Source organism: Deltaproteobacteria bacterium, assembly GCA_019309045.1.
Lineage (GTDB): Bacteria > Desulfobacterota > Syntrophobacteria > BM002 > BM002 > JAFDGZ01.
Genome location: JAFDGZ010000020.1, coordinates 1 through 40917 on the forward strand (window position 1 = coordinate 1; position 40917 = coordinate 40917).

General features: G+C 53.1%; 37 protein-coding genes. 19 read left to right on the top strand and 18 right to left on the bottom strand.

Annotation, left to right across the window (positions count from 1 at the left end; translation table 11 throughout):
* The 5 genes from JRI89_06015 to JRI89_06035 all read left to right on the top strand — a co-directional run.
* Positions 1 to 450, top strand: a 450-nt coding sequence (locus JRI89_06015; GenBank protein MBW2070795.1) for a peptide ABC transporter substrate-binding protein, incomplete at its 5' end; no start/stop codon positions are given.
* 54 nt (positions 451 to 504) lie between these two features.
* Positions 505 to 1521, top strand: a complete 1017-nt coding sequence (locus JRI89_06020) for an ABC transporter permease (GenBank protein ID MBW2070796.1) — start codon at positions 505 to 507, stop codon at positions 1519 to 1521.
* Between the two features lie 56 nt (positions 1522 to 1577).
* The gene (locus JRI89_06025; protein MBW2070797.1) at positions 1578 to 2414 is read left to right on the top strand and encodes an ABC transporter permease; all 837 of its coding nucleotides are present in this window, start codon (positions 1578 to 1580) and stop codon (positions 2412 to 2414) included.
* Between the two features lie 4 nt (positions 2415 to 2418).
* Entirely contained in the window at positions 2419 to 3375 is a 957-nt protein-coding gene (locus JRI89_06030) for an ABC transporter ATP-binding protein (GenBank protein MBW2070798.1), read from the top strand.
* Between the two features lie 6 nt (positions 3376 to 3381).
* Complete coding sequence (locus tag JRI89_06035) at positions 3382 to 4383, top strand: ABC transporter ATP-binding protein (GenBank protein MBW2070799.1); 1002 nt, start codon at positions 3382 to 3384, stop codon at positions 4381 to 4383.
* Positions 4384 to 4487: 104 nt separating this feature from the next.
* Here the strand turns inward: JRI89_06035 and JRI89_06040 are convergent, their stop codons facing one another.
* The 9 genes from JRI89_06040 to JRI89_06080 all read right to left on the bottom strand — a co-directional run bounded on the left by JRI89_06040 (position 4488) and on the right by JRI89_06080 (position 14157).
* Complete coding sequence (locus tag JRI89_06040) at positions 4488 to 4907, bottom strand: hypothetical protein (GenBank protein ID MBW2070800.1); 420 nt, start codon at positions 4905 to 4907, stop codon at positions 4488 to 4490.
* Positions 4908 to 4962: 55 nt separating this feature from the next.
* Positions 4963 to 5850, bottom strand: a complete 888-nt coding sequence (locus tag JRI89_06045; protein MBW2070801.1) for an ABC transporter permease — start codon at positions 5848 to 5850, stop codon at positions 4963 to 4965.
* Positions 5843 to 6808 (bottom strand): ABC transporter permease, encoded by a 966-nt coding sequence (locus JRI89_06050; GenBank protein ID MBW2070802.1) that lies wholly within the window; start codon positions 6806 to 6808, stop codon positions 5843 to 5845. Before JRI89_06050 ends, JRI89_06045 begins: the two co-directional genes overlap by 8 nt.
* A gap of 161 nt (positions 6809 to 6969) precedes the next feature.
* Positions 6970 to 8502 (bottom strand): ABC transporter substrate-binding protein, encoded by a 1533-nt coding sequence (locus JRI89_06055; protein MBW2070803.1) that lies wholly within the window; start codon positions 8500 to 8502, stop codon positions 6970 to 6972.
* 109 nt (positions 8503 to 8611) lie between these two features.
* Positions 8612 to 9580, bottom strand: coding sequence for a dipeptide ABC transporter ATP-binding protein (locus JRI89_06060; protein MBW2070804.1), 969 nt, complete (start codon positions 9578 to 9580; stop codon positions 8612 to 8614).
* Positions 9581 to 10576: an ABC transporter ATP-binding protein gene (locus JRI89_06065; GenBank protein MBW2070805.1), complete on the bottom strand. Its 996-nt coding sequence runs from the start codon at positions 10574 to 10576 to the stop codon at positions 9581 to 9583.
* 92 nt (positions 10577 to 10668) lie between these two features.
* Complete coding sequence (locus tag JRI89_06070; GenBank protein ID MBW2070806.1) at positions 10669 to 11406, bottom strand: gamma-glutamyl-gamma-aminobutyrate hydrolase family protein; 738 nt, start codon at positions 11404 to 11406, stop codon at positions 10669 to 10671.
* A gap of 12 nt (positions 11407 to 11418) precedes the next feature.
* Entirely contained in the window at positions 11419 to 12579 is a 1161-nt protein-coding gene (locus tag JRI89_06075) for a beta-aspartyl-peptidase (protein MBW2070807.1), read from the bottom strand.
* A gap of 351 nt (positions 12580 to 12930) precedes the next feature.
* Positions 12931 to 14157, bottom strand: coding sequence for a cyclic nucleotide-binding domain-containing protein (locus JRI89_06080; protein ID MBW2070808.1), 1227 nt, complete (start codon positions 14155 to 14157; stop codon positions 12931 to 12933).
* A 448-nt stretch (positions 14158 to 14605) separates the two neighbouring features.
* On the opposite strand from JRI89_06080, the gene JRI89_06085 reads away from it, so the two are divergent.
* Positions 14606 to 16471, top strand: a complete 1866-nt coding sequence (locus JRI89_06085; GenBank protein MBW2070809.1) for an HDOD domain-containing protein — start codon at positions 14606 to 14608, stop codon at positions 16469 to 16471.
* Positions 16472 to 16777: 306 nt separating this feature from the next.
* Here JRI89_06085 and JRI89_06090 read toward each other — a convergent pair whose 3' ends face one another.
* Together JRI89_06090 and JRI89_06095 are read right to left on the bottom strand one after the other, a co-directional pair.
* Positions 16778 to 17974 carry an HD domain-containing protein gene (locus tag JRI89_06090; protein MBW2070810.1) on the bottom strand — a complete coding sequence of 399 codons (1197 nt, stop codon included), beginning with the start codon at positions 17972 to 17974 and terminating at the stop codon, positions 16778 to 16780.
* A gap of 13 nt (positions 17975 to 17987) precedes the next feature.
* Positions 17988 to 20036, bottom strand: a complete 2049-nt coding sequence (locus JRI89_06095; protein MBW2070811.1) for a HEAT repeat domain-containing protein — start codon at positions 20034 to 20036, stop codon at positions 17988 to 17990.
* Between the two features lie 239 nt (positions 20037 to 20275).
* On the opposite strand from JRI89_06095, the gene JRI89_06100 reads away from it, so the two are divergent.
* The 4 genes from JRI89_06100 to JRI89_06115 all read left to right on the top strand — a co-directional run bounded on the left by JRI89_06100 (position 20276) and on the right by JRI89_06115 (position 23512).
* Positions 20276 to 21151 (top strand): class I SAM-dependent methyltransferase, encoded by an 876-nt coding sequence (locus tag JRI89_06100; protein MBW2070812.1) that lies wholly within the window; start codon positions 20276 to 20278, stop codon positions 21149 to 21151.
* A 199-nt stretch (positions 21152 to 21350) separates the two neighbouring features.
* Positions 21351 to 21908: a GNAT family N-acetyltransferase gene (locus JRI89_06105; protein ID MBW2070813.1), complete on the top strand. Its 558-nt coding sequence runs from the start codon at positions 21351 to 21353 to the stop codon at positions 21906 to 21908.
* Positions 21909 to 21978: 70 nt separating this feature from the next.
* Entirely contained in the window at positions 21979 to 22539 is a 561-nt protein-coding gene (locus tag JRI89_06110; GenBank protein MBW2070814.1) for a GNAT family N-acetyltransferase, read from the top strand.
* Between the two features lie 190 nt (positions 22540 to 22729).
* On the top strand, positions 22730 to 23512 hold the full coding sequence (locus JRI89_06115) for a glycerophosphodiester phosphodiesterase (protein ID MBW2070815.1): 783 nt from the start codon (positions 22730 to 22732) through the stop codon (positions 23510 to 23512).
* A 410-nt stretch (positions 23513 to 23922) separates the two neighbouring features.
* Here the strand turns inward: JRI89_06115 and JRI89_06120 are convergent, their stop codons facing one another.
* Both JRI89_06120 and JRI89_06125 read right to left on the bottom strand, forming a co-directional pair.
* The gene (locus JRI89_06120) at positions 23923 to 24327 is read right to left on the bottom strand and encodes a cyclic nucleotide-binding domain-containing protein (protein MBW2070816.1); all 405 of its coding nucleotides are present in this window, start codon (positions 24325 to 24327) and stop codon (positions 23923 to 23925) included.
* The gene (locus JRI89_06125; GenBank protein ID MBW2070817.1) at positions 24314 to 24484 is read right to left on the bottom strand and encodes a hypothetical protein; all 171 of its coding nucleotides are present in this window, start codon (positions 24482 to 24484) and stop codon (positions 24314 to 24316) included. Before JRI89_06125 ends, JRI89_06120 begins: the two co-directional genes overlap by 14 nt.
* Positions 24485 to 24621: 137 nt before the next feature.
* On the opposite strand from JRI89_06125, the gene JRI89_06130 reads away from it, so the two are divergent.
* A complete protein-coding gene (locus JRI89_06130) occupies positions 24622 to 25773 on the top strand; it encodes a cysteine desulfurase (GenBank protein MBW2070818.1) in 1152 nt (383 codons plus the stop codon).
* A 101-nt stretch (positions 25774 to 25874) separates the two neighbouring features.
* On the opposite strand, the gene JRI89_06135 is transcribed toward JRI89_06130, so the two are convergent.
* The 3 genes from JRI89_06135 to JRI89_06145 all read right to left on the bottom strand — a co-directional run bounded on the left by JRI89_06135 (position 25875) and on the right by JRI89_06145 (position 29661).
* Positions 25875 to 26657: a cyclic nucleotide-binding domain-containing protein gene (locus JRI89_06135; protein ID MBW2070819.1), complete on the bottom strand. Its 783-nt coding sequence runs from the start codon at positions 26655 to 26657 to the stop codon at positions 25875 to 25877.
* Between the two features lie 398 nt (positions 26658 to 27055).
* Positions 27056 to 28189, bottom strand: a complete 1134-nt coding sequence (locus tag JRI89_06140; GenBank protein MBW2070820.1) for a hypothetical protein — start codon at positions 28187 to 28189, stop codon at positions 27056 to 27058.
* A 149-nt stretch (positions 28190 to 28338) separates the two neighbouring features.
* A complete protein-coding gene (locus tag JRI89_06145; protein ID MBW2070821.1) occupies positions 28339 to 29661 on the bottom strand; it encodes a DUF4139 domain-containing protein in 1323 nt (440 codons plus the stop codon).
* A 317-nt stretch (positions 29662 to 29978) separates the two neighbouring features.
* On the opposite strand from JRI89_06145, the gene JRI89_06150 reads away from it, so the two are divergent.
* The 8 genes from JRI89_06150 to JRI89_06185 all read left to right on the top strand — a co-directional run bounded on the left by JRI89_06150 (position 29979) and on the right by JRI89_06185 (position 38795).
* Positions 29979 to 30581 carry a helix-turn-helix transcriptional regulator gene (locus JRI89_06150; GenBank protein MBW2070822.1) on the top strand — a complete coding sequence of 201 codons (603 nt, stop codon included), beginning with the start codon at positions 29979 to 29981 and terminating at the stop codon, positions 30579 to 30581.
* Positions 30582 to 30710: 129 nt separating this feature from the next.
* Positions 30711 to 31319 (top strand): 2-oxoacid:acceptor oxidoreductase family protein, encoded by a 609-nt coding sequence (locus JRI89_06155; GenBank protein ID MBW2070823.1) that lies wholly within the window; start codon positions 30711 to 30713, stop codon positions 31317 to 31319.
* 66 nt (positions 31320 to 31385) lie between these two features.
* Positions 31386 to 33143: an FAD-dependent oxidoreductase gene (locus tag JRI89_06160; GenBank protein ID MBW2070824.1), complete on the top strand. Its 1758-nt coding sequence runs from the start codon at positions 31386 to 31388 to the stop codon at positions 33141 to 33143.
* Positions 33101 to 34321 (top strand): pyruvate ferredoxin oxidoreductase, encoded by a 1221-nt coding sequence (gene porA, locus JRI89_06165; GenBank protein ID MBW2070825.1) that lies wholly within the window; start codon positions 33101 to 33103, stop codon positions 34319 to 34321. The genes JRI89_06160 and porA overlap by 43 nt, the downstream gene beginning before the upstream one ends.
* Entirely contained in the window at positions 34299 to 35186 is an 888-nt protein-coding gene (locus tag JRI89_06170) for a 3-methyl-2-oxobutanoate dehydrogenase subunit beta (protein ID MBW2070826.1), read from the top strand. Before porA ends, JRI89_06170 begins: the two co-directional genes overlap by 23 nt.
* 112 nt (positions 35187 to 35298) lie before the next feature.
* The gene (locus tag JRI89_06175) at positions 35299 to 36228 is read left to right on the top strand and encodes a patatin-like phospholipase family protein (protein ID MBW2070827.1); all 930 of its coding nucleotides are present in this window, start codon (positions 35299 to 35301) and stop codon (positions 36226 to 36228) included.
* Between the two features lie 355 nt (positions 36229 to 36583).
* Positions 36584 to 38062 carry a DUF4070 domain-containing protein gene (locus JRI89_06180; GenBank protein MBW2070828.1) on the top strand — a complete coding sequence of 493 codons (1479 nt, stop codon included), beginning with the start codon at positions 36584 to 36586 and terminating at the stop codon, positions 38060 to 38062.
* A 79-nt stretch (positions 38063 to 38141) separates the two neighbouring features.
* On the top strand, positions 38142 to 38795 hold the full coding sequence (locus JRI89_06185) for an HAD family hydrolase (protein ID MBW2070829.1): 654 nt from the start codon (positions 38142 to 38144) through the stop codon (positions 38793 to 38795).
* A gap of 302 nt (positions 38796 to 39097) precedes the next feature.
* On the opposite strand, the gene JRI89_06190 is transcribed toward JRI89_06185, so the two are convergent.
* Both JRI89_06190 and JRI89_06195 read right to left on the bottom strand, forming a co-directional pair.
* Entirely contained in the window at positions 39098 to 40147 is a 1050-nt protein-coding gene (locus JRI89_06190; protein MBW2070830.1) for a sodium:calcium antiporter, read from the bottom strand.
* A 188-nt stretch (positions 40148 to 40335) separates the two neighbouring features.
* On the bottom strand, positions 40336 to 40917 hold a 582-nt coding region (locus tag JRI89_06195; GenBank protein MBW2070831.1), incomplete at its 5' end, for a tripartite tricarboxylate transporter permease.

Here is a 40917-nt window from a genome sequence, read left to right on the forward strand (position 1 = left end):
GACACGGAAGTAGATCTGGCTGCAGTTCTCAAAAAGCAGCTCGAGGCCACCGGGGTGATGCAGGTGAGAGTGAGATCAGCGGAATGGGCCACCTACCGGGACAACTGGAAAAACAAGGTAATGCCGACATTTCTGCTGGGCTGGTATCCCGACTATATTGATCCTGACAACTATACCGCTGCCTTTGCTGGCACTGCAGGATCCAGGGGCCTTGGCATCTATTTTTCCAATCCCACCTGGGATAAAATGTTTGTCGAGGGTCAGACCACCACTGGTCTGAAAAACAGAACAGCAATCTACGAGAAGATCCAGAAGATGTGGACTGACGAGGTTCCCACGGCGCCAATCTTCCAGGGAACCCTTTACGTGTTCGCCCAGAAGAACGTTCGGGGGATTATGCTGTCGCCCACATTGCAATTCAACTATGCCCCGATTTACATCGAGAAGTAATACTTTCCCGGGGAGCCAGGCAGCGACCAGCTGGCTCCCCGCACCGCAACTCCTATGAAAAATCTCACCAGGTACATCATCACCAGACTTTTTCTCACCATTCCCATGGTCTTTATCCTCCTGAGCATCGTCTTTGTGGTGCTCAGGGTCATGCCGGGCGACCCGGTGTCTTCCATGCTGGGCGGCCATGCTCCTGAAGCTGTCATTGAACAGAAGAAGGCAGAGCTTGGTCTCAATCGGCCCATTACCATCCAGTATCTAGATTACCTCTGGCAGGTGTGCCGGCTGGACCTGGGTGAATCCATGGTTTTCAAACAGCGGGTAACCACGGCAATCCTTGAAAAGCTGCCGGCCACTGTGGAGCTGACCATGGGCGGTATGCTTATTACCATCATCCTCGGTGTGTTCCTGGGGGCCTATGCTGCCGACAAACGGCGCACCATCCGCGACAGCTCCATACGGCTGTACGGCATTGTCATATTCTGCATCCCGGTATACTGGCTGGGGCTCATGTTGCAGCTGGTATTCGGCGTCTGGCTCGACCTGCTGCCCATTGCCGGCCGCACCGGCCCCAGGGTGTTCGCCTCTACCTTCGAACATACCGGCTTCTATATATTGGACACGATCATGGCCGGCGATTATGCGGCCCTGGGAGACGTCCTGCTGCACCTTGTACTGCCAGCCGTCACCCTCGGTCTGGTCTTGTCCGGTATATTTGTCCGTCTTACCAGAACCAATATGCTGGACATTCTCAAGGCCGACTATATTCTGGCCGCAGAAGCCAGGGGCATCCATCACCGCAAGATCGTCTACAAGCATGCACTGAAGAATGCCCTGATTCCTATCTTGACAATGATGGGCATGCAGTTCGCACTGTTAATGGCAGGGGCCGTGCTTACTGAAACCACTTTTTCGTGGCCGGGAATGGGCCGCTTGCTGCTGGAGAGGATTTACCTCAGGGATTATCCGACTATTCAGGGGGTAATCATTGTCATTGCCCTGTTTGTCGCTTTGCTTTCACTCATCGTGGACATAGTCTATGCCATGGTAGATCCGAGAGTGCGATACTAGGAGTAGAAATGCGCTATTCCCCTGCAGCCGCTACGGCAAGACTCCTGTCACACTTCATGCGAATGGGGAAGAAGTACGGCCTGGAATGGTGGATACTGGTGGTGGGCGCTCTCATTGTGCTGGCCATTGTTTTCATGGCAGTGTTCGCTGGCTCACTCGCCCCTTTTGATCCTCTGGCGCAGAACACCGGCCCCCAGCTTGCTCCCCCTGGAGGCGCCCATCTTATGGGCACAGACAATCTGCAGAGAGATGTCTGGTCCCGCATCATCTACGGCTCCAGAACCATCCTCAGGGTTGCAGTGCTGGCAGCAGTCATATCTTCCCTCATCGGCATCACCCTCGGATTGATATCAGGTTTTGTGGGTGGCATTATCGACAGGGTTCTCTCTCTCGTCATGGACTCGGTATATTCTTTTCCCGGGCTCATCCTGGCAATTGCCTTCGCCGCCATGCTCGGGCCGGGCGTGATAAACATCACCCTGTCAGTGGCAGTAATATACGTTCCCACCTATTTTCGCTTGGTCAGGGGCCAGACGCTCTCCATCAAGGAAGAGCTCTACGTGGAGGCAGCCAGAGCCATAGGCGCCTCATCTCCCACTATTCTGGCAAAGTATATCTTCCCCAATGTGATCGCCACCACAGTAGTGGTGTTCACCTTGAACGTTGCTGATGCCATTATGATCGAAGCTGCTCTGACTTATCTGGGACTGGGTCTGCCGCCCTCTATTGTGGACTGGGGCATGGATCTGTCCATGGGCAAAAAATATCTTCCGTCAGGTCAGTGGTGGCTCATTACCTTTCCCGGAGTGATGATCTCCTTGCTTGCCCTGGGCTTCACCATGCTTGGCGAGGGTTTGGCCGAGATTCTCAATCCCAGGCTGCTGGAGCGCTGACAGCATGGACAATATCCTGGAAATAGAAAATCTCAGTGTCCACTTCCCTATCAATATCGGCACAGTACGCGCCGTATCGCACGTGGACCTCCAGGTGCCTCAGGGCAAGGTAATGGGATTGGTGGGGGAGTCCGGCTGCGGTAAATCGACCCTGGGTTTCTCTATTCTGCGACTCTTGAGACCCCCCGGCAGGATTGTCTCTGGCCGCATTCTTTACCATGGCCGTGATATTGTGCAGATGAGCCCCAGGGAAATTCTTGCCCTGCGCGGCAGAAAAATTGCCATGATTTTCCAGGACCCCCTCACATCTCTCAATCCACTCTTTCGGATCGACCAGCATTTTATCGAGACTATCGCCACCCATGAGAAGGGTGTGGACAAGAAGGAAGCGCTCAGGCGAGCTGCCGACATGTTGGAAAAACTGGGCATTGCCTCGGAGCGTCTCTACGAGTATCCCCACCAGATGTCAGGAGGCATGCGGCAGAGAATCATGATCGGCCTGGGCCTCATACTGCAGCCCGATCTCCTCATTGCAGACGAACCCACCACAGCTCTGGATGTGATCGTAGAAGCCCAGTTTTTAGATCTTCTTGCTGACCTGCAGAAGGAGTATCAGCTGTCAATTATCCTCATTACCCACAACCTCGGCAATGTGGCCCAACTGGCCCATCGGATCACTGTAATGTATGGGGGATCTATAGCTGAAGTGGGAGATTCGCAAGAAATTTTCGCCAATCCCCTTCATCCCTATACCCGGGGTCTCCTCTCTTCCATCCCCAATATCAAGCTCGATCAACCCAAACTGGCCACCATGCCGGGCAGCCCGCCCGATCTGGTCGAACCGCCGCCGGGCTGCGTTTTTCATCCCCGCTGTCCACATGCCATGGATGTATGCAGAGCAGAAAGACCCCAACTGACTGCCAAAAACGGCCATCTTGTTTACTGCTGGCTCTACGGGTGATATGAAGTGCCGACACTAATAGAAGTCATCAACCTGCGAAAGTATTTCCCCCTGCAAAAGGGGCTGCTCGACAGATTTCTGGCGAAAGAACGCGGTTTTGTCAGAGCAGTAGACTCTGTCTCTTTTACTATTGAAAAGGGTGAAGTGCTGGGGCTGGTGGGGGAAAGCGGCTGCGGCAAGACCACCACAGGAAGGCTTCTTTTGCGGCTTGTTGAACCAACCTCTGGTGATGTGCTCTACAAAGGGCAGTCCATCTTTGCCATTCCCAAAAAGGGCATGCGGCACCTGCGGGAAAAGATCCAGATTATCTTCCAGGACCCTTACGCCTCACTGAGTCCGAGAATGTCTATAGGCAAGGCCATCAGCCACCCTCTGCTGATTCACAACCACCTTGCCAAGTCCGAGGTCAAGCAGCGCTGCCTGGAGATCATGGAGAAGGTAGGTCTGACACCCGCCTCTTTTCTTTACGAGAAATATCCCCACCAGCTCTCGGGCGGCCAACGGCAGAGAGTGGTGATTGCCAGGGCCCTGGTGACCAACCCTGAATTCGTGGTTGCCGACGAGCCAATTGCCATGGCCGATGTGTCAGTGCGGGCTCTCATCCTCGAACTGATGGCGCAGCTGAAAGAGGAGTTCGACCTCACCTACCTTTACATCACCCATGATCTGGCCACCTGCAAGTACATCTGCGACCGGGTGGCCATCATGTATCTGGGAAAATTGGTGGAACTCGGTCCTCTGGATGTGGTCTTCAAGAATCCTCTCCACCCATACACAGCCACCCTGCTGGCCGCCGTACCAGTGCCGGACCCCAAGTACCGCAGAACCCAGCCCATTCCAAGAGGTGAGATACCCAGTCCCATCAAGCCGCCGCCCGGATGCCGTTTTCATCCCCGCTGCACCGCGGCAGAGCCGGAGTGTAAGATTGAAGAACCACAGCTGCTGGAAGTAGCCCAGGGGCACTGGGTGGCCTGTCGGTTTGCCTGGCAAACTCCGGCACAGCAATAACTGCTCGGAGAATGGCTGCTGCGGTCCAGTCTTAATCTCTGCGTGGGCTGCCCACTCTTACCACTGCAAGCCCATCTCACCAGCGCGGCAACTGCGAGCTTCTCTCAGGGCTGGCTTTTCGGCTGCAGGTGCCGCATCTGCGCCCGGCCTGGCACCGTACTGGTGGGGAAAATGGGCTTCATGCCCAAATCCCTGTCAGGATACTTGCCATAGGGACTCCCCCGGTGGCACCCCGGCCAGCAGCGGATCCGGTAGTAGCGCACTGGATGTTCAGGCAGAGGGCCATCCCCCGGATACCAGATGCCAGGGGCAATGGGGTAGGCCCACCTCTGGCCACCTGCTGTTCCGCTTGCACTGGCCTCCATACCAACAGGCGTCACAGCCTCCTCACCACTTCCTCGGGCCTGAGCCTGCACCCACCTGGCATTCTTGGCCAGAGCAATGTTGGCCTCTTCCACAGCCATGCTGCCCAAGGCAACTGCAAGAGCAATAGACACGGCCAAACTGAATACCAACTGTCTCATTTCTCACCTCTTACACGCTCATTTCACCTTTATTCCTGTTATGGAAGCCGCCTCCTTATCGCTGTCTTTCTATCTTGGGATTGAGCTCTTCACGGAGCCAGTCGGCAAAAAGGTTGATCCCCACCACCAGCAGCACCAGCGCCGCCCCTGGAAAGACAATCATCCACCACATGCCGGCATAGATATAGTCCTTGCCGATGGCTATCATCATCCCCAGAGAAGGCTCCGTTATGGGAACCCCCACCCCCAGAAAACTGAGGGTTGCCTCCAGCATGATGACCACTGCCAGATCCACTGCCACCACCACCAGAATCGGCGGCAGGGCATTGGGAAATAGATGTTTGAAAAGAAGCCGCAAATCGCTGGCGCCGGTGGCCTTCGCTGCCATGACATAGCCTTCCTCCTTCACCTCCAGTACACTGCTCCTCATAGTTCGGGCGTAACGCACCCAGTCTGCGATGCTGATGGCGGCGATCACAGTAACAAGGCCACTCCTCTTGAATACACCCAGCAACAGAATAGCCAGCAGAGTGGTGGAAAATGAGAACAGGGCGTCGGCGAAGCGCATGGTCACCGAATCTATCCAACCGCCGTAATAGCCAGCCAGCAGCCCCATGAGCACCCCGAAACTGCCGGCAATCAGCACCACGCTGAAGCCCACAATGAGCGAAGTCCTGCAGCCGTAAACAATCGTACTGAGAATCCCCCGTCCCTGGTCGTCCGTTCCAAGAATAAAGGGCTTCTGGCCGCCCTCCATCCAGATGGGAGGTTTGAGAAAATCCTCCAAGCTTACTGCTTTGAGATCATAGGGATTCTGCGGCGTGATCCATGGCGCCAGCAGAGAGGCTATCACAAACAGCATGACGAGGATGCTTCCTGCCATAGCCGGCGGATCATGCAAATAGCTATAGAGAATCCTGGATTTGATGCGGCGCCTAATCATAACGGATCTTTGGGTTCAAAACTGCGTAAAGAATATCCACCACAATGTTGATGGTAATGATGAGAAAAGCAGCCAGCATGATGTAGGTCACGATAACAGGCTGATCTGTCTCATAAATGGATGTAAGCAAAAGATTGCCCATCCCCGGCCACTGGAAAATGGTTTCCGTTACAATGGCAAAGGCAATCAGTTCTCCAAACTGCAGTCCTGCCATGGTTACCACTGGAATCAGGACATTTCTGAGCGCATGTTTGAATATCACCTTCCTTGGCGGCAGTCCTTTGGCCCAGGCCGTTTTGATGTACTCCTCTGCCAGCACTTCCCTCATGCCGGCCCGGGTAAGCCGCAGCAGCACGGCGAGTTGATACATGGCCAGAGTGAAGGCCGGCAAGATGAGATGCTTTACCCCGCTCATAGTCAAGAAACCGGTTCTCCAGAAGCCCAACTGTACTGTGTCGCCCCGGCCAAAGGGTGGCAGAATGCCAGCGTAGACCGCGAATATCATAATGAGGAGAATACCGGTGAGGAAAGTGGGAATGGAGATGCCAGCTAACGAGCCGGCCATGACTGCTCGACTGTGCCAGGCATATGGCCTCAGAGCTACCAGCACGCCAAAACCGACTCCCATGACAAAGGAGATGCAAATGGCTGTGATGGCCAGCTCGAAGCTTGCCGGGAACCTCTCCAGGATGAGATCCAGAGCAGAAATGCGGCTGACATATGACTTGCCAAAATTTCCATGGGCTGCATTCCATAGGAACTTGCCGAATTGAATATAGACTGGTCTGTCCAGACCGAAGGCCCTGCGCACCTCAGCGATCTCGGCTTGGGTAGCGTATCGTCCGGCAAGAGTGAGCACCGGGTCGCCCATGTAACGAAATATCAAGAAACAGATCATGGAAACTACTAGGACGACAACCACACCTTGGAGCAATCTTCTGAAGATGTACGTTCCCATTGTTGATGCAATTCAACCATAGGGGGGAGGCCAGTATGGCATCCCCCTTTGTGGTAAGCAGCAAATTCCAGTGGGCGCCATTCACGAGTCAACTAGCTGTCGGAATAAGGAAAAGCACCCACTGGCAGAGGCTTCCTGTTACTCCACTTCTAGACCAGCCGTCACTTGGAAATCTCTTTGTACACCATCCACCTGTCCGGCCGAGGTTGGAACTTGATTCCCTTGCCTTTCTGCATGGCATAGAGGTCTTCCTGATAATGAAGCGGAATCCAGACAATCAGGTCTTCCATGGCCATTCTATTCAATTCCTGCAAAGTCTTCTTGCGCAGGGCGGGATCAACTATGCTCGCTGTGGACTCCAGCAGCTTGTCGAGTTTGGCATTGCTGTAATTGGTGCCGTTCAAGCCACCATAGCCCTTTTCCTTATCGCGGCTGTGAGCGATCTTGAAGTAGGTCCTGCCCATGTCAAAGGTGCCGTCGAACCAGCCGATCAGATAGAATTCCAGCTTACCTTCTGCCACTTCAGGGAAGAAGATTGATTTGGGCTTTACGTCTAATTTTGCTCTGATACCGACTTTGGCCAGATACTTGGCCACGGCCTCGGCAATCTTTTCATCCTGGACATAGCGGTCATTGGGTCCGCTGAGGGTGACGTCGAAACCATTGGCGTAGCCGGCTTCCTTGAGCAATTTTCTAGCCATCTCCGGGTTATACGGCAATCTCTTGATGTCGGCATTATAGCCAATGGTCGGTGGGTCGGGGACCTGCGCAGCCGGTGAAGCATGTCCCCGCATGATCTTCTCGATGATCTCGTTTTCATTTATAGCCATATACATAGCCTTGCGCACGCGAATATCCGCCATGGGCGTACCGGGCTTGTTTCCCAGCGCCAGAAAGATAGAGCGCCGCGCAGGCCTGCTGATCACCTGCAGCTTCTTGTTGGCCACCACCTTGTCATAGAGCTCCACTGGCACACCCGTTACAATGTCCACCTGACCGGAAATGAGGGCAGCAAAACGCGTGGAGGCCTCTTTGATAGGACGCACCTCCACTTTCTTGATGGGCGGCGCCCCTTCCCAATAATCTTCATTAGCCGCCATGCGCACGTAGGAACCCTTGGCCCATTCCTCCAGCTTATAAGCCCCTGTGCCAATGGGGTGGACCATTACATCACCGGGGTCTCGCGACTCGGTCGATTCCTTGTCCATGATAAAGATTTGATGCATGTTGTTGGCGAACCAGGGAATCGGCTGCTTGGTTTTAATTTCCACAGTATAGTCGTCAATGATCTTAATCGAATCGATCGACTTACCTGTGTTGATGAACTCTGACACCTCCGGGTTGCTCAATCTCTCGAATGAAAACTTGACATCCTCGGCAGTGAACGGATTGCCATTGTGAAACTTTACTCCTTTGCGCAGATAGAATCTCCAGGTCAGCAGATCTGGATGTTCCCAGCGTACCGCCAGTGCTGGCGCCAGAGTTCCTTCAGGACCTTTCCGTTGCAGCAGGCCGTCAAAAAAGTTGGCCATATACTGCAACCCCGCATCCGAATCGTCGCCATGGGGATTCATCATTCTGGGACCCACATCCTGGGCCACCACAATGGACGAGGCAGCCAATCCTTGCCCCTGCATCACCAACAACACTGCCAGACACATGCTGATTGCCAGCACTAAGTAGCTCTTCTTCATCTTTTCCTCCTCTTTCTTATCATCGGTTACAGCCTAAGGAGGTCCGAACTCAGCTGCCCTGGCACCCCAGCAAGCGGCGCCAGCAGCAACAGTCATGGGACCTCTCCTATCAACCATACAAAAAACAACTCACTTGATGTCCCCCACCTATATCCCTGAGGCCAGGCTCCTTCTGGTCGCACATCTCCAACCGGTACGGACAGCGAGGATGAAAGTTGCAGCCTGATGGCGGCTGCATGGGGCTCGGCACATCTCCCTGCAAAATGATGCGCTTTTTTTGTGCTCCGGGGTCAGGAATCGGTACTGCAGAAAGCAGTGCCTCAGTATATGGATGTTTTGGGTTAGTATAAAGTTCACGATAATTGCCAAGCTCGACTATTTTCCCCAGATACATCACTGCAATCCTGTCACAGATGTATTCCACCACCGCCAGATCATGGGCGATAATTATGTAGGACAGGCCAAACTCCTGCTGCAGGTCGATAAGAAGATTGATGATCTGCGCCTGAATTGACATGTCCAGAGCAGACACTGGCTCGTCGCCAACGACTATCCTCGGATCAAGACTCAAAGCCCTGGCAATACCGATTCTCTGTCTCTGGCCGCCGGAAAATTCATGCGGATACCTTCGGCCGTGTTCAGGAGACAGCCCCACTTTTTCCAGCAAATAATCAATTCTCTCCTGTCTTTCTTTGCCGGGGTAAAGGCCGTGGATATCCATGGGATCGCCCAGAATCTCATTGACCGTCATCCGGGGGTTCAAGGAAGAATAGGGATCCTGAAATATCATTTGCATCTCTTTGCGGAGCGGCCGCAACTCCGACCTGCTCATCTGGCTAATTTCCCGGCCTTCATAGCGCACGGAACCGGAGGTAGGCTTCACCAGATTCAATATTCCAAGGCCGGTAGTGGTCTTGCCGCAGCCACTTTCGCCCACGAGACCAAGGGTCTCACCCTTTTGCAAGACCAGCGATACCCCGTCGACAGCATAAACGTACCCCACTGTCCTGGAAAAGACGCCCTTTCTAATGGGAAAGTGAACCTTGAGATCATCAACCTGCAGCAGCATGGCTTCCATCTACCTGTTCTCATCATACAACCAGCAGCGAGCCATATGACTATCATCTACTTTGCAGAGATTGGGCGGCCGCTGTCGACAAACAGTCATCACCTCCGGACATCTCGGATGAAAAGTACACCCGGGCGGCAGATCCAACAGTCCTGGAACCATGCCTTTGATCTCTGCAAGCCTCTGTCGGCCAGTACAAGCCCGCTCACCCAACTTTGGAATAGATTTCAGCAGCCCTCTGGTATATGGATGCCTGGGCTCGTAGAACAGTTCTGTTGTTTCGGCCTCTTCAACCACCTTGCCCGCATACATCACTACCACCCGTTTGGCAATCTCTGCTATAACCCCCAGGTCATGGGTAATCATCATGATTCCGGTATCGTAGTCATGCTGGAGCTGCGTCATCAGTTCCAGTATCTGCGCCTGCACTGTTACATCTAGAGCTGTAGTGGGCTCATCGGCAATGAGAATTTCCGGATTGCACGCCAGGGCCATAGCAATCATTGCTCTCTGGCGCATGCCGCCAGACAGTTGATGCGGATACTCGTGCACCCGTTTTTCAGGAGCAGGAATTTGCACCTTTTTCAGCATCTGAATGGCTCTCTGCCAACTATCGCGCTTGCCGAGTTTCTCATGCAGCATGAACATCTCGGCTATCTGATCGCCGATGGTGAAGACCGGGTTCAGGGCAGTCATCGGCTCCTGGAAAATCATAGAGATCCTGTTGCCGCGTATAGTTCTCATCTCATCCATGGAGAGCTTCACCAGGTCCCGGCCGTCAAAGAGGATCTGACCGTTGACTATTTTACCTGGCGGCTCCGGCACGAGACGCATCACTGATTGGGCAGTGACACTCTTGCCACAACCAGACTCACCAACCACGCCCAGAACCTCACCCTTGTCCAGAAAAAAAGAAACGCCATCCACGGCCTTGGCAATACCGTCAAAGGTATAGAAATACGTCTGCAATGCTTTCACATGGAGAAGATGTTCGCGGGGATGCATAGATCTCCGACACCATATGGGATCGTTGAGATGCTGCATTCACATATATCATTTAGGAGAAAAACTGGCAAGTCCAGAAAACAACAGGGGGACTAGAGGATTTCCCGCGATGCTGCCGCCAAGGCACGGAAGAATTTCTTGGAGTGAGGGTCACTTTTCCAGGTGCCCTCAGGATGCCACTGCACTCCCAGAACAAAGGCTCGTGATCGGTGTTCCACACATTCGATCACACCGTCCGGGGCCCTGGCACTGACCCGCAGTTCCTCTGCTAGATCCTTGATTGCTTGATGATGTCTGCCATTGACCCAGATCACCTCTTCTCCTATGAGGCGGTGAAGCAGGGTGTCCTTTTCAAGGTGCACCGTGTGAGTATTGACCCCCTTGTCTGCCTGCTGACTGTGATTGATGCTCCGCCTCACCTGCCTGCCTATATCCTGATACAGAGTCCCACCCAGAGCCACATTCAACACCTGTATACCTCGGCAGATGGCCAGAAGCGGCAGATCCTTTTCTACTGCCATTCTGGCTACAGCGAGCTCCATCAAGTCGAGCTCCTCATCCACATCCCCCAGCCCCTTCAATGGCTGCTCCCCATAGAATCTGGGGTGCACATCCGGCCCCCCGCTGAGAATAAGGCCATCCAGACGGGAAATAATGCTCTCCAGTGAATCTTGTCCGTGCACCGCCGGGATCAGCATAGGCGCTCCCCCGCATGAGTGCACAGCCTCGCTGTATTCGGCAAATGTATAATCCATGAAGTGACCCCTAGAGTAGAGGCCCCAGGCGCCGCCAACAAGCCGTGAACAGGTAATGCCAATCAAAGGTAACATACCGGATTCCCCTTACTCTTCAAAAGTACCTTTCACCACGGGCCGCCCCTGCTCTACCAGAAAACGTCCTCTTGCCATGACGTATTCGATTTTCATCTCAGGGTCGACAATGAGCAGATCCGCGTCCTTTCCCTGCGTCACACTGCCTTTTCGCTGAAAGATTCCCATTCTCTTGGCTGGATTGACTGTCACCAACTGCAGCACATCTTCCAGGGAACGGCCGCCATTTACCAGTTTTCTGCACTCCTCGTACAGATTGCCAATATCTCCCACTGCTAACCGCACAACCTCCAGCTTCTCATTGAAGATGGGCATGGAGCCATTGGAGTCGGAACTCAGGCTGAGATGCTCGAGGGGAACACCCTCCTCCAGGGCCATGCTCAGGGCTTCAGCAGTATCCACCGCAAAAGTCAGCTCGAGCGGACTCGCCGTCAGATCAATATAGCCGCCCATTTTGGCAAACTCCATGGCCTGCTGCCACAGGGCCCGTGTTCGCGTTACATGGGTAGGAAGGAATTGGCTGATGGGAATTTCGGTTTGTCGAATTACAGCGATCACTGGCTCCAGCCCTCTGTCACCACTTCCCACATGAAGATGAACTACCCCTGCTTTGCCGCCAATCATACCACCAACCCTTGCCTCGGCAGCCAGTCGGCAAAGTTCTGCAAAGCTGGGCTGCGAAGAGCGATGATCTGAAATGGCCACTTCGCCCACACCAACCACCTTCGGGATGAGCGCTATGTCTTTTCTGACGCTGCCCGTGATAGTCGCCGGGGGTAATTGATAGGAGCCGGTGTAGATGTAGGTGGAGACACCTTCCTCTTCGAGCTGCATGGCCTTGGCCAGAAGAGACTCGGGCTTGCGAGTCACATCGTCTGTACCCAGACACCCTACCACAGTGGTTACCCCGGCAGTGCTGATCTTTGACAGTGTAATCTCAGGAGTCCTCGAGCCAAAGCCAGCCTCTCCTCCGCCACCCAGAATGTGCACATGAAGGTCTATGAAGCCGGGCATCACTATTTTGCCGCTAGCATCTATCAGGCGGACATCAAGGCCGTCGGGAAGGAAAATCTGCTCAGCAATCCTGGCAATCACATTGCCTGCCACCAGAATGTCCTTTTTTCCTTGTTTCGCAGGAGAATACAGGGTCGCATCTTTTATGAGTGTAAACATGGCACTCCTTTCTACTCCTCTTCTAACATCGCCAAATCTGCTGCCAGTAGGAAGCCATCAACAAATCAGCCACACTCTAGCAAACTGCCGGCCTTATGCCAATCCTGCGGCACCTGCAAGGACAGAGACTCCCCTGCTGCATGCAAGGATCTGTTGGTTATCAGTTATCCGGGCATGGAGCTTGAGGTTGTCCCCTGATGGAGAAAAGGAGTACAACAGAATACGTGGCCGCAAACAAAGGTGAAAATATGGTGAGAGGAAAAAAAAGATTTGCTCGATCGCGGCAGCATGCCGCTCACACAGCAAAGATATAGATTGACTGTTGACATCCAGGTCAGTAACCTGCCGGCCTCATTCCCCGAACTGAACCGAGTCATCTGTTGAGGCCATGTTCATGGTGTGTTCAAAAAGAAAACGTTCCAGTCTCTTTTGATAGGTGGTGAGTATATTGGTAAATTCGACACCCAGATATACCCAGTGCTCCTCATCGGATGATTCAGACAGATTTCGCAGAGTGCCGATGCAGCGAATTGAATCCCACGGAGCTGGCAGGAGGATTTCCATGCGCAGCTGACACCCCACCGGCAGCTCGAGCAGGGATGGCTCTTTCACCTTGACGCGAACGCCTGATATTGAAATGTTGGTCGTAATGCAGGAATACTCTGTGTCTGCTGTGGCAATAGAGACCCCACTGGCGGGTGAGACTGAAAATCTGGCTTCCAGCTCCATCTGGTACCGCGGATGTCGACGCCGCTCAAAAGGCCTGATGTTCTTGTTCTTTTCGAGCTCCTGCAAGCGTTCCCGCTGATACTGTTCCAGCATGGCCTTCACAATCGGAAACTCCTGCATAATCTGCCGTACTGCTTGAAAGCTCAGTTTGCCAAGGAGAGTATCCTGCTCTGCCTGCACCATGGCGGTTCGGGGCACCTTTATCAGCAGGGAAATCTCACCAAAAAACTGGTTTTCCGAAAGGTAACCGAGCAGAACCTCACCGCCCTGATCGTCATAGGTGAATACCCTGACCTTGCCGTCCAGAATTACATAAAGAGAGTCGCCCCACTCTCCCTGTTCAATGATGGTCTTTCCCTGATCACAGGTGACAAGTTGCACAGCCTGACCTATCCGCCGCAGGGCCTCCTCATTGAGACCGAGAAAAAGGGGAACCTTGGATATGGCCTCGATCACTCTCCTGGAACTGCGTGAAGGAGTGCTGCAATGTGAGTCGTCGGTCCTGGTTACGGTAAATTCATGGGTATCCTTCAGATCTATCTGCGCTGTGGATTCATCTTCCTGGAAAAAACGCAGCTTCACCTTGCCAATCTGGATCTTGTCGCCATTGACGAGAACTGCCTTTTTGATCTGTTCACCATTTACAAAAGTACCATTAAAGCTGCCAAGATCTTCCACAATACATTGACCGTCACGGCGATAAACTATGGCGTGCTTCTTTGATACTGTGCGATCCGACAGGTGGATGTCGTTGTCTATCTTCCTGCCGATGGTAAGGTGTTCTTCTATGGCAAACACCTTCTCGCCCAGAAGGCCTTCTTCAATTGCAAAATAAGATTTCAGTGCCACCACTATTCCTCCCGGAAACCAAGCCAACTCCGGTACCGTGAAAAGATGCCAACTGCGGTCATTGTCACTGTCTATGTTGCAGCCCTTGACCACGCCACTGCTCGTTCACGGTCTTGCCACCTCACAAACAAAACGAGCAGACCTCGAGTGATTTGCTTTGCCAGCAGTGTGGATTCCTCCCGCAGAGAATCGAATTTTACCCACTGTGAGCCTCTACCAGCCAATATGGCACTGGCAGAAGAAGAGAAGTATAGCCACCCATATCCTGCACTGTGACCGAGCCAAGCCTGGTGGCCATGGTATCCAACTCGGGCAGCAATGGTCGCCTGCGGTTGTCTTGTGGATGCAAAAACCGGACCTATCTTGAGCGGCCGTCACCTGTTGCTGTGGCCGGCACAGAGTTTGCTTCTAGATCAAGCAAGGCCCGCTAGAAAGTTCGAGGAGTAAGATGGAAAACCAGCAGCTCGACAAGATTGGCCGCTTCAAGGTTCTGAGCAAGCTCGGCAAAGGTTCTCAAGGTACGGTATACCTGGCCCTTGATCCCTACCTGGAACGCAAAGTTGCCATAAAAACACTCAACGCGCGAAGTCCTGCAGGCGGCGACCGGCGGACGCAGCTTCTTCAGGAAGCAAGAATAGTGAGTAAATTGCAACACCCCAACATCATACCCATCTTCGAGGTGGGGGCCCACAAGGATCTGCCCTATCTCGTCTTTGAATATATCGATGGGACCTCTTTGAAAGAGTTGATCAGAGCGCAGGACCAGTTCCCTATTCCTGGTGCTGTGGGCCTTATGACACAGATAGTCGATGGCCTGGCCTATGCTCATCAGCGCGGCATCATTCACCGGGATCTCAGTCCGGCCAATGTCCTTATTGGCAGCAACGGAGTTCCGAGAATAATGGACTTCGGCATCTCAAAGATGCTCAACGGCTCTGCTGAGACTGCTGCTGATCTCCGAGGCACACTGCGCTACATGTCCCCGGAGCATTTCGCCAACAAACCCATAACCCCGGCCTCTGACGTCTTTGCTCTCGGCTTGATCTTCTACGAACTCCTGGTGGGCACTGCTGCTGTGGATGGTGACAATGATTTTTCTGTGATGTACAAAATAGTAAACGAACCCATTGTGCCGCCCACCAGCTTGAATCCAAAGGTGGACCCAGAACTGGAGCGCATAATACTCAAGGCCCTCGAAAAGGACGCCTCTTCCAGGTATGCCGATGCCCAGGAAATGAAAACCGCTCTGGAGCTATACCAGAGCAAACAGCCGGCAGCCAGTATAAAGGGGCCCGGGGGCACAGGGACGCACAGCACCGTAGAATTTCTCCTGCGGCGCATGCGCCAGAAAAGCGACTTCCCTGCACTGTCCAACTATATCGTCCAGGTAAACGATATGACCTCTTCCTCCAGTGCAGCATCCGCCAAACAACTCGCCCAGGTTATTCTCAACGACTACTCTCTGACCAACAAGCTGCTGAAACTGGTAAACTCCGCCTATTATGGCCAGTTTACTGGAGGGGTAACCAGCATTTCCCAGGCTGTGGTGCTCCTCGGCTTCGAACAGGTGAGATTGGCAGCAACCAGTCTCATATTGTTCACCCATTTGCATGGAAAATCCACCTCCTCCAGGCTGGGAGATCCTCTTATAAGGTCCTTCACCAGCGCCATTATTGCCCGGGACCTGGCAATGATGCTGGGTATTCAGGAAAGGGAAGAGGCCTTCATCTGTGCCCTTTTCCACGACCTCGGCAAGAACCTGGCCGCATACTATTTTTCCGACGAATACATAGAGATAGAGGAACTGGTGCTCAAGAGGGGATTCGACGAACAGGCAGCTTCTCGTCTCATTCTTGGCATATCTTACGATGAACTCGGAGTGAATGTGGCAAAAGAATGGAAGTTCCCGGAGAGAATAGTCTACAGCATGCGGAGTCTGCCCGAAGGAAAAGTGGAGAAGCCGAGCTCCACTCTAGATCTACTGCGCCACTTCTCAGCTCTTGCTAACCAGCTCTCGGCTGCTGCCGCCACTACTGCACCCAAGAAAAAGCTGCAAACTCTGGAGGAAATTGCCTGTAGATTTCAGCCCAGCCTCACCACAACCCCGGCAGAGCTTGCCACTTTGCTCGAAGGAGCTGTGGACAAGCTCCTGAATTATTCTGAATTTCTTGGCATCAATACCAAGAAGAGCTCTTTTATCCAGCGGCTTATTCAGTGGTCCAGGGAGAAGTTGGACAATGGTTCAATCCTAGCTGAGAATGCTGACTGCTGCCAGATCCCGGCGGACAGCGGTTCCACTGAATTGGAAGCCTAGAGGCCCCACGAGCCGTACTTCATGACTCGATTTGAATCTCAGCAGGATGCCACTTCCGGGGGTAAAAAGGCTGCAAGATACATAGGATAGCATACAGGGGAGCCAGTCTAGGGCAAAAAATCTATTGGACTGCGGTTAGAGAACCGCTCCTGCTCAAACAGCTCACCATAAGACAATTTCCTGCAAGAGTGGCTCTCTAGCCACGACCTGGATATAAAATGGACCTGCTCCGCTTTCAAGCACGGATGAAAATCAGCTGAGAAAAGATCATTGGAAGACGCCCAACCGTCGTATCATGCACCGCTCTTATAGCTCTCCTTCCGATTGAGACCTGATGAGCCTTCGGAACCGCTTGTAGAGCACAGGGTGGAAACGAGTGCCAACCTGGGAGTCCATCCAGCGAATGGTGTCCGCCAGTGATAATGCAGCGCGACCAGGCCGATGTTCACGCCTGTTGTCGAATGCATTGGCTATGGCAACCACCAGGCTGGCCAGATTGAGCTGCCTGGGTCGCTCCTGATGGGGAAAGCCACCACCGTCATAGTAAAGATGATGCTCGTAAGCCACGATGGGTACCAACTCCGGCAATCCTTTACTTGCCGCCAGGAACTTGGCCCCCCGTATTGGATGCTCCCAGCTCTGCATTTTCAGGTCCAGGCTCGAGGTGGTACTCATGGACTCTGCCGAGGTGGCAAAGAGATGAAATCCGATATCATGCAGCAGACCGCCCAGCCCTATATCGAGAAGCACACCTTCCTCGAGATGCAGCTGTCGTCCAAGGATCATGCTGAAAGCAGCCACATTAAAAGCGTGCAGGAACGGCTCCGGTTCGGGATGCCGCTGATATATGATCATCTTCAGTGGTATCTCTCCGTCTACAGCCATGCGGTATATGCTGGCGACAGTTTCCCGGGCCATGGAAAGTTTGGCAGCAGACAGTGTGGTGGTCACTCCAGCAAACAGGTCCCTCAACTGCTGCGATAGAGAAAAAAGTGCCTGACGCGAGCCTTTCAATGCGCCGGCAAGCTCCTCGAAAGAAAATTGGCTGCTGACATCGAGCGGTAAACTACCCACAGCAACGTGGGGCAGCTGCTTGATGCCAGAATCCAGTGGAGCGCCTTCCTTATTGGCAGAGGTCTCGAGAAGTCTGAGGAGAATGTCCAGGAAACGGAGGAGCTCTTCTTTTTTGAGGCCACGACTGAACATGAGCCGTTGCAGCTTCAGCTGTTCGAGTCGTTCGAGGACTCTTGCCAGGGTCTTGCCAATATCCGGAAACGGTACGTTTTCGACAACGACCTCTTGCGGTACGAAAAGGATGGTCAGATTGGGATGCAGTTTCAGATATTTATCGAGAGCAGAAAACAGTAAGCCGGTTTTTTTCTCTATCTCGGGGTGTCCTGTAGGATAGAGCTTGAGAGCGCGCAGAGTACCGAACAACTGCAGCACCACACTCCGGTAGAAAGCATGCAGTTTTGTGTTCTCCTCTGGAGCGATCACTGTCATCCTGCACCTTCTTTCAAAGAAGACTGCGACACAAGGTGCGCAAGTCACCGCGGCACTGTTGGGCAGCCCTCTCCAGGGCTGACTTTGCTCCAGCCGTGCCTATCTCTGCCAGAGCGCGAGCAGCAGCCTTCTTCTGAACCATATCTTTTCTGGTTCTCAACCAGGACTTTTTCATGAGCATATCACTGAGACTGGCAACCACCCCATCCGCCCGCATCTTCCCAAGAACCTCGATGGCTTTCAGTCTTACCTGCATATTGCGGTGGTTCAACAGCCCTTCGACCTGGGGGAGACATCGCTTTGCCTCACATATAGTTACAAGTGAAAGAAGCCGGGGCAGCAGTGCTTCTGATGCTGTTTGCAGCTTGCGGCTCAAAGGTTTGCTGAGTCCAGTTCCAAGACTGCCCAGGGTAGCAAGAAGCCAGCGGTGCTTTTCGCTCTGCTCTGCCTCCGTCAACTCCAGCACATCCAGCAGAAAGCTGCCGGCCTTCCCGACAAAGAGCTGACACACTGCATTGATCGCCACTGTCTCATTTGGGCTGTATGTTTTGCATCTTCCAATAAGATGCTCCAGGAGAGTTCTTATGTCATCCTCGCTCATTTGCGACTCTATGGTACGGGCGGCAAGATCTCGTTGCGGATGATTGGCCAGCTTGAGATACAGCTGACGGAGCATCAGACCAGCATTGAGGAATCTGTCGTCATTTATGAGCCGGCTGATAGTCTTGCCCACATCCTGCAGCAGAGGCAGGAGCAGGGCCTCGCCCCATGGCGACCGATCCCTGTCGATCAACTCGATGATGAGTTCACACCTGGAGACCTGGAGCACCTCGGGCAATAATGTCTTCAAGAGACGATCAATTTCCTCATCTTCGGCAAGAGGCATATCAAGGTGGAGGGTGGTCTTGAGTCCTTCGATTTCTTTGCGGTACTGCTCGTTTAATTCCTCTGCCTCCTGCCTTTCTACAATGAGCTGCTCGAGAAGCTGCCATTTGCTGAGGAAATCTCTTTCGCCCTCTTCCAAGGTCCTGTGCATTTCTGAGCGCACCAGAGTGAGCAGTACCGCAGGATCCCTGTATCTTGCCAGCGCATGCTGAAAGAGATTCCTGTAATGGGGGGCCAGAGCCGTGTCATGTTCCACGGTTGCTGCCAGCAGCCATACCAGTTGGCGGTCGGGCATCTCCTGCACAAGCTCATGGATAATAGTATTCTCCCCGGAAGTCTTTCCTGGAGCAGCCACAGCACCAAGGATTTGCATGCTGAGCTCCGGCTCCAGGGATTCCAGAGCAACGCTCACCTGGCGGACGAAATTGGCTCTTTCTGCAGAATTCACACTGGCAAGGGTGGCGGCAAGATTTTGAATAAAATTTGCCAACAGCACGCCTTTGGCACTGTTTGTTCCAGCAACTTCTGAAGTGCTGAGAGATGCATCCAACTGCTCCAGCAGCTTCTGGAATTCTCTGGCATCCTGCCATACACGCAACAGTTTGCCAATCTGCTCTGGATGAAGATGAAATATGCCAGCCCCGGCAGGGACAAGAATGAGCTGCCTCCACATAGCCTCTTCAGAACTGTTGGCAGCAAAATTCGTGGAAACAGCAGCAGCGCTTGAAAAGATAGAGTAGTCCACAAAGCCTACTCGCACCCGCTGGATGTTTTCTCGACTCAAGGCAGCATCAATGGCCTCTCCCTGGCCGCGGCGGGCGGTGGCAATAAGCTCCACCACAGTTTCGAGCTCTGCCAGTTTGACACCCTTGTCTACCAAAATGTAAGAAATTCTCAAGGCATGAATAAAAGAGACGAACTTGTTCAAAGCGGGTTCCGCCACCCGGTAGAAATCACCCTCCCAGTACAAGGCATCTCTGGCAAAACCGAGAAAGAGAAAGTCCCGCCCCTGGAAAATAATCGCCAGCTTTGCCTGAAACTCTTTGCTGTGTTGTTTGAAAAGGTCATGGGTCTTGGCATAGAGTCTGGCAGTATTCAGCACCCGTATAAAAGCGACCAGAAAATCGCGCACAGGGCCAGGAAGAGATTTATTGCTGCTTTTTTTGTCCTCAGCCATGATCACCACCAGGCGACAGGGGCATCTTCTGCCTCTTTTTGACTTCTGTCCAAAATTTGTGGATAATCGGGGCGTAGATTGTTGATGCAAATTTGAGGCCACCACCTACTATCACCAAGTAACCTGTCAAAATAAAGGAACAATTACAGGAAATCTGTAAACCGGAGAATGCAATAGTGAGCAACCGCAGCAAAGGCAACTCTGCCTCAAGACTTCCCTTGCCGGCTGTAATCAGGAGTATGCTGGCATGTCCCCAGTGCAAAGCGGTGCTGTCGGAGACCACAGACGGTTTTTGCTGCGATTTCTGTCGTCAGCAATATCCAGTGAACCAGAGAGGACAGCTAGATCTTCGTTTGCGGGAACCCCAGAGGCGTTGCATCTCGGTAACAATAGGCGATAGCAAAGATTTATCGGCTGACATCCAATTGCAAAGGCTTGTCAGGCACCCGAGGCCTGCAGTTGATTTCTCCGGACTACCAGTGCCGCCGCACCTCGATGTGGAAATCCTCAGTCATTTTCCCCGGGCAACAACGACAAAGAGCATTGCCCTTGACCTGGGCTGCGGTAGTGAGGTCCATAGAGAAGTCCTGGAGCACTGTGGCTTTGCCTACTGCGGCATAGACTATCGTTCCCCAGGATCAACAATACTGGCTGACGCCCATGCTATCCCACTGGCTGACTCGAGCGTGGAACTTGTCCTCTGTCTGGCAGTGCTCGAGCACGTGCGTTATCCTCTGGTAGTGAGTGCAGAGATATCACGAGTAATGAGAACAGGGGGCAAGCTTATCGGCACTGTAGCATTCTTGGAACCCTACCACGATCTGAGCTTCTATCACCCTACTCATCTCGGAGTTGCCGACCTTCTCTCGCAGGCAGGCCTGACAGTAACCCATCTTGCGCCGAGCAAAGGCTGGTCAATTTTTACTGCTGCAGCGTCGATGGCACTTTTTCCAAAGTTTCCCAAGAAACTCAGTAAAGCACTGATGTTTCCAACACATTTTTTGCACAGACTCTGCTGGAAGCATCAGTATCGGAGAACTGCAGCCTACAGATGGAGTGAAACATATCGAGTTCTCTCTACCACTGCAGCCTTCACCTTTATTGCCAGCAAATGAACAACAAGCACATTTTTCTCTTTCATTGTCCAGCATCATCTTGTAGCATTCTCGAGGGAATCACTGAGGAGCTCCCTTGTGAGGCATCTCTCTGTTTTCTGTGTCCTTGATTCTGCAAATTTGGAAAATAGAGATCTGCTCCCCGGTGAGTAGCCCGTGTTGACAGTTTGCATCATTGAGATAGGAAGGAGACCTGAACATGGAGGCACTGAAAAGCTACCCTCACTCGGTGGTCCTCAACGATGGCACGCAGGTCACTTTGCGACCGCTAGCCCGGAAAGACAAGGCCAAGCTCATCGATTTCTTTTCCCGAGTCCCAGCCGAAGACCGCCTCTACCTTCGAGACGATGTGACCAACAAGGATCTGGTCGCCGGTTGGGTGGATAATCTGAATTTTGACCTGGTGCTGCCCATCATCGCCGAGGTCCAGGAACAAATAGTGGGAGATATCACCTTGCAGCGGCGAAGATTCGGCTGGAAAAAGCATCTTGGCGACGTGCGCGTGGTGGTAGCCAGGGAGTTCCAGAAAAAAGGACTGGGCAGTGTGCTGATCAAAGACATCATCACCCTGGCAACTGAGCTCGGCCTGGAAAAACTCATGGTGGAAGTTCCAGTCAAGTCCATCGCAGCTATCAAAGCCTTCAGCCGCTGTGGCTTCCAGCGCATTTCCGTGCTCAACGATCTGGTGAAAGACCAGAGTGGTCAATATGCCAGTATCTCAGTAATGGTATATGATTTGCGGCCACCTGAATTCTAGCTTGACCCAGCTGCCGTTTGACCATGGTCTGACTGTAGCGGTGCTGGCTATATCTGGAGGAGGAATTCAAATGAATGTGAGCACTTACAGAAAATTTATCACGCTGGCAGACGGCTCTCGAGTCCTGTTTCGACCTTTGGTCCATGCTGACCAAGAAAAACTGGTGGCCCTTTTTCAACAGGCTTCGGCTGAGGATGTCCTGTTCCTCAAGGAGGATGTCCGAAACCCGGAGCTGGTTGGTTCTTGGGTGAGGGAACTGAACTATGACAAAGTAATACCGATTGTGGCTGTCCGCAACGAAGAGATCATCGGCGATGCTTCTCTTCATCGACGTACAGGGACCAAGCGTCACACCGCAGAGGTGAGAATATTCCTGGCCCCGGCATTCCGGGGCATCGGCCTCGGCTCCGTCATGGTATCGGAACTCGTTGCCCTGGCGAAAAACCTGGGTCTGAGACTTCTCGAGGGCCAGATTGTGGTCGACCAGGTCAACGTGATCAAGGCCTTCCGCAAGTTAGGATTCAAACGGGTGGCTGATATCGACGACTACTTTATGACTCAGGACGGCCGCACCCACGACGTTGCCCTGATGATCCTGGAACTGAAAGAAGAGCGGGAGTACAGGTTCTAGCCTATCATCATCCAAAGTGAGAAATTGAGCATCTTTACCACTCCCATATGCTGGGACCGGCTGGCTGAGCCCACTCTGGACTGAGGCGACAATAATACAGCAGGCTTCTGTGGTACTCTGCTAAAGTGCACGAATTGGTAACGTGAGCAATCATGCCTTCTTTAAGCAAGAGCGGCCTAAACCTCTAGTTATGGCCCACCGTGGCGGCGCCGGTCTCTGGCCCGAAAACACCCTCTATGCCTTCGAGCAAGCCATCTCTCTTGGGGCAGATGTTCTGGAAACAGACATGCACAGCACGGCAGATGGGGTGCTGGTGTTGATCCACGATGACACTGTCGACAGAACCACAAATGGCTCTGGACCAGTCTCCAGCTATACTTTGGAGGAACTCAAGAAGCTTGATGCGGGCTTTTGGTGGTCTCGGGACAATGGTCTGACATTTCCCTACCGCGGCCAGGGCTTGACTATCCCCACTTTGCGAGAAGTTCTGCAATCCCTGCCTGAGACGCCAATGAATATTGATATCAAACAGCAGACTCCCTCTCTTGTCAGGCCACTGTGCCAAATGATTCGCCAGCATCGCCTCAAGGACAGCATAGTAGTGGCATCTTTCCCGGCAAAGACAATTAGGCAATTTCGCCGCACCTGTCCTGAGGTTGCCACCTCGGCTGCAAGAGAAGAAGCACGATTGTTCATAGCCCTCGCCACGCTTTGCCGCAGAGCTGCACCCAGGTCAGCCAGCTATCATGCTTTGCAGCTACCTGCATTTACAACCCATTTCCCCTTACTTACCAGACGGTTTGTCAGGGCAGCCCACAGTCACAATCTACAAGTACACATCTGGACTGTGAACAGTATTGGCAAGATGCGTCAACTCGTCGAACTGGGCATAGATGGCATAGTTACCGACTATCCCGATCGTTTGCTGAAAATGCTTGGCAGGTCTGGCAAAGGTGCGGGGGGCAGTGCATAGGGCTGTGGTAACAAAGCCCCTATCGGCAACCAGCTTACGGCAACGCTAAAAATTACCATGCCATGCCTGGCCGCTAACGATGCGCGCATCGCGGCCGCAGCCCTAGCCGTCTCCCAGCGCGGCAGTATACCGCTCCCGCATGTAGGTGGATATCTCTTACGACTTGTAGGAGCAGCATCACTCTGCCATACACATAAGAAAAACCAGCATACCTCATTCTCGCAGGGCTGCTCTTCGTATGGTCCAACGGCCATCTCCTGCGTTCAGGCGGGTACGGAGACCCGCCCTGCTTCAGGACCAGCGTCCCACGGCGACAGGTAGATCCGTGGTAAATGGCAGGAGGAATTGCTTACTCAATGAAATCTGCTCGTTGAGCCACAGATACAAAAGAGAAGCAGTGGCTCCAATGTCTATGATGGCTGCCTCGCCTGGGCGGCGAGTCTTGTTGCACGTTCGGTTGTGGCCCGCAGCCTGTGCACCAGGGTAAGAATTACCTTGCGGAAGTCCGGAGAAAGTGAATTGTATTCTCGTTCCAATCTGTCTCGATCGAGCACGCCAAGCCTCACCTCTTCTACAGCAACTGCAGAGGCAGATCTGCGCACCTTGCCAGTCTCCAGAAAGGCAAGTTCGCCCAGAAAGTCCCCCTCCTTCAGGGTGGCCACCGTCACTAGGCCCTCTGCGGTATTCTTCTGCACCTTGACCTGCCCTTTCAGCACCACATAAAGCCAGTCTGTGGGGCTTCCCTCTCGAAAAATGGTATCCCCGTTACGGTATTCTTCCTCTTCGACAATAAAAAACTGATCAATGCCAGACACCGCCTCGCCCTCCCTTCATGACCCCAAGAAGCTGATGCCAGCGGCAGCAGTAAGCCCTCGCATCAGCGCCATGCATTGGCGCCACAGCCATGGCAACAAGCGTTTCAAAGCGAAATGTGGAGATAATAACACGATTATGTTCTAATGGAAAAACCATATTTGTCCTGCTATAAGTAATGTTGCCCTGTGTCTCCAAAGTAGGGTGCAGCTCGACAGAGCATGGCTGTATTTCTAACTCTTGGCAGACCACGAATCCGCTTCATTGTTGTATTTTTCAACTACAGGTCTATGAATATGAAACCTATTTATCTCGATTTCAATGCCACCACCCCCATTGACCCGGAGGTTGCTGAAGCTATGCTGCCTTACCTCCATGAGCACTTCGGCAACCCCTCCAGTTCACACTGGTTCGGTTTGCAGGCAAGAAAGGCTGTTGAGCAGGCCAGGCAGCAGGTTGCTGCCCTGCTGGGATGCGCGCCCGAGGAGATCATTTTTACCAGCGGCGGCAGCGAAGCAAACAACATGGCAATCAAGGGAGTCGCCTTCAGACACCAGCACAAAGGCAACCACATCATTACTTCCACTGTCGAACACCCTGCGGTAATCGAAGTCTGCAAGTATCTGCAAGAGAGAGGTTTCGAGACAAGCTATCTGCCGGTAGATCAGTTCGGCCTGGTGGACCCACAACAGCTGGAACAAGCCATAAGACCGCAAACCATCCTCATTACCATCATGCACGCCAACAATGAAGTGGGAACCATTCAGCCCGTTGGCGAAATTGGTGCTATTGCCAGAGGCCACTCCATACTGTGTCATACTGATGCCGCCCAGTCTGTTGGCAAAATACCTACACGAGTTAGTGAACTGCAGGTTGATCTTCTGTCTGTAGCAGGCCACAAACTCCATGCGCCCAAGGGTGTGGGCGCCCTCTATGTTCGAAAGGGTACAGAACTGGATAAGCTCATTCACGGTGCTTCTCAAGAGCAGAACCTCCGCGCCGGCACTGAAAACGTGTCGCAAATAGTGGGCCTTGGCAAAGCGTGTGACATAGCCGCCCGCAATATGGCCAGCCACATGAAGCACATGCAGGAAATGCGCGATTTGCTGTTCCATACTCTGCAGGAACGAATCCCTGAGCTGCGCTTGAATGGCCATCCTCAGCAACGTCTACCCAACACCTTGAGTGTGGGCTTCAAGAATGTGGCAGTGGGGGCCTTGCTCTCGGAGGTGACAGAAATCGCTGCTTCGGCAGGCGCTGCCTGCCATGCCAGCACTGTAACAATATCTCCGGTTCTCGAAGCAATGTCGGTGCCCCTGGAGTATGCCGCGGGCACGGTTCGCTTCAGTACAGGCAGAACAACTACTCGAGAGGAGATTCTGCAGGCCGCTGACAGCATTGTCCAGGCCGTGCGCAGACTGGCAAGAGAGAAAGACCGGACGCCCTAGTGTCTTCTAGCGCCAGAACACTGAGGAACTCGGTGGGGCAGCGCCACAACTTGGACGACCTGGCGGAGAGGGCTGTTCATCTCACACCATTTATTGCATTGCTATCCCACGGTGAGTTCAAACACATACGGTGAACTTACAGCACCCAGGATGAGTCGATGCGAGCCCTTGCTGAGAGCAAATCTCTTGCTCTCTTCCCGGCCGCCGATTCGCACGGAATCGACAATGGTACCCTTGCTGCTCACTGAATCAACAAGGTAGTACTGACCATCTACCGCGGTTATCAGACAGTGGCAGCGAGATATCTGGTAGGGTTCTATATCTTGCAGGTCTAGATCATTGGTACCGAATATGCTCTGTTTGGTGGCTCTGCCGATTTGGAAGGGAATTTTCTTAATTTGCACGCTTTCTCTTCCCAACGCCCGTCGAGATTCTTCGGTGAGGGCTCTGATAGTGATCAGCAGTGCTTCGCTCTCCTGGGCCTCTATCTCGGTGGGATCACAAAAAGCAGCAACCATCTGGTTCAGATATCGCACACGGCTGAACACCTGCCGAAGCACAGGCAACAGCATTTTGGGGTTTTGCTCCAATATCGATTCGAAAGACTTCCGGTCAATCACGCGCACCTCGGTGTCCTCGAGAGCAGTAACGGAAGCGGATCTCGGTTTTTCATCTATCAGGCTCATCTCACCAAAAATGCTGCCTACGCCCAATTTGGATAGGACTACTTCTTCACCTCCCACTTTCTTGGACACCTGCACACTGCCAGACCGTATGACGTAGGCTACGGAGCCAACGCTTCCCTCTTCTATAATCACCTGGCCTTTGTTGAACTTCTTCACCGCAACCATAGCATCACCTCTGCTGCCTTCTTTGGAGTCCATACTGAGGACAAGCAGCAAATCACTGAATCGTACTATGCACGAGTCAGCAAGAGGTTCAACCCTCTTCCATTGCTGCCACACAGATGCAGACGTATATGTTGACACGCAATAAAGATGCCAACATGAGCGTCAGCAGCAGCTTGAGCAATGCTTGGCTTGCTGATCAAGAAAAGAAACCGCTTCATGGAAGGTGTGAAGGAAAAAGTTTATTGAATCGCGGCAAAATATGGTGCAATTGCTCGCCGGAATAGATATCAACACAGGACAACGCATGCTGAAGCCTGCGGCTACCAACTCGTTGCCGTGCCTCCAATCCCCTGTCACGCCTAGTTAACGTTACTGGTTATCAGGTGCACTTTCATCCTGCCATCAACCGATAACCGATAACCATCACCCCCTCACCTCAGATTGCGCCGCAGGTAGCGCATGTAGAGTTCTTTCTCCCCATGGGCCTCCAGGTCTATGTCAAACTGCAGGGTATAGGCATCTTGGCGTGTGTATTTCATATTGCATTCCACCATGTCCCACTGGCCATCGATATGTTGGATCATGGTGAGTTTTGCGGGATTCTCTTTGAAATTTTCAATTTTTGCCTTGATCACCTCTTCCAGGTCATAGAGCACCACCGCATTGTCGCTATTTCGTCTGACATTTACCCTCTTCTCGGACATTTTTCGCTGGGTCACCACTATATCTCTACTTTTACCAATGCTGATCTCCATGTCCTCCCCCACAGGCACCAGGCCGGTTCTGTCTTCTCCCAGAAAGATGGTGCTGTGGTGACCATCGTCCTGATATACTCGCACCTTGCCGGGCCAGAGGGCAGCCTCTCCCAGACCATTTGCTTTGCTGTTGCCCAGGCGATAGCTCACCGGAATACCCACATTGCCGCTCACCTCCTGCGGATCCCATGGCTGCAGCGCTGCATCGAATGTCCAGACTTTTTCGATATGAACCTTGTGCTGATGAAAAAGAAGCAACCGTTTGGTTTCCTCGTGATTTATCTCCACAGCGAATGGTTCACCATAGTTGAGAAATATACTGCTCTTGTGAAAATCCTCTCCGGAGAAGTTGCGCAGTATCAAGAAACTCCGTAAATCAACGTATTGTTCATTTTTGTCTGCCACTGCCTTGTATGCCACCAGACGGTCTATGTGCGCCAACAGATAGCTGACACGAACCTTTTCCTCCCAGGCACCAGCGCTGCTAATTTCCCATACCAGGGCATCTTCGTGGGGAGGATAACTCACATTCAGCAGCTTCACCCGATCAGGATGGGAAAGCACGGTAAACCGGATAGAATCAGGATCAATGCTTACCCCCTTCCAGGAAAAGTCTATCCTGTTTATGCCCTCCTGCAAGGTCAGGAGGCGTTCTTCCTCAATAAGGGTGGCCTGTGGATTATCCAGCCGTATCACCGTGCCAAGTCTGTCGGGCAGAGCCACCATCTTGATGCGCGCCCCAGTCGGCGCCGCCAGAATCAACTGGGCTGCCAAGAACCCTATGGTCATAGCAAGCTGTGCTCTTCTCACTCTGTCCTCCTGTGCATCTCTTTGCTCTTCTCGACAAGGTGGTCAGGGCTGCCTCCAGCCTGCAGAAATCAACCGTCTCTTTGGCGGGCCGCAGCCCATACCTCAGGCGAATTCAGACGGCCGTGACCTTGCCTGCTCAGCTGCCGCACCTACTCTGCCCTTGTCCCATGGTGGCTGGTGAGCCTATAAGAAAACTTCTTGCTACTGTTTGCCGGCAGCTGCACAGTGAACTTGACTGTATCGAGATCAACCTTCTGGTAATGATCGTAATCCCCCGTGACCTCTATATCCCAGTTGGATGTAGAAAAGTTGCGCCACACCTCCACGCCTACCGCTACATTCCTGGTATTCTTGAGCAGTACTGTAAAGCGGCGCACTTCATCCCAGCCGCTGACATTTCCTTTATTGTCAAAAAGGTAATTCCTGGTCTCGTAGTGCATGAGCTTGGGTTCAACCATTACAGTTTCCACCCTGCCCAGATTCAACTCCACATCCTCGCCAATAGGGACATACTTGAACCTTGATTGTCCTTCATAGGTGAGGTGGGATGTCTCCCCCACCTGCCGATACACTTTGAGTACCCCCCCAGGTATTGTAGTAAAGCCAAGGCCGTGCTCCCTGTCATTCTTGAATTTCAGGAACCTGACCACGCCGGCGCCATAGCGCTCCTCATCAAACTTGTAAAGATTTGTCACCGCCACCCTGGCAGCCGTAAAACTCGGCAGCCGTTTAGACCAGCCATCCGCAATGCTCTCCCGGCCTTCAATAGTGTACAGGTAATACTCACTTATGGCCTCTTTCTCAATCTTCTTTGGCAGAGCTGCTGGGATTGCTCGCGCCTCCGCCTCTTCGAACGCCATCCTTGCCTTTTTCCCGGCAAGCATCTCGGGCCGTGGGGCGGCTATGCCCGGCCTGCCATAGGGATAACGCTGCCGGGCCAACCGGGCAATTTGCTCGAGAAGGTGAACCCTGCCAACAATAACCCTGGTCTGGGCCTTCTCATAGTCCTCACCGCTGTGGTTGCTCACCCGCACAAAGGCCTGCAACTCCATGCTGGCTTCATCCTTAGCCAGTGTTCCCAGGTAAAAGGCTCGCCATGTGAGGCCACTGGTCAGATAGACAATTTCAACCGGCACTTTGCCGCTGATGCCGCTTCTGATATGCCAGAGTCCCAGATTCTGGATGCGGGGCGGATAGGTAAGGTCCAGGACATCGATGCGGTCGGCATGAGAGCGAAGCACCATTTCCAGGCTGGTGGGGTCGATGAGGGTGTTTGCCCAGGAGAATTGCAGTTCGTTCAGTCCCTTCTTTAAAGTTAAAACCCGGCGCTCACGAACCAGAGTCAGATCGGCAGAATTGTATATAGTGAGCTGCACCGAATCTCTGCCTGGCAGCGTTACCAGATCCACCTTTGCCCAGCTGGGGCAGCAAAGAGCAATAATGACCACTGTAGTGAATATGATGCCTTTCATGGGAACTCCTTGCCACAGGATGTCTGGCCCCGGCATTGGCCTGGGGGCTCGGCATGACGTGGGATCTCTATAGCTCTTCTCAGGAAATCAATGCCTTCACAATGCCCCATTATCCACAAAAATGCAAGAACCGTAAGGTAATGCAGAATGGGGAACCCGGAGCAGGGAAGATGAAAGTGGAAGTTGTTTTTTTATTGCAAACTTTTTTTGTTTTCAGCAAACTCTTTCTGGGGTAAAATATGACCATATAATACAATATAGCAGCGGGCAGTCTTCGACTATGGCAACATCATATCGATAGAGTTGTGAGGAGAAAAATGAGGCGTTCTCAAGAAGACATCAACCTGGAAGTCAAGGCACTCAAACTGGGGAGCAAGGTAAGGGAACTGCGGCAAAAAAACAAATATACCCTGCAGGACATCGCCGCCAAGACTGGCCTGTCAAAACCTTTTCTCTCGCAGATAGAGAATGATCGGGTAGTTCCACCGGTGGCTACTCTGCTGAAACTGGCCAGGGCCCTCAATGTTGGTATGGCCTATTTCTTTCATGAGGAGGAAAGCAGCGACAGGATTGCCGTCACCAGACGCAATGAAAGAGTAAGGAGCGAACGCCGGCCGCATCACCGCAAGGGAGAAGTCAATTACATTTACGAGGCCCTGGAAACAAAGCGCACCGACAAACACATGGAGCCGTTTCTTGTGGAATTTCCCTCGCGAGACACCAGTGAAATGGTCTTCGTCAGCCACGAGGGGGAAGAATTCCTCCACCTGCTGGAGGGCAGACTGGAGTTTCGCAGCGTAGACCGGGTGGAAGTGCTGGAGGCTGGAGACAGCATCTATTTCGATTCCGACCTGAGCCACAGTTTCCGTTGTCTGAGCGAAGAAAGGGCAAAGGCACTGGTGGTGGTCTGGAGTCCCTAGTCCATTGTCGAAACTGCAGGCAAATCTAGCCTTGTGCTCTGGCAGGACAATGTTTTGCTGCCACAAAGTCAGGGCCGGCTCTTGATAAACGTTGGTACAGTTTCTCCAACCAGCCACTGGGGCAGGTTTATGATAGAGATTCGCTTTCATGGTCGCGGCGGTCAAGGTACAGTAGTTGCCACCATTCTACTGGCCAAAGCATTTTTCCAGGATGGTTTCTACGTGCAGACCTTCCCACTTTTCGGCGTCGAACGCCGAGGAGCTCCTGTAGAGGCCTACCTGAGATTAGACAGTATCAAGATTCTGGTGAGAACCAATCTCTATACACCAGATCACGTGGTAGTGCTCGACAGCACCCTCCTCCAAGGAGTCGACGTGACGCAGGGTCTGAAACCCGGTGGCTGGATACTGCTCAACGCACCGGAACCCCCGGAAGACCTCTCTTCATTTGCCAATTTCCGGTTGGCCTATGTGGACGCCACCCACATTGCTCTGAAGCACAAATTGGGCACCCGGACTCACCCCATCGTCAATACCGCCATGATGGGAGCACTGGCTCGGGTGTTGAATATACCACCCTTGCAGGCCATTGCTGCAGCCATTCGCCAGGAGGTTCCGAGCAGACCACAACGCAACATCAATGCTGCCGAAGAGGCCTATTCCAGGGTGATTCTCCTGGATGGCGGCCGTACTGCTGCCAGCGGAGCAGGGGATGACAGGGGCAGAAGTCCATTGTAGACACTTTATGAGTCAGAGCCCGGCAGGAATGTGAGTGAGCTTGTCAGCAGCATACAAGGTGAACGGATGAAAACAGAACAGCGAACAACAAGAGGAACCGCGCTTCTCATTCCATGTTCATACCTCACTACCGAAGGCAACAAGACCGGCAGCTGGCGCTTCCTCAGGCCGAAGTATGACTACAAGAATGCTCCTTGCAGCGTTGCTTGCCCTGCCGCCGAAGACATCAGCCGCGTGCAAATGCTCACAGCTCAAGGTCTTTTCAAGGAAGCCTGGGAAACTATACTCCAGGAAAATCCACTTCCTGGAATATGTGGCCGGGTCTGTTACCATCCCTGTGAAAGTGTCTGCAACAGGCATGAATTCGATGAGGCTGTTGCCATACATGTTATAGAAAGATTCCTCTCTGATACTGCCATCCGCTACGACCTGAAGCCATCTCTGGAAAGAATGCCAGCAAAATCGCCAAAGATTGCCGTGATAGGTGCAGGACCCAGCGGTCTGGCAGCCGCCTATTTTCTGACACGCTTGGGCTACAGCGCAGAGGTGTTTGAAGCCGCCTCGGAGCCTGGTGGAGTACTCCGCTGGGGAATCCCCCCCTACAGGCTGCCCCTGGCGGTCCTCAAACATCACCTAGCTCTTCTGCAAGAGTTCGGCGTCCGCATCCATTGCAACAGAGCTGTAGACCGCAGCTTCCTCCAGCGCGCCCATGAGCACTTTGACGCCATCTACCTGGGCTGCGGCCATTCCGGCGCTGTTGATCTTGGCATTCCGGGCACTGGTCTGAACGGCGTCCAAGATGGCCTCGAATTTCTCCGACAGGTTCGCCTGGGTAAAGCCAATCCTTTGCAGGGCGCCGTGGCAGTTATTGGAGGGGGCAACACAGCCATCGACGTAGCCAGAGCAGCAGCCCGCCTGGGCGGCAAACCGCTGGTGATCTATCGACGAAGGCGCCAGGATATGCCTGCTTTCACAGATGAAATTGAAGCCGCTCTGGAAGAAGGTGTTGAACTGCTCGAACTTCACACTCCCGTAAAGATCGAACGCCACGGCGATTTCCTCGAGGTCGTTTTGCAAAAGATGAAGGTCAGCGGTGAAGACCGACAGGGCAGGGCTTTTGTGGTACCTGATGGCAACAGAGGCAGAGAAATCCAGGTACATCATCTTTTCAAGGCAATCGGCGCTGCAGCATCGGAAGACTGGTACGAGCCTCCCAAAAAGGGCCGGGGGCACCTGCGTCTGAGCAACTGCGTCTTCAGCCACCGGCTCAAGGGAATTCCCCTGGTCTACGGAGGAGACCTGGTTGCTGACATCAAGAGCGTGGTACATGCAGTAGCTTCAGGCAAGCAGGCTGCCATGGCCCTGGACGCCTATTTCAGCGAAGGGCCTCAGGCGATTAAACCACGGCTGCAGGCTGCTGTGGTTGGGCATGGCCCCTCGCTTTCCATGGAAGTTTACCTGGGAGGCCCGCGCTCCCAGAGAAATCAACTCACCGTGGGGTTCCAGGATCTCAACACTGACTATTTTCTCTTTGCTGAACGAATTTCCCAGCCCCGATTGCTGCCGCATGAAAGGCTGCAGTCCTTCGCTGAAATAGATTTGAAGATCGCCGCCAATGTCGCTATTCGTGAGGCGGAAAGATGCTTCAACTGTGGCCTTTGCAATCACTGCGACAACTGCCGCCTTTTCTGTCCTGATCTCGCCGTCAACTTTGACAGCAGCTCACAGACCAGGGCTATAAACTACGATTACTGTAAGGGCTGCGGCCTTTGCGTGGTGGAATGCCCTCGCAACGCCATGAGTCTAGAGGAGGAAAGTGCGTGAAACAGGTCATTGAAGGCAGTCATGCGGTGTCCGAGGCAGTGCGCCTGGCCCGGGTACAAGTGATATCCGCCTATCCCATAACTCCTCAAACCCACATAGTGGAAAGGCTTTCAGAATACTGTGCTGCCGGCAGCCTCGCTGCACGCTTCTTGCGAGTCGAGAGCGAGCACTCAGCCCTGGCAGCACTTATTGGAGCCGCCAGCAGCGGGGTTCGTACGTTTACGGCCACCTCCTCGCAGGGTCTGGCGCTTATGCACGAACTCTTGCACTGGGCTGCGGGCGCCAGACTCCCCATTGTTATGGCCGAGGTAAATCGTGCCCTGGCACCGGGTTGGAACATCTGGACCGACCAGACTGACAGCCTGGCCCAGCGGGACACCGGCTGGCTGCAGCTCTATTGTGAGGACGGTCAGGAAGCTCTGGACACCACCATTCAGGCATTCTGCTTGGCTGAAAAGGTCAACCTTCCGGTGATGGTAATCCTGGACGCCTTTTTTCTTTCTCATACCTACGAGCCGGTGGACATCCCTGAGCAGGAAGCAGTAGATCGTTTTCTGCCGCCCTTCCGAGCCAAATTCAGGCTGGACCCCACAGCTCCTCGTGCCTTCAACCAGTTAGCGCCTCCCAACATTTACATGGAAATGCGCTACAACATGCAGGAAGCCATGAGCGCGGCTCTGGAGAGCTTTCATGCTTTGCAGCAGGATTTTGCCGCCGTCTTTGGTCGCGGTCATGGCGCCCTGGAGACAGTGGCCTGCGAAGACGCTGACATCATCATTGTTACCGCTGGGACTATGACCAGCACCAGCCGTCAGGTAGTTGCCCACCTCCGGGCCCGGGGTGAAAAGGTCGGCCTGTTGAAGTTAAAGCTCTTTCGCCCATTTCCTGTGGAGCAAATCAGGCAAGCGCTGAAAAGAGCGGCAAAGGTGGCTGTAATCGATCGCAATTTCTCCTTCGGTGCAAGCGGCATTTTTGCTCAGGAAGTACGGGCTGCCCTCTGCAACCTTGACAACCGTCCCCGGGTGCTCGGCTTTGTTGCCGGACTCGGGGGTCGTGATGTCACCACCGATGTGATCGAAGACATATACTGGCGCACCAAGAAAATGAAGGGCTCAGATCAGGAAAATCTGTGGGTGGGACTCCATGAGGTGGATCATGCAATTGGAAGCCTTGAATAATGAATACATGTGTTCCGGCCATGTGGCTTGCCCCGGCTGCGGCGCTGCCGTGGCCATGCGCTTTCTACTCAAGGCCCTGGGGGAGAAAACCGTGATGATAATTCCCGCCTGCTGCTGGTCCATCATAGCAGGGCCCTACCCTCAATCAACTCTCAAAGTCCCGGTGCTCCACACTGCCTTCGAGACCGGCGGTGCCGTAGCCAGCGGTGTGCGGGCCGCTCTAGACATCCTCGGTGATACTGAGACAACCGTGGTGACCTGGGCTGGCGACGGCGGCACCTTTGATATCGGCTTTCAGGCTCTCAGCGGCGCAGTCGAGAGAAACGAAAACTTTCTCTATGTGTGTTATGACAACGAAGCCTATATGAACACCGGCATCCAGCGAAGTTCTTCCACCCCCTACGGCGCCTGGACAACCACCACCCCGGGGCAGCAATGGAAGAGGCTGCGCAAGAAAAACATCGTGGAAGCCCTGGTCGCACACCGCATTCCCTATGCGGCCACGGCCAGCATTGCCTTCCCTGAAGACCTGATTGCCAAGGCTCGCAAAGCTAGAGAGATGAAAGGCGCCAGATTCCTGCACATCTACTCCACTTGCCCTACTGGTTGGCGCATCCCCTCCGAGATGTCCATCAAGATCGCCAGGATGGCAGTACAGACCAACATCTTCCCCCTCTATGAAGTGGAAGACGGCCTCCGCTACACCATCAACTACAGCCCAAAAGGATATCTGGTTGATGAATACTTCCGGCTGCAGGGGCGCTTCAAACACCTGACTGATGAGGATCTCCGACAGATCCAGGAGATGGTAGACGAGGACTGGGCCCTGCTTTGCCGCAAAGCGGGCAACAGTCCTCGAGCCTAGCACAAAAATTGCAAAAAATACCCGCCAGCACCATGAAAAACAATAGCCTCAAACCATTCAGGCAGCTTGTGCCTCTTTGGTGGGCGACAACGACATAGGCAACTGAACAGCCATGAGCACATATCGCATCTTATCTCTGGATGGTGGAGGCATACGGGGACTCCTCACGGCAATCATCTTGGAACGGTTGCTTGCTCAGGTGGTAGATTTCCTGGACATGGTGGATCTTATAGCCGGCACATCCACTGGCGGCATACTCGCCCTTGGGCTCGCTCGCGGACGCTCTCCTTCTGAACTGAGAAAACTTTACCAAGAACAGGGCAAGAAAATTTTCGACGATTCCTTCTGGGATGATCTAGTTGATCTAGGCAAGCTGCGAGGCGCAGACTACGACAACCGTGGTCTTCGAAGTGAGCTGAAAAAGACTCTCGGCAGCAGAACAACTCTTGCGGATCTAGACAAAAAGGTCCTTATCACCGCCTTCGACCTGGACAATAAAGATCCACATCCGGCCAGACGAACCTGGAAGCCCAAGCTCTTTCACAATTTTCCGGGCATTGACAGCGATGGTGACGCTCTGGCCTACAAAGTGGCCCTCTATACCAGTGCAGCTCCCACGTATTTCCCTTCTGTAGACGGCTTTATAGACGGAGGCGTTTTCGCCAACAATCCAAGCATGGCAGCCCTGGCCCAGTGCCAGGATCCGAGAACTCACAGCCAGCCACCAGCCATGGAGGACATTAGGCTCCTTTCACTGGGCACGGGCACATCACTGACTTATATTACCGGGAAAAAATTGGACTGGGGATATACTCAGTGGGCAAAGCCGCTGATTTCTCTGATGATGGACGGCGCTATGGGCATCGTCGATTTCCAGTGCGCCAAGATGCTGCACGAAAATTATCACCGCCTGGCGCCTGTGTTTCCTCCTGGCACATCTATTCCATTGGATAATGTGGACAAAGTCCCCGAAATTATAGACTTTGCCCAGGCAGTTGACATATCAGCTACAGTCCACTGGTTGCAAGACCACTGGATCTAGAATAGCCTTCCTTCCAGTCTGACAGCCAGCCGCCGCCAGATTTGCAAATCCTTGACAAACTTCGCCCTTACATGATTTTATATAATAAGCAACTGTTGTATTATGCGGTTTCTAAATTTGAGGCGATTACTGTCTTGCCCGGCTGTTTCATGAACGCTGCGCCGCCGTCCCAGAGGTTACTGCGTCTCCAGATGCCCGCGGATGTTCACTCTCAGTTAGAGATGGATGATATTCAGAGCTCGGCCGTTTTGGTTTTCATGATCTGGGAGACTGCCTTACTGAAGAAGCCAACTTTCAATTGTCTGCTCCATGAGCCGTGAAATACCCGGGCCTGTTAGCTTGAGAGACAAGCGCCATGAATGTATTACTTGTATATCCCCAGTATCCCGTCACTTTCTGGAGTTTCAAACACGCCCTCAAGTTCATTGCCAAGAAGGCCGCTTATCCGCCTCTGGGTTTGTTGACAGTGGCGGCCATGCTGCCTGCAGAGTGGCAACTGCGCCTGGTAGACTTGAATTTTGAAAACCTGGACGAGCAAGATCTCAAATGGGCAGATTTCATCATGATAAGCGCTATGCTGGTCCAGAAGAAATCAGCCCTGGAGGTGCTGGCCCGCGCCCGGCAAAATTCCACCAAGATAATCGCTGGAGGGCCGCTGTTCAGCAGCACACCTGAAGAATTTCTCTCTCTGGTGGACCACCTGATTCTCGATGAGGCTGAACTTACCCTGCCACCCTTTCTGGAAGATCTTGCAAACGAGTCGCCCCGCAAGATTTATCGAGCGGATGGCTATCCCGACCTCTCCTCAACACCCATTCCGCGGTGGGACCTCATTGATCTCAACAATTACGCAACTCTCATGCTGCAGGTCTCGCGTGGCTGTCCCTTTGACTGCGAATTTTGTGATATTACAGCCCTTTTCGGACGAAAACCGCGCCTGAAGACACCCCAGCAGCTCCTCGCTGAACTGCAATGCATCTATGATCTCGGCTGGCGCCAGAGCGTCTTTGTCGTGGATGACAACTTCATCGGCAACAAGAAAAAGATAAAGAGAATGCTCTCCCTGGTAATTGAGTGGATGGAGGCACATAACCACCCCTTCACCTTTATCACTGAGGCCTCCATCAATCTGGCTGACGACGACGAACTCATAGAGTTGATGGTACGGGCAGGTTTTGACACGGTGTTCATCGGGCTCGAAACACCAGATGAGGCAAGTTTGCTGGAATGCGCCAAGGTGCAGAACTGTGGCCGTGACCTGGTGGGTTCCATCAAGAAGCTGCAAACAGCAGGCTTAAAAGTTTTCGGCGGCTATATTGTCGGCTTTGACAACGATGATGAAGGCATCTTTTCCCGCCAGATCAAATTCATCCAGGAATCTGGTGTGGTAACAGCCATGGTCGGGCTCTTGAACGCTGTGCCGCGGACCAGGTTGTGGAAAAGGCTCATGGCGGAGAACCGGCTGCAGCTGGACGCCACTGGCGACAACACTGATGGTACCATCAACTTCATGCCGCGCATGGGACGGGAGAAGTTGATCGAAGGGTATCGAGCTATAGTGCGAACAATCTATAGTCCGCGCTATTACTACCAGAGAGTCTGCCGCTTCCTCGAATACTACAAGCCGTATCGCATTCAGCCGATCAAAGGCGAGGAGATTATGGCTTTCCTCAAGTCTATATTCTACCTGGGGTTTTTAGGAAATGGCCTGTCGCAGTGGTATTACTGGAAAATGCTTTTCAAGTCGATTGTCTGTCACCGCAGACTCTTTGGAGAAGCTATGCGTCTCATGGTCTATGGCCACCATTTTCGCAAGGTAGCCAAGAAGATCTGATTCGATCCTTTTGTTTCGCACTGATAGAAGAGCAAGTCCTCTTACCGGTCTTCTTTGCTAGAAACTCGAGAGGGGTTCCATGGTCTACAGAGGTGTTCTCTTTGATCTGGACGGCACTCTGCTCGATACCCTGGAGGATCTTGCCGGTGCAGTAAATCGCCTCCTGGCAGAGCGCGGCTATCCCACACATAGTGTGGACAGCTATCGTTATTTTGTCGGCGACGGTCCCCTCATGCTCATTACTAGAGCCCTTCCTGAAACAGCCCGGCAACAGGAGATAATCTCAGCCTGTCTGGAAGCATTTCGCGCCGACTACCGAAAAACCTGGCAGGTGCACACTAGACTCTACCCTGGGGTGGCAGAAATGCTTGACGGCCTGAGTTCCCGGCGACTGCAGCTGGCAATTCTTTCCAATAAACCGCATGACTTTACTCTGACCTGCGTTGACAAGATGCTCAATCAGTGGAATTTCTCGGTGGTGCTCGGATTGCGCGACTCTGTTCCAGCCAAGCCTGATCCCGCAGGTGCTCTTGAAGTGTCTCATGCTGTAGGGATTCCTCCTGAAGAATTTCTCTATCTTGGCGACACCTCAGTAGACATGAAAACTGCTGTTGCCGCTGGCATGCATCCCGTGGGAGTGCTGTGGGGCTTCCGCTCTCCTGAAGAGTTGCAACAGAGCGGCGCCCGGATGCTCCTCGAGCGGCCACAGGAGATATTCCAGCTGCTCGGTTAGAAATTATTGCCGCGCTAATGGGAGCGCTCTCTTATCCCCCTAATGTGCGCCTGATCTCCCTTTCAGCCATTGATCAAAACCTGCATTGAGGCGAGTGTGGGACCCGCCTTGCGCATAACGAGCTTGCTGAAATAGATAACAACACAGGACAACGCAGGCTGAAGCCTGCGGCTACAAACTCGTTGCCGTGCCCCCAATCCCCTGGCACGCCTGGTTGACAATGAAGGTTGTCAGGTGCATTCTCATTATGCCATCAACCGATAACAGATAACCGCAAACCCGCAACCCGCCTCCGTGCCTTGCTAGCCGCTCAGACTACCAAGATTAAAGGTGTATTGCAGAAACAGATAAAGCAGGTAAACCCCGAGAATCCATATCCCCTGCCACCTCTTGAATCTGCCGTCTTTGTTCATAAATATAAAAGCTCTGAAGGAATAAAGGATAATAAGCATTGCCGGGAAGTGGAACAGGTAGAAATTGGTTTGGATGAACAGGGGTTTGGCAACAGCCGCAGCACCGATTACAAAGAGGCAGTTGAGAACATCCGCACCCACCACGTTGCCGATCATTATCTCCGGGTGGCCCTTGCGCACAGCAGAAATGGCAGTTATCAACTCGGGCACCGAGGTGCCGAAGGCAACGAGGGTTGCGGCAATAACATCATCAGGAACACCCACCCTGTGAGCGCTTTCTGCTGCCACGGGCACCAGAACCCTGCTGCCTACAATGACGCCAAATAGACCGCCTATAGTGAACAGCACAGCTTTCACCAGAGTAGTCCCCCCTGCAGGCTTCTCTTCCAGGGCAAGACTCTGGCCTTCCTTGGCCCATAAATAGGTTATGTAGAGGTAGCAGATCAGGAGGTAAAGGAAAAGCACCCCTATGCTTCGGCTCAAGTAGGGCTCCCCATTGCTGGTCGCCAGGGCATTGAGGGCTAGCACCACCAGCAGGGTAGCTGCTCCCACCTGTACCCAGCCCGTCCGATTCAGGATATAGCGATTTACCGGTGGAGGATTTAAAATGCACATCAGACCAAAAATAAGACCAGTATCACATATGATCGAGCCCACGCCGTTTCCCAGGGCCAGACCTGGATCTCCCATCCAGGCTGCCATAGTGGAGACAAACATCTCTGGCATGGTGGTTCCAAGAGAAATTATGGTTGCCCCGATGACAATCCTTGGCAGCTGCATGCGCTCTGCCAGGGAAACGGCTCCATCTATGGCCCAGTTGGCACCTTTGAGGAGCACAACAATTGCACAGACCAGTACGGCTATCAGCCACACACCAGGCAGACCGGAAACAAATCTGTTCAGTACATGTTCATCTAGAAGCAGATAAAGAAAGTGCATTGGCGTAAATCCACATCTCTGGCAAGAATCTTTGACCGTGTTTCAGCAGCCCTGCATGAAAACAGTTACCCAAGAAGTTATTCTTTTCTCTGCTCAAAGGCATAACCGCCGCAGCAATGCCAATCCACAGATTAGCACACTGGCTGGCAAGAGTTTCACAGAATAAACAAGGACGGCACGAGATATGCTCATGCCTCTTCTTCAAAGGAAGCCTCTCTGGCAAGACGAAACTGTCTCGATTTCTCTAGAAGATAAGGCAACGCCAGAAACAGAACGGCGCCAATAAGCAGGGCCAGTGAGATTGGTTCTCGGACAAAAATCAGCAGACTTCCACGAGAAATAATGAGAGCCTGCCGAAACGACTGCTCCATGCGTCCGCCAAGGATCAACCCCAAGAGCACAGGCGCCAGCGGGTAGTCATGGCGACGCATGTAGTAGCCAATGACTCCACAAACTCCCATGATTATCAGATCCATGCCACTGTAACTCAAAGACCATACGCCTATGGTCGATATGACCAAAACGATAGGCATAAGATAGCGCGCCGGGATTGTCATGATGCGGGCAAAGAGATTTACCAGGGGCCAGTTGAGAATCAGGAGCAGGAGATTCCCCAGATACATGCTGCCGATGAGTCCCCAGACCAGTTGGGCGTGTTTCTGAAAGAGCAGAGGTCCGGGTGTAATGTCCAGCATCATCAGGGCGCCGAGCATAACAGCGGTTGCGCCCCCCCCTGGGATCCCTAGAGTGAGTAGCGGCAAGAGGGCTCC

Excerpts from the sequence above, each read along its gene's own strand:
- JRI89_06175 (MBW2070827.1), top strand. The coding sequence starts at position 35,299 with ATGAGCACATATCGCATCTTATCTCTGGATGGTGGAGGCATACGGGGA.
- JRI89_06095 (MBW2070811.1), bottom strand. The coding sequence starts at position 20,036 with ATGGCTGAGGACAAAAAAAGCAGCAATAAATCTCTTCCTGGCCCTGTG.
- JRI89_06085 (MBW2070809.1), top strand. The coding sequence starts at position 14,606 with ATGGAAAACCAGCAGCTCGACAAGATTGGCCGCTTCAAGGTTCTGAGC.
- JRI89_06105 (MBW2070813.1), top strand. The coding sequence starts at position 21,351 with ATGGAGGCACTGAAAAGCTACCCTCACTCGGTGGTCCTCAACGATGGC.
- JRI89_06135 (MBW2070819.1), bottom strand. The coding sequence starts at position 26,657 with ATGGACTCCAAAGAAGGCAGCAGAGGTGATGCTATGGTTGCGGTGAAG.
- JRI89_06055 (MBW2070803.1), bottom strand. The coding sequence starts at position 8,502 with ATGAAGAAGAGCTACTTAGTGCTGGCAATCAGCATGTGTCTGGCAGTG.
- JRI89_06065 (MBW2070805.1), bottom strand. The coding sequence starts at position 10,576 with ATGCATCCCCGCGAACATCTTCTCCATGTGAAAGCATTGCAGACGTAT.
- JRI89_06190 (MBW2070830.1), bottom strand. The coding sequence starts at position 40,147 with ATGCACTTTCTTTATCTGCTTCTAGATGAACATGTACTGAACAGATTT.
- JRI89_06070 (MBW2070806.1), bottom strand. The coding sequence starts at position 11,406 with ATGTTACCTTTGATTGGCATTACCTGTTCACGGCTTGTTGGCGGCGCC.
- JRI89_06040 (MBW2070800.1), bottom strand. The coding sequence starts at position 4,907 with ATGAGACAGTTGGTATTCAGTTTGGCCGTGTCTATTGCTCTTGCAGTT.
- JRI89_06160 (MBW2070824.1), top strand. The coding sequence starts at position 31,386 with ATGAAAACAGAACAGCGAACAACAAGAGGAACCGCGCTTCTCATTCCA.
- JRI89_06145 (MBW2070821.1), bottom strand. The coding sequence starts at position 29,661 with ATGAAAGGCATCATATTCACTACAGTGGTCATTATTGCTCTTTGCTGC.
- JRI89_06075 (MBW2070807.1), bottom strand. The coding sequence starts at position 12,579 with ATGTTTACACTCATAAAAGATGCGACCCTGTATTCTCCTGCGAAACAA.
- JRI89_06100 (MBW2070812.1), top strand. The coding sequence starts at position 20,276 with ATGCTGGCATGTCCCCAGTGCAAAGCGGTGCTGTCGGAGACCACAGAC.
- JRI89_06125 (MBW2070817.1), bottom strand. The coding sequence starts at position 24,484 with ATGGTTTTTCCATTAGAACATAATCGTGTTATTATCTCCACATTTCGC.
- JRI89_06185 (MBW2070829.1), top strand. The coding sequence starts at position 38,142 with ATGGTCTACAGAGGTGTTCTCTTTGATCTGGACGGCACTCTGCTCGAT.
- JRI89_06060 (MBW2070804.1), bottom strand. The coding sequence starts at position 9,580 with ATGGAAGCCATGCTGCTGCAGGTTGATGATCTCAAGGTTCACTTTCCC.
- JRI89_06025 (MBW2070797.1), top strand. The coding sequence starts at position 1,578 with ATGCGAATGGGGAAGAAGTACGGCCTGGAATGGTGGATACTGGTGGTG.
- JRI89_06045 (MBW2070801.1), bottom strand. The coding sequence starts at position 5,850 with ATGATTAGGCGCCGCATCAAATCCAGGATTCTCTATAGCTATTTGCAT.
- JRI89_06155 (MBW2070823.1), top strand. The coding sequence starts at position 30,711 with ATGATAGAGATTCGCTTTCATGGTCGCGGCGGTCAAGGTACAGTAGTT.
- porA (MBW2070825.1), top strand. The coding sequence starts at position 33,101 with ATGCCCTCGCAACGCCATGAGTCTAGAGGAGGAAAGTGCGTGAAACAG.
- JRI89_06180 (MBW2070828.1), top strand. The coding sequence starts at position 36,584 with ATGAATGTATTACTTGTATATCCCCAGTATCCCGTCACTTTCTGGAGT.
- JRI89_06150 (MBW2070822.1), top strand. The coding sequence starts at position 29,979 with ATGAGGCGTTCTCAAGAAGACATCAACCTGGAAGTCAAGGCACTCAAA.
- JRI89_06170 (MBW2070826.1), top strand. The coding sequence starts at position 34,299 with ATGCAATTGGAAGCCTTGAATAATGAATACATGTGTTCCGGCCATGTG.
- JRI89_06130 (MBW2070818.1), top strand. The coding sequence starts at position 24,622 with ATGAAACCTATTTATCTCGATTTCAATGCCACCACCCCCATTGACCCG.
- JRI89_06020 (MBW2070796.1), top strand. The coding sequence starts at position 505 with ATGAAAAATCTCACCAGGTACATCATCACCAGACTTTTTCTCACCATT.
- JRI89_06090 (MBW2070810.1), bottom strand. The coding sequence starts at position 17,974 with ATGACAGTGATCGCTCCAGAGGAGAACACAAAACTGCATGCTTTCTAC.
- JRI89_06110 (MBW2070814.1), top strand. The coding sequence starts at position 21,979 with ATGAATGTGAGCACTTACAGAAAATTTATCACGCTGGCAGACGGCTCT.
- JRI89_06050 (MBW2070802.1), bottom strand. The coding sequence starts at position 6,808 with ATGGGAACGTACATCTTCAGAAGATTGCTCCAAGGTGTGGTTGTCGTC.
- JRI89_06030 (MBW2070798.1), top strand. The coding sequence starts at position 2,419 with ATGGACAATATCCTGGAAATAGAAAATCTCAGTGTCCACTTCCCTATC.
- JRI89_06115 (MBW2070815.1), top strand. The coding sequence starts at position 22,730 with ATGGCCCACCGTGGCGGCGCCGGTCTCTGGCCCGAAAACACCCTCTAT.